Origin of the sequence: Halalkalibacter sp. APA_J-10(15), assembly GCF_023017105.1 — a bacterium.
GTDB lineage: Bacteria > Bacillota > Bacilli > Bacillales > Bacillaceae_D > Halalkalibacter.
In genome coordinates, this window is sequence record NZ_JALKEV010000022.1 from 1 (window position 1) to 57671 (window position 57671).

39 protein-coding genes and 2 pseudogenes (1 of these 41 running past the window's edge) are annotated in these 57671 nt (G+C 36.7%); 8 read left to right on the top strand and 33 right to left on the bottom strand.

The features are described from left to right. Nucleotides 1–232 precede the first annotated feature (232 nt). The 3 genes from MW695_RS20185 to MW695_RS20195 form a co-directional block, all read right to left on the bottom strand. Entirely contained in the window at nucleotides 233–655 is a 423-nt protein-coding gene (locus tag MW695_RS20185) for an NUDIX hydrolase (protein WP_247107294.1), read from the bottom strand. A gap of 243 nt (nucleotides 656–898) precedes the next feature. Beyond that, the gene (locus tag MW695_RS20190) at nucleotides 899–1777 is read right to left on the bottom strand and encodes a GNAT family N-acetyltransferase (protein WP_247107295.1); all 879 of its coding nucleotides are present in this window, start codon (nucleotides 1775–1777) and stop codon (nucleotides 899–901) included. Between the two features lie 202 nt (nucleotides 1778–1979). Further along, entirely contained in the window at nucleotides 1980–2150 is a 171-nt protein-coding gene (locus tag MW695_RS20195; RefSeq protein WP_247107296.1) for a hypothetical protein, read from the bottom strand. Here MW695_RS20195 and MW695_RS20200 point away from each other — a divergent pair. Further along, nucleotides 2104–2238, top strand: a pseudogene (locus MW695_RS20200) (transposase); the annotation flags it as partial. The gene MW695_RS20195 and the pseudogene MW695_RS20200 sit on opposite strands and share 47 nt — an antisense overlap. A 70-nt stretch (nucleotides 2239–2308) precedes the next feature. Here the strand turns inward: MW695_RS20200 and MW695_RS20205 are convergent. Continuing rightward, nucleotides 2309–2803: a hypothetical protein gene (locus MW695_RS20205; protein WP_247107297.1), complete on the bottom strand. Its 495-nt coding sequence runs from the start codon at nucleotides 2801–2803 to the stop codon at nucleotides 2309–2311. A 438-nt stretch (nucleotides 2804–3241) separates the two neighbouring features. Between MW695_RS20205 and MW695_RS20210 the strand changes: the two genes are divergently transcribed. Both MW695_RS20210 and MW695_RS20215 read left to right on the top strand, forming a co-directional pair. Next, entirely contained in the window at nucleotides 3242–4003 is a 762-nt protein-coding gene (locus tag MW695_RS20210) for an SDR family NAD(P)-dependent oxidoreductase (protein ID WP_247107298.1), read from the top strand. A 205-nt stretch (nucleotides 4004–4208) separates the two neighbouring features. Then, nucleotides 4209–5024 carry an SDR family NAD(P)-dependent oxidoreductase gene (locus MW695_RS20215; RefSeq protein ID WP_247107299.1) on the top strand — a complete coding sequence of 272 codons (816 nt, stop codon included), beginning with the start codon at nucleotides 4209–4211 and terminating at the stop codon, nucleotides 5022–5024. Between the two features lie 237 nt (nucleotides 5025–5261). Here MW695_RS20215 and MW695_RS20220 read toward each other — a convergent pair whose 3' ends face one another. The 3 genes from MW695_RS20220 to MW695_RS20230 form a co-directional block, all read right to left on the bottom strand. Beyond that, nucleotides 5262–6839: a glycoside hydrolase family 43 protein gene (locus tag MW695_RS20220; RefSeq protein WP_247107300.1), complete on the bottom strand. Its 1578-nt coding sequence runs from the start codon at nucleotides 6837–6839 to the stop codon at nucleotides 5262–5264. A gap of 28 nt (nucleotides 6840–6867) precedes the next feature. Continuing rightward, nucleotides 6868–8940, bottom strand: coding sequence for a glycoside hydrolase family 31 protein (locus tag MW695_RS20225; protein ID WP_247107301.1), 2073 nt, complete (start codon nucleotides 8938–8940; stop codon nucleotides 6868–6870). Nucleotides 8941–9125: 185 nt separating this feature from the next. After that, nucleotides 9126–10241: a glycoside hydrolase family 88 protein gene (locus MW695_RS20230; protein WP_247107302.1), complete on the bottom strand. Its 1116-nt coding sequence runs from the start codon at nucleotides 10239–10241 to the stop codon at nucleotides 9126–9128. A 107-nt stretch (nucleotides 10242–10348) separates the two neighbouring features. Here MW695_RS20230 and MW695_RS20235 point away from each other — a divergent pair, with 107 nt between their 5' ends. Then, nucleotides 10349–11233, top strand: a complete 885-nt coding sequence (locus tag MW695_RS20235; protein ID WP_247107303.1) for an AraC family transcriptional regulator — start codon at nucleotides 10349–10351, stop codon at nucleotides 11231–11233. 152 nt (nucleotides 11234–11385) lie between these two features. On the opposite strand, the gene MW695_RS20240 is transcribed toward MW695_RS20235, so the two are convergent. From MW695_RS20240 to MW695_RS20270, 7 genes are all read right to left on the bottom strand, one after another. Further along, nucleotides 11386–12825: a glycosyl hydrolase family 28 protein gene (locus MW695_RS20240; RefSeq protein WP_247107304.1), complete on the bottom strand. Its 1440-nt coding sequence runs from the start codon at nucleotides 12823–12825 to the stop codon at nucleotides 11386–11388. Nucleotides 12826–13084: 259 nt separating this feature from the next. Then, nucleotides 13085–19150, bottom strand: coding sequence for a discoidin domain-containing protein (locus tag MW695_RS20245; RefSeq protein WP_247107305.1), 6066 nt, complete (start codon nucleotides 19148–19150; stop codon nucleotides 13085–13087). A 413-nt stretch (nucleotides 19151–19563) separates the two neighbouring features. Then, nucleotides 19564–21117 (bottom strand): ABC transporter substrate-binding protein, encoded by a 1554-nt coding sequence (locus MW695_RS20250; protein WP_247107306.1) that lies wholly within the window; start codon nucleotides 21115–21117, stop codon nucleotides 19564–19566. Nucleotides 21118–21240: 123 nt separating this feature from the next. After that, complete coding sequence (locus tag MW695_RS20255) at nucleotides 21241–22119, bottom strand: carbohydrate ABC transporter permease (RefSeq protein ID WP_247107307.1); 879 nt, start codon at nucleotides 22117–22119, stop codon at nucleotides 21241–21243. 14 nt (nucleotides 22120–22133) lie between these two features. Next, a complete protein-coding gene (locus MW695_RS20260) occupies nucleotides 22134–23099 on the bottom strand; it encodes an ABC transporter permease (protein ID WP_306421249.1) in 966 nt (321 codons plus the stop codon). 267 nt (nucleotides 23100–23366) lie between these two features. Then, nucleotides 23367–25007, bottom strand: coding sequence for a sensor histidine kinase (locus tag MW695_RS20265; protein WP_247107308.1), 1641 nt, complete (start codon nucleotides 25005–25007; stop codon nucleotides 23367–23369). A 124-nt stretch (nucleotides 25008–25131) separates the two neighbouring features. Continuing rightward, a complete protein-coding gene (locus MW695_RS20270) occupies nucleotides 25132–26730 on the bottom strand; it encodes a response regulator transcription factor (protein WP_247107309.1) in 1599 nt (532 codons plus the stop codon). Between the two features lie 338 nt (nucleotides 26731–27068). Between MW695_RS20270 and MW695_RS20275 the strand changes: the two genes are divergently transcribed. Next, nucleotides 27069–27695, top strand: a complete 627-nt coding sequence (locus MW695_RS20275) for a YesL family protein (protein WP_247107310.1) — start codon at nucleotides 27069–27071, stop codon at nucleotides 27693–27695. 55 nt (nucleotides 27696–27750) lie between these two features. On the opposite strand, the gene MW695_RS20280 is transcribed toward MW695_RS20275, so the two are convergent. From MW695_RS20280 to MW695_RS20330, 11 genes are all read right to left on the bottom strand, one after another. Next, complete coding sequence (locus tag MW695_RS20280) at nucleotides 27751–31188, bottom strand: COG1470 family protein (protein ID WP_247107311.1); 3438 nt, start codon at nucleotides 31186–31188, stop codon at nucleotides 27751–27753. Nucleotides 31189–32039: 851 nt separating this feature from the next. Then, a complete protein-coding gene (locus tag MW695_RS20285) occupies nucleotides 32040–32255 on the bottom strand; it encodes a YdbC family protein (RefSeq protein ID WP_247107312.1) in 216 nt (71 codons plus the stop codon). Nucleotides 32256–32477: 222 nt separating this feature from the next. Beyond that, the gene (locus MW695_RS20290) at nucleotides 32478–34871 is read right to left on the bottom strand and encodes a glycosyl hydrolase family 95 catalytic domain-containing protein (RefSeq protein WP_247107313.1); all 2394 of its coding nucleotides are present in this window, start codon (nucleotides 34869–34871) and stop codon (nucleotides 32478–32480) included. Between the two features lie 53 nt (nucleotides 34872–34924). Then, on the bottom strand, nucleotides 34925–36052 hold the full coding sequence (locus MW695_RS20295; protein WP_247107314.1) for a glycoside hydrolase family 88/105 protein: 1128 nt from the start codon (nucleotides 36050–36052) through the stop codon (nucleotides 34925–34927). Nucleotides 36053–36231: 179 nt separating this feature from the next. Then, nucleotides 36232–38289 carry a glycoside hydrolase family 65 gene (locus MW695_RS20300; protein ID WP_247107315.1) on the bottom strand — a complete coding sequence of 686 codons (2058 nt, stop codon included), beginning with the start codon at nucleotides 38287–38289 and terminating at the stop codon, nucleotides 36232–36234. A 37-nt stretch (nucleotides 38290–38326) separates the two neighbouring features. After that, nucleotides 38327–40600, bottom strand: coding sequence for an AraC family transcriptional regulator (locus MW695_RS20305; protein WP_247107316.1), 2274 nt, complete (start codon nucleotides 40598–40600; stop codon nucleotides 38327–38329). A gap of 256 nt (nucleotides 40601–40856) precedes the next feature. Further along, entirely contained in the window at nucleotides 40857–42167 is a 1311-nt protein-coding gene (locus tag MW695_RS20310; protein ID WP_260505942.1) for a Gfo/Idh/MocA family protein, read from the bottom strand. Between the two features lie 264 nt (nucleotides 42168–42431). Next, the gene (locus MW695_RS20315) at nucleotides 42432–43973 is read right to left on the bottom strand and encodes an extracellular solute-binding protein (RefSeq protein WP_247107317.1); all 1542 of its coding nucleotides are present in this window, start codon (nucleotides 43971–43973) and stop codon (nucleotides 42432–42434) included. A gap of 72 nt (nucleotides 43974–44045) precedes the next feature. Continuing rightward, a complete protein-coding gene (locus MW695_RS20320) occupies nucleotides 44046–44915 on the bottom strand; it encodes a carbohydrate ABC transporter permease (protein ID WP_247107318.1) in 870 nt (289 codons plus the stop codon). Then, nucleotides 44915–45847, bottom strand: a complete 933-nt coding sequence (locus MW695_RS20325) for an ABC transporter permease (protein ID WP_247107337.1) — start codon at nucleotides 45845–45847, stop codon at nucleotides 44915–44917. The genes MW695_RS20320 and MW695_RS20325 overlap by 1 nt, the downstream gene beginning before the upstream one ends. A 937-nt stretch (nucleotides 45848–46784) precedes the next feature. Next, nucleotides 46785–47315: a PadR family transcriptional regulator gene (locus MW695_RS20330; protein WP_247107319.1), complete on the bottom strand. Its 531-nt coding sequence runs from the start codon at nucleotides 47313–47315 to the stop codon at nucleotides 46785–46787. 135 nt (nucleotides 47316–47450) lie between these two features. On the opposite strand from MW695_RS20330, the gene MW695_RS20335 reads away from it, so the two are divergent. From MW695_RS20335 to MW695_RS20345, 3 genes are all read left to right on the top strand, one after another. Then, a complete protein-coding gene (locus MW695_RS20335) occupies nucleotides 47451–48209 on the top strand; it encodes an alpha/beta family hydrolase (RefSeq protein WP_247107320.1) in 759 nt (252 codons plus the stop codon). Further along, entirely contained in the window at nucleotides 48206–49096 is an 891-nt protein-coding gene (locus MW695_RS20340; RefSeq protein ID WP_247107321.1) for a COX15/CtaA family protein, read from the top strand. The genes MW695_RS20335 and MW695_RS20340 overlap by 4 nt, the downstream gene beginning before the upstream one ends. A gap of 74 nt (nucleotides 49097–49170) precedes the next feature. Beyond that, entirely contained in the window at nucleotides 49171–49356 is a 186-nt protein-coding gene (locus MW695_RS20345) for a DUF3231 family protein (RefSeq protein ID WP_306421250.1), read from the top strand. Nucleotides 49357–49445: 89 nt separating this feature from the next. Here the strand turns inward: MW695_RS20345 and MW695_RS20350 are convergent. The 8 genes and pseudogenes from MW695_RS20350 to MW695_RS20385 all read right to left on the bottom strand — a co-directional run. Next, nucleotides 49446–50624: pseudogene (locus MW695_RS20350) on the bottom strand (IS256 family transposase). Nucleotides 50625–50979: 355 nt separating this feature from the next. Continuing rightward, the gene (locus MW695_RS20355) at nucleotides 50980–53112 is read right to left on the bottom strand and encodes a glycosyl hydrolase 53 family protein (protein ID WP_247107322.1); all 2133 of its coding nucleotides are present in this window, start codon (nucleotides 53110–53112) and stop codon (nucleotides 50980–50982) included. An 856-nt stretch (nucleotides 53113–53968) separates the two neighbouring features. After that, on the bottom strand, nucleotides 53969–54820 hold the full coding sequence (locus MW695_RS20360; RefSeq protein WP_247107323.1) for an AraC family transcriptional regulator: 852 nt from the start codon (nucleotides 54818–54820) through the stop codon (nucleotides 53969–53971). 113 nt (nucleotides 54821–54933) lie between these two features. Beyond that, the gene (locus tag MW695_RS20365; protein WP_247107324.1) at nucleotides 54934–55329 is read right to left on the bottom strand and encodes a hypothetical protein; all 396 of its coding nucleotides are present in this window, start codon (nucleotides 55327–55329) and stop codon (nucleotides 54934–54936) included. A 154-nt stretch (nucleotides 55330–55483) separates the two neighbouring features. Next, complete coding sequence (locus MW695_RS20370; protein WP_247107325.1) at nucleotides 55484–55969, bottom strand: GNAT family N-acetyltransferase; 486 nt, start codon at nucleotides 55967–55969, stop codon at nucleotides 55484–55486. A 137-nt stretch (nucleotides 55970–56106) separates the two neighbouring features. Next, nucleotides 56107–56667, bottom strand: coding sequence for a GNAT family N-acetyltransferase (locus tag MW695_RS20375; RefSeq protein ID WP_247107326.1), 561 nt, complete (start codon nucleotides 56665–56667; stop codon nucleotides 56107–56109). A gap of 143 nt (nucleotides 56668–56810) precedes the next feature. Further along, entirely contained in the window at nucleotides 56811–57269 is a 459-nt protein-coding gene (locus tag MW695_RS20380) for a GNAT family N-acetyltransferase (protein WP_247107327.1), read from the bottom strand. A 138-nt stretch (nucleotides 57270–57407) separates the two neighbouring features. Further along, nucleotides 57408–57671 carry the 3' end of a uridine kinase family protein gene (locus tag MW695_RS20385; protein ID WP_247107328.1) on the bottom strand. Its footprint extends 381 nt past the window's final position, so 264 of the gene's 645 nt are visible here — the last part of the coding sequence; its start codon lies off the right edge, out of view; the stop codon is at nucleotides 57408–57410.

The following is a 57671-nucleotide window of genomic DNA, read 5'->3' on the forward strand; positions in this document are numbered from 1 at the left end:
CAATCTTACAAAAAACACAATCCATCTTTTATTCCCCCATACTATTATAAATTCTTTCTAACTCGTTCTCTTGTGCTAAACTGCCCGTTAGACAATAAGCGATAGCAATTGTTACACTATCGCTCCCGTTAGCTTAAGTATTTTTATTCACAATGTCACCAGACTTACTTCCAAGAGTTAAAAAAAAGCCTATAACCTATTTTAAAAGTAAGGTCTTTTAATAAGGTTTTTATTAGCTCACCACTCCTTGAAATACATATGGAACTGATTTATCCAACAAATATTTAATCCCATTTTTATGATATGGCATCATTTCATCAGCTGTTTTTAAACTCACCCATCTTACTTCTGATATTGTTTCAGTATCTTGTATTGAAATTTCACCGCTTAATATTCTTGCTTTGAATGTTATAAAAATTGCATGATTGTTATCATTCATCATAAAAGCTTCATTTACAGTAAGTATGTGGTCGATCTCAATAGTTAAACCAGTTTCTTCTCTAGCTTCGCGTATAGCAGCTTGTGATAGAGTTTCACCTGGTTCAACAGAGCCACCTGGTAAAGACCAGTTATCATATTTAGTGTTTTTAACCATTAAAACTTTTTCTTGTATTGCATCATAAATAAGTGAATATACCACATCTACTCTTTTCATTGAACACACTCCTTGTATTTTTGTTATGTATACGCAACTCTTGGTTAATCCCTGTAATGCTTGTTCATATAAACTTTCCACCTTTCCCCTTTTCTAACTTACATTCTGTACTGAGTTAAATATTTCCTTCTTTCAGTAAACTGTCCCGTTAGCTGAACAAGGCAAGTGATGCCTTGTTAAAATATCGCTCTCTTTAGTTTAAGTGAATTTGGTCACAAATGGCTTTCATAATAGAATGCTTATTTAGTTTTTCCAGTAAAAATTGTAGTGAGAATGTTGAACAAATCCCAAAGATTTATAAAAAGGGGCATCGGAAATCACATATGCTTTCTTAGCACCTTCGGAATAGCACCTTTTTAACGCTTCCAAAACTAATGCTTTTCCAATCCCCATTTTGCGGTAATGAGGAACTGTGCATACAGGTTCTACATAAGCATAATCAGTTTTGGAATTGTACCAACATCCACAGTAAGCAACATATTCGCCATCTTCATTTACTGCGACTACATGCAGATATGAGTTTAAATGGGAAGCAGATAACATTCTTTTTTGTTTATCAATAGTTTGTTCATCAATGGGCAAATCGCCATCGTTTTCAAATCCATACCATAATACTTTATGATGCTTATACAAATCATTTTGGATGTCAAGGTTTCTTACTTCTATCCCTTTAGGAAGAGTGTAATCAAAACTTCTTTCTTCAAATATATTCTCAAGTATGTTTTCAGTGTTTTTATCTTTAACAAACTCATAACTAAGCAATAAATTTTTTGTATGACTATCAGTGATATTTACTGCAATACCTAATCCATTTTCGTTACTAAAGTTTGTAATAGCATATTCTAATATTTCTTTTTCCAGCACTTCATAGCCTTTCTTAACTGCATAAAAGGCTTCTCCAAAGTAATGGTCATAAGTTGTCATACCTACCAATTCATTATTATAGAACCATAAACCTATTTTATCAGCAAAACTATTATCAAACTCAGGATGAAATACCATCCATTCCCACCTTGCCCAATTCCAATTAATATGTTTGCTGTCATCTTTTGATAATTCGATTAAGAAATCACAAACGGTTTCATAAAAAGAACTATCGAAAGTTTTATATACGAATTTCATTGAAATCCCCCTCATTATATTTTATTTAATTAAACCCAAATGCTCTCTCTCTTAAAGCAAACTGCTCCTATAGTTTAACATTAATTTTCCTTTTATTGACAAAGATAAAAGCACCCCTTTTTGTAGGAATGCTCCCAATAGCTGAAGATCTAATCATTCATTTTGATAAACTATTAGCTGCTTTAGTCAAAGAAGATAAGGTCTATTCACCATATTTCTCTTTCATTATTTCAACTAATTTCTTTGTTATTTGCTTTCTTAACTTACCATGCTTATCCTCACTGTATTGAAGCTCTGTCCAATGCCATAAATCACCATACTGCCAAGAGATAAATGCCCTTGCGCAAGAAGTTGAAGAATATGAAATTATCAAATCAATTCCTGGTATCGGAGAAAAAATCGCGGCAACGATTATATCCGAGATTGGGGAAATTGATCGATTTGATCATCCCAAGAAGCTGTTCCACGATAGAATGAGTAAGGACGGAAGAGTTGGTCACATTTCTGGCCATCTCTTCCTCGTTAATAATATTAATTCGTTTGTTTATCAAACTTTCGCTTCGGCTTAAATCCTTCTTCAAGTAAATATTGCTTCGCTTCATTATACGATGGAAACGTTCCATCTAGTTGTTCACCTGCATAGACGTTCCACATGTCATCTTCAAGAATAATAGTAAGCTTATGCCCTTCTTTGTCCATCCAGATTTCATCAATATTTTGAAGAGTTTCCTCTATTTCTCTAACTGCGTTTGATTGTAGAGAGTCAATTGAGCGTTCAATGATCGAACGTAATTCTTCTTCAGAAAAATTACGGATATTAACCATCCCTTTAGGGTCTTTTTTCGGTACTTTAAGTGTTGCAGCATAAACAAACCCATTGCCATTTGGATGCAGATGGTATACGACATTTTTTTTATCACTGGCGCCTCCCAAATAATGAAAATTAACACGATTGAGCGATACATCGTGGCGTTCTAATTCTGGGAAAGACTCGATAATTGCAAGTTTTTGTTCAAATGTAAGCATAGTTCCTCCAAATAATTCTAATTTAATAATTAATTATATCATTAGTAGATATTAACAAAAAATACACTTACTTAGGGCCGTTTGTGGAACAAGAAAAAATCCTGCAATACAGGGTTTTTAATCAATTTTTTTATAAACGTCGTGTCTTTATTTCAAATCTACACTCAGAGAGTTACAGAGTAATTCTTTCTCATGCAGAAATCATTGGCGGGCAAAGTGTTCCCAAGCTGCTGGTCAGTCTTGCCTAAGCGCGACGCATCATCGGACGTGACGTCACTTAATCCCCCTGAAGTTGATTGTTTGACACTGTGCACATAATTGTATAGAAAAACTTATCATAACGATCGTTATGAAATTTCGCCAATCCCGGGGCGGTGCACCTAGAGAGTTACAGAGTGGATTTTTTCATGCAGAAATCATTGAAAGGAGGTTCTTTTTATGCAGAAACCATTGAAGGGCAAAGTCGTCCTCATTACGGGCGGCTCACGTGGGCTTGGCGCCGCTACGGCTGAAGCGTTTGCCGATCACGGAGCGGATGTCGCGATCAGCTACGCGGCTTCGGACGAAAAGGCGGCGGCTGTCGTGGAGAATTTGAAGGTCAAGGGAGTACGTGCATTGGCCATCAAAAGTGACCAAGCGGATCTTTCTTCCGCCAAGCCCCTAATTAACTCGGTGATTGCTGAATTCGGCAAGCTCGACATCCTTGTGAATAATGCTGGCATCACAGAGCAGGGCCAAATGGTAGATGATTCCAGTTTGGACGAAGAGAAATACAATCAGCAGTGGCAAGTCAATGTCATGGGATCGATCGCCAATACCCGCGCGGCGGCACCCCAACTAGCGGAAGGAGGTCGCATTATTTTTATCGGCTCCCGACTCGGCGATTACGTGCCCTTTAGAGGGGTCGCCGACTACGCCGGAACGAAGGCGGCACTCGTCGGATATGCGAGGGGAATCGCGCGCGACCTTGGTCCCCGTAATATCACTGTGAATGTCGTGCAACCGAGCGTCATGCCCACAGACATGAATAAGGGTGTGGCCGATCATCTTCCACCTCTTGAAACCTTTCTAGACATGATTCCAATCCGTCGCATTGCAACCCTTGAAGAGGTGGCAGAAGTCGTCTGCTTCCTTGCCGGACCACATGGGGGCTACACCACCGGAGAGACCATCAATATAGACGGCGGTATCGGAATCTAAAACGATCTGGAACAGTGTCCATACATGAACATCTACCAAGTATTGTGGAGTGCCCGAGTTATGATCACAGTCAACCAATCAAGGATTATATTGTGATCCTTGACCTTACCGATCTGATGTAGTGAAGCGCTCTTCATCGGTACGTCAAAGGTTGGCCGATGAAGAGCAACGTTTATAATAAATAAGCAAGTAAAGGAGACTATATATGACTAGAAGATTCAGTGCAAAGTCAACTGCCGATCAGGTGCTCTCTGGCGTTGTCCTTAAGGAAAAGCGATTTTTTATTACAGGTGTATCATCGGGCATCGGCCTCGAAACTGCCCGCTCACTGGTCTCACACGGCGCCAGTGTCGTCGGCACGGTTAGAGATCTCGCCAAAGCCGAAACAGCCACTTCAGCGATCCTTGACGCCGCGGCACAAGGAGGTGGTAGCCTAGAGTTGGTCGAGCTCGAGCTCGCATCCTTGCAAAGCGTTCGCACCTGCGCGGATAAACTGTTGGCCAAAGGTCAGCGGTTCGACGCCATCATCGCCAACGCTGGCGTCATGGCAACCCCGTTCGCTCGGACGGTCGACGGCTTCGAAACTCAGTTCGCGACAAACTATCTTGGCCATTTTGCTTTAATCAATCTCATTGAGCCACTACTCGTTGATAACGGACGCTTGGTGGTGCTGTCTTCCCAAGCTCATCGCGTTGCCGATGTTGACCTAGACGATCCGAATTTCAAGCAACAGGAATACGACTCATTTGTCGCCTATGGCCGATCGAAAACGGCCACTTCTCTCTTTGCAGTGGAATTCGATAAACGGCATCGTAATCGTGGCATCCGAGCTGCTTCGGTGATGCCCGGGAATAGTCTTACCGATCTCCCGCGCCATTTCTCGCAGGAAGACTTGCAGGGTCTTTTTGAGAACGTTGGCAAAGCTCGTGCCGAAGCAACAAACCGCGAAAAACTCATGATAAATGGATATCATTTACAATATATTTGTGTTATTACACGAACCTGCACGTTCGTATTATAAGGTCAGCCAGATATTTCTGGTTGACCATTATTATGGTAGCCGGAATAGAGCATACTGCCCGTAGGAGGAGGCTCCCGTCAGCTAAAACTGTTCTCAACCCCTACTTGCTTAAAACTTAATTTGGCTGGTCGGACACTAATATCTCGCATGATAAGCGAAGCTATGTTTAATATATCTACCAAAATAAAAAGCACCCATTCATCCGAATGTTTAGATAAATGAGTACTTTTTATTCAATTACGTTTCTAAAGATTTAAACTGAAAATAATCAAAGTCTGCAAATTTCTTACTGCCACTCATATCTTGTACACACATACCGACTAATGAACCTGTAAAACCTAGTTTCCCTTGATACTCATCAGAAAGCTGTCCAAAATCCAGCTTGGGCCCAATCATCTGCCAAACTTCTCCGTCCTTCGAAAATAGAAACTGCACATCGTCCATTTGAATAGATACTCTTAAATAACACCTCTCCCATTTCTCAATGGAAACCATATCCTCAACGTATTCGTAATAGTGTCCTTGATTCATTGACATAACACTAATATTTTTTCCAACTTTATCGTCATGACTAATACGCAAATAAAAATGATCATTTTCATCATAATATAATATGAGTCCAGCCATTTGCATAAAATGATCGGGAGAAAATTCAACACATGTCTCAATTTCACACTCAAAGTCTTCTAATCTACGAGCGACAATGCTTTGATTTTGTAAAGAGGTTAGTGATTCCCTACCATAGATTCGTAAAAAACTATCTCGTTCCCGCAAGCTAAGCCAACTCTCTTCTGCAGGAACACGTAACGTTTGAAAATGAATACTTAATTCCGTTCCATCAAAATGGTCCCTATCATGATCCTCTGCAAAAAGGTGTAATGGTAAATTAGGGCGTTCTTCTAAAAGTTTCGGTTCAGTCCTACCCTCAGGTAGTCTAATCCATTCATCCTCTGTCCAGTAACATTTCTGTATGGCTGTATCTCTCCCTAATGGGCAAAGCTTCCTACCTGGCAATGTCCGGGCACAAAGATAGGCAATATACCAATCTCCAGTTTGAGTTTCTACGATGGAAGCGTGACCTGCCTTTTGGAGAGAATGATCAGGATTATGTCTTGTCGTAAGTATTGGTCCGTTTGGATCCATCTCATATGGTCCAGTAATCGTTTTTGAGCGAGCAACCGTTACAGAATGGTTAAATCCAGTTCCCCCTTCTGCAATAATGATATAGTAATACTCACCACGTTTATACATATTTGATCCTTCTTTTACCCAATGATCAACACCGTCAATTATTTTATGAACGGGTCCGATAAGCCTCTGTTCCTTTTCACTATATTCTTGCAATAAAATTCCATCAAAACGCCGATTACTATTTCGGAAATTCCATTGCATATTCAATAGCCATTTACGACCATCTTCATCATGGAACAATGCTGGATCGAATCCACTACTATTTAAATATATTGATTCTGACCATGGTCCATTAATATCTTTGGCTGTAACAAGATAGTTGTGGGCATCTTTATAAGCACCCGTTCGATTAACAACATTTGTATATAGTAAATAAAACGTACCATTATCATAACTTAAGTTCGGTGCCCAGACCCCACCTGAACTAGGAACACCTCGTAAATCTAACTGAGATGTTCGTGTTAAAGGATAAGTAAGCAGCATCCAATTGACTAAATCCTTTGAATGATGGATTTGCACTCCTGGAAACCATTCAAATGTTGAGGTTGCAATATAATACTCGTCTCCAACGCGAATCATTGATGGATCTGGTCTGAAGCCTTTTAAAATTGGATTTTTTATCATGATGACCATCCTTTAGCGAAGCTTATTTTTATACCTTTTCCCAGCTTATGATTTGATATCTTTTTCCTGAGTAGTTCCCTGTACGATGAACAGTCCCATTACTCTTTGGATCCCAGCTCAAACTTACTTTGTTGTATACTCCTTTTTCAAAGTCATAAGAAATACCATCATCTTCAAATAAATGCATTTCCTCTGGAGCATCTCCAAATACTTTTACGTTCAATGCAAATACTGTCTCATCAGATATGTACTGAACAGGTTTTGCCAATGGAAGAAGGGTATTTTCTTTGACAAACACAGGGACTCTTTCTAAGTCAGGGGTAATCCTGTATGTTTTCTCGCCTTCATAATGTTCATGTGTCCAGAAGTCTCTCCAATTCCCCTTTGGCAAATAGACACATCTACTTGTTTCACCTGTAATTAATGGCGCAACAACAATCGATTCACCCATCATGTATTGATCATCTATATCATACGTATTAGGGTCGTTTGGGTAATCCATCACTAAAGCCCGAAACGGAGGAATTCCTTTAAAATAATAATTGGCAAAGCTTGCATATAAATAAGGAATGAGAGACATTCTTATTTCAAATAGCCTCTTGCATATATCTCTTATATGCTCAAAGTTTTCATGGAATTCTCCATTTATGTTTTTCTCACGATCAACCTGCATCCAAGGTGGATTCGGAATTCGCCAGCAGTTTAATAGTGCATGTGGTGAAAAAATAACCGTTTGAATTCGACGGATTAAATCTTCCGACGAAGATGCCTGTCTCACCTCTGGAACCCAGAGTAATCCTGAGAAGCCAGCATTCACGACTCCTCGTACAAAAACCTTGTGATCATATAAGTCACTATATAAAACAAATGGGTAAGAAGATGCCAATGCTCCTGATGAACGTACTTGAGATAACGTACGTTTTCCTATTTGTTTAAACGGTTGGTTGATCGTTTCTTGATACAGGTTACCTAACAAGTTGTGCATCTGCTCACCATCTAAACCAGATGGAAATTGACTTACTTCAGGAAAGGACCAACTCGAGTGAACAAAGTCAGAGTTATCACATTCATCTAACTTAAAACCAGATATCCCTTTCTCAACAAACTGCTCCAAATGGTAGTTTGCAAAAATATCTTTTGCTTCTTTCATAGCTAAATCAGGCACTAACCCTTCCCAAACCTCATAATCTCCAGATAAATGTTTTAGCGGCGGGTATATTGGTGAGGTTGGATGAACAAATAGATGTTCCCATAAATTAACTCGATACTGTTTATCATATAAACCTTTCAACATCTGTTCATGCTCTGGAAAACGATTGTTATCCCATATAAACGAACAAGAATATGCTTTCGTTTGCCAGCCAGGCTCAATTCCGAATACATCCACAGGTATATGATCATTTCTAAATGTTTCTGCTAGTCTCTCTATATCCTCTCTTTCGGCTGCACTATAAGCGCGATACCACATTCCAAGTCCCCATGCTGGTGGTAAGACACCTCCTCCTGAAAACAAGTTGTAACGTTGAACAGCTTCTCTCATATTAGGTCCTTCAAATAAATAAATATCAATTCCTTCAACAAAGGGAACATCAACAATGACATTTCGATCTCCCTCTGCAATTTGATAACCATATAATTCTATTTCAGATGTTCCAATCTTTTTCTCATCAAACTTCTTCGTTTCTGACTTTCCTTTACGTAAATTTGAGCCAACGTAAAAGGTGGCATATCTCAATGTATCAATAAAGACACCGTAACCTGCATTAGAAACATAGAATGGAACTGGGGCATGACTGTCACCTGTATCAGCAACTGGATCACTGTTTACACGTATCACCTTTTTACGTCCAGTTTGGTTTACGCTGTGGAGCTGAAGGCCAAAGCCGTAAATTTGTTCCTCAGCTTTAAGAGGTAATTCTATCAGTACACCTCTTAATGTTTTTTTAATAGAAATATCCTCCTTTAAAATAGGAGATTTTCCCATGGATTTTATATGCTGTAAGGAATCCTTTTTTATTTCAGTTGTTCTAAGTGAAACAGGTGTATGTTTTTCAGGTATTCCATATCTATATTTCCATATACCATTTGCAACTACCTCCATCATTTCTCCTCCTTCATTTCGTTTTCAAAGCATACAGCCGATTAGTCGTAAGTATTTCTGAAAGTCGTCAACTTTTCAGAAAAACGTGTAATGAGCAGAATCGACTCACTCCTTTGACTCATACCTAACTTACTTCTTAAAAAAATAACACTTGTCCTTTGTTCAAATTATTTATTACATCCTAACTACCAACAAAAGTCTGTTCTCCCTTTTAAACGAAGTAATCCCTCGACAAAAAAGTAATCACCATAAATGATTGGCACGTTTACTCCAAAGTCTTTTGGCTTATTTGCTGTTCCCATTTTAATTAAACCTTCTTCTTCTTCATCCCACGCTCCGTAATTTTCATAAAGGGAACGTAAAATATTGGCTGCGGTGTTTCTATACCGCTTCGCCTCAATGGAGTCTACATAACGAGCGATTTCTAATAAGCCACATGCAGTACATGAAGCTGCGGTTGTATCTAATACTTGGGCTTCTTCAAGTGGTGCTTGGAAATCCCAATTAGGAATAAAGTCTTCATTTGTATGAAAGAGAAAATAATGTGCTGACTTTTTGGCTGAATCCAAATACCGTTCATCTCCGGTATGCATATAGCTTAATGCCATCCCATACACTGCCCAAGCACACCCACGAGCCCATGAAGATTCAGGGGCATAGCCTTGTCCACCTAAAGTATTTTTACGCTTTCCTGTATACGGGTCAAAATTGACGATATGATAAGCCGAACCGTCATCACGAACAAAGTGCTCTAACGCAGTATTAGCGTGTTTTTCTGCAATTTGCTTATAACGAGGGTCTCCGGTTTCATTTGATGCCCAATATAGTATGTTTAAGTTCATCAACGTATCGATGATCGACCATCCTTCAGAGCCTTCTAAATCCCAAGATCGAATGTAGTTTCCAACCGAATTAAAACGTCCTGCTAACATATTTGCTGCAATAAGACCTCGCGTTTTAGACCTTTCATGTCCATGAAGCTTATAATTCATAACTGCAGATGGCTGCCACATAAATCCAACATCATGATGAAGCCCAACAAATTGATGTAATGCCTCATCTAATTTTTCCTCACATTCAATAGCATACCTTTTCAATTTTTCATTTCTCTCTTCACGGTAAATAATCCATAATAAACCTGGCCAAAATCCATTTGTCCACCAATCCAATTCCGGACTATCATACGTTCCGTTAAAAGAAGCGTGTGGAAAAGAAGCCCCTATTCTATCACTCGTTCTATTCATTTTGTTCACAACATCTTCCCATGCTTGATTTATCCAAGCATCATTCATTCCTTCCATTTACCTTCACTCTCCTTTAAGAGAATGTTATCAAAATGCATGATTTTGAAGTATAAATGTGTTAAGTTAAAATAGTACTATATTGCTGTATTTGGAGGATGAGAATAATGAATAAGTTTGAACACTTTGACTTTCATACTTCTCCTATTTTGACAACCTTAATGGAACGAGCCGATGAAGGATACACTGGTTTCTTTCATTATCATCAAGGAATTGAACTATTATTTGTACATGAAGGAACTGGTTCGATTAATGTGAACCAGAAAGACTATGAAATAGAGCCGAATTCGTTATATATATTTCAACCTTTTCAATTACATCGAGTCACAATATCAAATCCACAACAATATGTAAGAACTATTTTTCATTTTGAACCTTCCTATTTTGAAAAGAAGCTACACTCGTTTCCTTACTTAAATCATTTCCTTACGAACTTGTGGAAAAATAAATTAGTAGAGCATTGCTATACTGACTCCACCCATTTCCAACTATTAATTGGATTAATCGAAACTTCGAAACAGGTCATTACTAAAAAGAATGATAACAATGAATATGAAGAGGAAATTTCTCTGTTACTGATCCAATTTTTACTCACCTTAAAAAAAGTGGTTTCTAATAAATTTTTTATGAAAAACACATTTAACACAAAGTCCACCCATCATATTGAAAAGATCATTAACTGGATCGACGAGCATTATCAAGAAGATTTTGAATTACAGTCCTTGGCAAATGAACTCCATCTTTCAAAATATTATATTTCTCATTTATTTAAAGAATACACAAGTTATGCACTAACTGATTATTTAATGGCAAAGCGACTGAAAGAAGCATGCTTATTACTTGCCAATACTAATTTACCAATTGAGATTGTTGGAATAAAAGTAGGAATTCATGATGCCTCCTACTTCACAAAATTTTTCAAAAAAAGAATGGGAATGACTCCTAGAAAATATCGTCAAATTACAATTGAATCACTAAGAAAAGACACTTGAGCTTCCTTTCTTTGAAGCATCTTTGAGTAAGTATGTTTAGATCATCCTGATATAAAAAAGGCATGAGCCCGATACAATATCGAGTTCACGCCTTTTAAACTGAGAAAAACATTCTATTCGTGATTTTATTGCTCCAGCTGTAACTCCTTTTATCATTTTTCAAAGGTAATATTTTTCGTAAAATGATTAGAACTAATATTAGCTTCTTCTTCATTCATTACAACTTTCCCATTTATCGATACGTTTTTGAATGTAACACCCTCTACTTCTCGACCCTTATCATATCCATATATTCTTGATGGGTTTTCCGTTATTCCACGATAATCAATATTCTCAAAATGAATATTGGATATACTTGTACCAGGGGCTGGATTATATTTTTTATTCCAAACGACACGCAAATCAAACAATTGTCCGAGTTCAAAATGCTCTACCCTTATACTTTTATAAGTAACATTGCGAACTATATTTTTATCGCCTGCATTTATCGTCATGGCACCCCAATAATTAGGCTGAGGTTCATGGTGTTCCAGAATATCAATATTTTCATATAAAATATTTTCTATAATGTCTCCATTTCGTTCAGCATCACCGTGTGTACCAATCATTAATGGATGGGCGACATCCGCCCAAAGAATCGAGTTTCGTACAGTAATATTTCTCGAATCTCCATAGTATGCCCAACGACTTCCATAGATAGCAACGCTGTCATCCGATGTCCTTAAGAACACATCATTTATTTCAATATTTGAACTAGACATCATATCAATCCCATCAGACCAGCCACGTGTACTGAATGTTTTAAAATTGGATATTTTAATATTTTCGGATTCCCCTATATAAATGCTATAATGAGGTGGATCAATGGTCATGATTCCATCAATTGTGATATTAGTTGAAAACAGAATCCGAACACCTCGTAAGGATGAAAAACGTTCGAAGTTTGCTAAGTACAAAATACCTCTCCCACAAATCGTAACATCCTCTACGGAATCACATAGAAAGGAACCAACAACAATAGAGCCCCCTTCTAAATAAAGGGTTTTTCCTGACGGTATATTAAAAACGACTTGCTCTATATAATGCATCCCTTTCCGAAAGAAAATAATAGTAGGAGCCTCCCCAAGTGAATTAGGCTTCTGGACATCACGTAACAAGTCTTCAGGACGGTGAATTCCTGGTTCAACGACAAATACATTTGGATCTTCAACATTCGGTATATTATTTTCCATTGGATTCGCAAATAAGTGGAGATTATGGAAACGATCTCCGTTTATTTCAACAGATATTTTACTAGGCTCCTCCAATAAAAAACGAATGACACTTCCATTTTTTTCAGAAGCTACATTTTTGGCTAATGGTCTTATATCTACTTTCTTTATTTCTTTTGTATAATGACAAGTTACTTCGATTTCTACTGGTTCGTCCATGTCAAATGTAACCATAGATGCCTTCCGGACTTCGTGCATATCAACTTTCACTTCATAAACGAACAATTTTTGCCAATCACTTGATTTTGATCTAACCTTGACAGAAAAATCATCATTCCCAACTGCTTCTTTAGCAGGATTAAACACGTTTATTGAACCCATAGTATCTCTTCCTTTTAATCGTTATAGTTGATCTAGACTGCAGTGAATCATTTTCATAGCTATAAAAAAATTGTAGTATGATGAAGCTCTTATTTAAACTACTATTAATTTACTTCCTCTTCATTTTTGAACCTTTAAAATGATAAAAGTATCTTAAATTAACATTGGTCCATTTTATCCATTCATTTTCAAAATATATAAAAGAGAAGGTAGGAACCAACCCCACCTTCTTAATAATCTCCGTTCCTTTTTTCTTTAATCAGTTATCACCTTGAATCTCATCTCGTAGCCATTCTCCCCATCCAGTCAATAGTAGTGCATGTTCTTTAGACAGCTTGTTCCCGGAAAGGTCATCTACGTGGTCTAAATAAGATTGCAAACTATTTATTGCAGCCTCACCATTCCCTCTATCATTAGCTTTTTCAGCATTACTTAATTTTTTCTGCAATGAGATAATAATGCCGTTAGATCCATTTGCCCCTTTTTCTTCAACAAGCAATTCAGATAGGACAGATAAACTATCAAATGTCGCTTCCACTTCAAATGAAAACTCTGCAACTTGCGTATTTCCAGCGTGATCCTCCACTTCTATCGTTTCCGTGTGCATGCCCGGTGCAAGTTCATACGCCATCACTTGAAGCAAAGGGTCCTCACATGGATTTCCAACAACACCAGATAATTCATCTACTGCTTCGCATGTAATAATGATTTCCTCATAAATTTTATAAGAAGAAATTCCTGTAAGATCTATCTGAGGAAGGGTCATGTCCAAACGGATTTCTAATTGTTCCACTATATCTAGGTTATTTTGGGAGCGGTACAAAATTTCATGGATTCCATCGGTCTTTAATTCGATAGCACCATCATATGAAACCCAGTTCTCCCCATCATCCAAGCTGTACTCAGCTATTGCTTCTGGACTCATCGTTATTAAAACAGGGGACGTATACCATCCATTCTTTCCGTCTGGTTCTGCTGGCCCTACAAATACCGTTATAGTAAGGGTTTCAATGGCTTTTAGTAAACTTTCTGATACGGCATCCACCTCCGTCTGTGTTACTTCTGCATTTTCAAGAAGGGTCTCCGCTTCCGTAATGGCAGCTTGGAGTTCTTCTGAATAATAGCTAGAATCAAAGTTTGATGTTTCAGCTTGTAAATATTCTAATAGTGTTATATCAATATCTTTTGCGTAGAATTCCAATTCTGCAACATTTGCAAATCCGTTAGAAAAATAGCGTACATATCGATAGGACCGATCATTGTCAATCAATACAGTATACCACTTGACCTCATCAATATTAGTAATCATGTACAGGTCTTCGAAATGAATACCATCATTTGATACTTGGATTATTCCTCCGTTCATTCGGTCATGATGACCTTGTCTAGGTAGAAATGTAACGCTTGAAACCTCTTGAAGATTTCCTTCACCCAAATCAACTAGAACCCAACCTTCAGCAGTAGTCGTGTCAGGTGATGTATTTGAATGACCATCAAATGCTCGCCATCCATTCTCTTCCTTACTCGCTGTTCCATCCCATGATTCCGTGGAAGCTGTTACCATCTCAGGAGTAATCGGTATTTTCGACTTAGGAGATTTAACAAGGGAAACTTTGACATCATATAACTTTTTTGCGAGTCCTGTTTCGGAATAATGTTGGGTACTCATTTCTTCCTTAACGAGCTCCAATTGTTTATGAAAGAGAAAATGACTGAGTCTCGTATAGTCTCCAGCTTTTACATTTTCACCTTTTTCTATCGCAACATCAAGTGGATCAATGACCATTACCTCTGAACCATCGTTTGTATTTTCAACAATGGAACTGTTGTCAGATTTAATAGCAAAATCAATTTTACCAACTGTATAATTATCTATATCGACTGTATATTGAGCTGACCAATTTTTGTTGTCTTCAGAAGTTGCATCCACTGTTTTATCACCGAAAACAACTCGAGCATTTCTTAACATTTTTTCCGTTATAAACGTTAGTGTCACTGTATCTCCCGGTAAAGCAATCGAAGAATGATCAGGATTATTTGATTCAATCGAAACATTCTCTATCAGTACATCCTCTTTCGCAAGTACATCCCCGTGAAATCTCACCTCTGACATGTTCCCAAACCAATTTCCTCCATTATATATACGAATAAAACGATATTTCCCTTCGCTGTTGATCGTTAAATTTTGCCATTCCCTCGTTGACGTTGCGCTATTTGAAACAGTTGTCCAAGATTCACCGTCATTGGAACCTTGGATGACCGCACCGCCTATTCGATTATAATATTGATCCTGTCTTGCAAGAAGCTCTACACTTGAAAGTCTCACTTGATTGTTTTCTTTAAAATCAAAAATGATATAGCTTCCATTTCCAGAGTTGTTTTCCGTACCTAACCGGAAATCGGAAACTGTATCTGGATTGCCATCAAATAGATTCGTAACCTGTTCCAATGTTTGTTCTGAAGTTCTTCCAGAAGTAGAGTCCATGAGATCCGTAATGCTTATCACATTTTCAATTAAATGTGACTCGTCAACAAGAAATAATAAAGAACTATCAGTTGTTGACGTAATTGGTAGACCCGACGTTCCATCTTCCTTGTTATAGTTAATCGTAAAATTCACCGAACCAGTTGCAACACCTTCGTTTAAGGTTGCCAGAGCTGTATAATTGAGGTCATCTTCTTTAATGACGGTTGCTGTATAGTCTTGGATTGAAACATTAACATCACTTATTTGTTCCGTTGCTTTAAAGGTTAATTGGACCTCGTCTCCTGGAACGATCCTGTTTTTGAGACTATTAGATGAACTTATGGAAGCCGATTCAATTTTACTAGGATTCTCCGCATCCCCGTGAAATCTCACCTCTGACATGTTCCCAAACCAATTTCCTCCATTATATATACGAATAAAACGGTATTTCTCTTCGCTGTTGATCGTTAAATTTTGCCATTCTCTCGTTGACGTTGCGCTATTTGAAATCGTTGTCCAAGATGTACCGTCATTGGAACCTTGGATGACCGTCCCTCCTATACGACCAAAGTACTGATCCTGTCTAGCAAGCAACTCCACCTCTGTTAGCTGCGCATAACCGCCTTCTCTAAAGTCGAAAGTAACCCATCCTCCGTGGCCACTTCCATTGACACGGTAATCCGTTGACGTATCTGGATTTTCATCAAATAGTAGAGTCGCCATCTCCTTCGCTTCAATCGGGTTTCTACCACTTGAATCAGTAATGTCAGTGATTTCAATGACGTTGCTGATCAAGTTTGACTCATTAGCAAGGAACAGGGTGGAGTCGTCAGTTGTTGTATACATTGTATCTCCAGCCGTTCCATCACTTCGCTCATAATCAATTGAGAAGTTAACCGGACCCGTTTCCGAACCTTCGTTCATAGTAGCTATGGCTGTCCAGTTGATATTGTCTGTCGTGCTGACTGATGCATCCTGACCTTGGATCACAACCTGTACGTTATCGATAGCTTCTTTTGCTTTCATTTCTACGATTACAGTATCTCCCATTGAGATCCTTCCGTTAAAGCTTTGCTCTGAATAAATGGAGACAGACTCAAGCTTGTTATCAATCTCGTGACGCTCACCAAATATTCTAAATTCCCCCAATTCCATTATATTTTGAACGGAACCTCGGAGACTATCAGGATGCGGATTAATCATTTCGATTTTGATAAACCTGTACTGGTTATTTTTATATGCGTCATCGACATCAATAATCGCTAAGTCACTCTGAAATGGTGTTTCATCCGGAGTAAGCCTAGTCCAATTTTCTTTGTCATTAGATCCAAGAACGATCGTACCAGCCCCACGATCAATGAAGTTCATCCTGCTTTGTATACCAAAAGCGTCTGCAGAAATTTTAAAATCAGGACCAAAATCAAAAATATGGTACAGATCAGAATGTTGTCTGAAACCCGTAAAAGTATCATTATCATTATCTGCCAGAAGGTATATGGATTGACCAAAGGTAGAAGTAACAATATTCGTGTAATCCATAGTACCATCGGATAATAGTGGTGTCGTTAATTGCAGACTTGCGGCTGCACTTCTTAAGATTAGTAATTGCTGTATGAAAGCATCGTCAGGCGCAGTTTCTATCTTATCCAATGTTTTTTCATATACACCATTGAAATGATCAAGCGATTCCTCCACATAAATGGTAACAGGATTATAAGATGCTATAGCTTTTTGGACTGCCGATTCACGGTCGTCTGTTACGAAAATATGGACATGTTTTGCAGTTACCGTAGTGCCGTCTGAAGCTGAAACGATAAATGAATACGTACCAGATTGATTCGGCTGCCACGAAAATTCACCCGTATCTGAATCTAATTCAGCATCTTTCGGTAAATTCGAACTATCATAAATCAAATCACTGTTTGAAGAATTCTCAGCCGATAAATCCATACTCATTGGCGCTCCTAAATAAGAAACAATGCTCGTTTCCGAATGACCCGATTGAAAGACTGGAGGGGTCAGTTGCGTTCCTGCTTGAACATTCATATGGTCAATATCAACTGTTGTTCCAGCTTCCCCGATTAGATTCAAGAAAAGCATGTCACCTAATCTTTGAAAGTCTCCCATTGTATAGGTCACATACCGCCATTGCCCCTTCGTATCGGGCAGTATCAATGTATCATTAATTCCTGGAGACATTTCCAATTGAGCCGGACCATTCGTTCGAACCTTAAATCCAATCGTATTCCCACTTGTTGAGGCGTTCATCAATGCAATTCTAGTTCCCTCTTCCATTGCATGAAACCGAATAAAGGAGATATCTCCTTCTTGCTTCGTTTTTGTAAGATTCTTATCGAATGCAGTATAACGGTCTTCAATCTCAATTAAATAAGGACTTGTTTGCGGTTTAGGAATATAGTTATCGGCATTTGACTCAGCCTCTTCAGGAATATAAAGCCAAAAGTCACCACCGCCGTCCACGTTATCCCAATTTATTGTTAAATTTTCATTATAATAATAATTTGATGGAAGCTTCTTAGTAAAAGCTTCATAAAAGTAAGGAGCCTTCTCCTTCACGTCCTCCATTTTTTCGTAGGTATAATAATAATACATATCCCAGAAATTGGCCGTATTAAACCTTCCCCAGTATTGGGTTGAAATTCGATCATAGGTTCCTCTTACAACTCCATTTTCATCAATCGAATAAGCTACTGGCGTCCACGGTGTGTCATAGCCGAGAGAGAACTGCCAGAAGTAGTCAGCTGCAGCTAAGATTCGATCATCTAAGAACTCATAAGGCCCTACAGCATTTTCCGCAGTAGATACTGTACCATCCATTGGGTCCACTTTCGTTTCCTGGGCATTCAGCATTCTTGAAGCGATCGTCGCATTCGTTATATCACCAGCTCCATGTGCTTGGTCTCTGCCCATCTCCACATGCTGAACGATTGGTGGCTCTACTTGTTCTCCAGTCACTGCGTTCGTATCAACTAAACGGAACAGACGCTCAATAGATCCGTTGAATCCCTGATTATTAGCTGTCTTATTAACGGTAAACCACTCTACAGCCTCATTATATCTCTCTTCGTTATCAGTAAAAATATAACCTGCTATTGCTCCAAGTAGCGGATAATTATGCTGATTCATAAAATGATGCTGACTATATTGAAACGTATCGATTACTGGCATAATTAAATGATTCGTAAAATCCTCTGTATCCTTTTCTGTCCACTCTAATTCTTCTGATGAACTACTTGTATACCTTAATATTTCTGCAGCAGTTACCATCCTATTAAGCGGGATACCTGTATGAATATGAGCATCATTATAATATACGTATTTCTCAGGATCCATTTGCGACCAGATGCGGATAATATGCATCGCATTTTCCCGGTAGACCTCATCACCTGTTACATAATACAAAATTGCCTGAGTATAGGCTTTCAATCCATCTGCAATAAACCGATTTTGGAAACCTTGGCTATTGAAAGCATCAGAAGCAGGTTTTGTTGGATCTTCACTGCTCTGATTGCTTGATGAAACGGTCCTTGAGGCAGATGGTGACATCAGCATATCATTAAAATAAGTATTCCATGGCTCATTTTGTTCCCGTATCTGCGTTCTCATATTTTCAAGAATATCTTTCGTGAGTCCAACCCCTGGATGTGTGAAACCATTTGAATTAGTTACTTCAGTGATAGTAGGCAGATAGTCTGTCATAATTGCTTCACCTGGACCTTCCGCTTTCAATACTTTGGGTGACAGAGATAAGATCATTGCTACCAAACAAAGGGATACAACTAAAGGCAAATAATAATTTCGAATTGTTTGTAAGCATCGCTTGTTGACAACTTTCATTACATTCCCTCCCTCTACTTCCTTAATGATGGTATCGAATTCCTAAATATATTCCTGAAAACAATGAGCCGTCACCGTTCCGGTTAATACATGTTCTATCACCTCCTTCAAATCTATCTTGCTCTTGAAGTAAAGATGTTAGAAGCAGTTCTCATTCAATACAAAGAGATACATCTAATTGAATATTATTCATTAATGTATCTCACATAAGATTTTAAGAGTTGATATTTAATTCTTACGATCAATAATGTAAGTGCTTTTAATTTGTTATCGCACGAATATTATTTACTTCTCACTAAATAAACCATATACTAGATCACCCTGAAAACTAATCGACCTTTAATGTCAAGTAACTCTTGAGTTTAAGATAGTTACCCACTATTCAAAATAGCGGGTAACTATAACTCCCTTAATTATTTCACATATTCTTCTACATACTCATCCACTTGTCTTTGAAGTTCATCCATGATCGTTTGGGCTCCTGATTGATTCATGCTCTCAATCATTCGTTCAAGTAAATCTTCATAATCAGCACTAACCCCATATAAAAGTGTTTGAAAATACTCTTCATAAATCGTTTGAATTTGCGCATATTCAGTACGGACTTCTTCTAAATTTGGTTTAAATCCAATTAATGAGGAAGTCCATGCGTTTTCATGTAACTCTTGCAATTTAGCCCAGTGATTTTCTGGATTTGCTTGTGTCTCCCAAGCTAATAATGTGTTACCAGTAAAGTAATGTGTTAGCCCATAATCAGCTTCTGATCCAGGATTTGCAGGGAACTCACCAGCATAACCAATGGTTTCAATACGGTTCTCTCCGACTACTTCATAGTGTTCACCTTCAATTCCCCATAATAGGAAGTTAAATAATTCTTCCCCTTTTTCTGTATGCATTAACTCTATTAGTTGCATAGCTCGCTCAGGATTCTCCGCTGAATTAGGAATCACTGTATTTGATGAATGTATTAACTGTGCAATATAGTAGTTTTCGTCTAGTGGAACAAACTGTGTATCTGGTTGACCTAACTCATCCCCTGGAAAGTATGCATGGAAATTTATATAATCATCATCTTCACTTGTACTATGACCATCTGGATTAGACACTATATCTTGACGAATAAACCCTTTTTCATACCACTCTCTTGTATAATCAAAAAACAGTTTCAGTTCTGGTAACTCCATTTTGTTAACGACTTCAAAGTTCTCATCCTGCATTCGAATAACAAATGGATCACTAATAATTTGTCCTCTTTGCAATTGGTTAATTTGATTAGGATCTACTTCAAACTCCTTTCCTGCATCTTGCAGTCTTTGGAAATAGCTTGTTAATGCTTCAAACCCTTCTTCATCTAATGGACGTTCATCTCTACCATAGAAAGCTGCTTCCGCTTCCTCTACACTCCAGAATTCTTCAAAGTTCTCTTTAAGAGTTCTCATCGTTACACGCATTTCTGTCATTGGCTGCCAATTTGGTATAGCGTATTGTCTCCCATCTACTTTTCCTAAATCTAACAGAGAAGGATCCAATTCATTCACTAAATCGGGAGCATACTCCTCCATTAAATCAGTTATATCCAAATATGCACCTTTCTCTACTTCTTGAACTAGAGGGGTATTCCAAAAGCTCCAAGCAATATCAACTGGTTCTTGTGCAGCAGCAACTAGTTGCCATCTATCTGCATATTCTGGAATTGTAACATTTTCAAACTCTACAGATGTATTTGGTAAATGATCTTGTAACAGTTCATTGAATTCAGCCCAAACTCTTTCTTGGTCTGGCTGATCAATAGATGGTACTAACCATTTTAACGTAACCTCTTCAGGTTCCTCTTTATTCTGATTGCTTTGTTCTTGATTGTTACTTCCATCATCTTTGCTTGTTTCCTCATTTCCCGAACATCCTACAACAACCGTAATACTAAAAACGAGTATAATAAATACCAAAAGTCCATTTCTTTTTAACATTCGTAACTGCCTCCCTATTATTTTTTATATTTAAATCCAGGCAACCTAACCTGTAATTTAAACTCTAAACGCCCTTGTAATCGCTATCATCTTTAAATGAAAATAAGCTAGTACTTTATAAAGCTACCCTTTTACTCCACCAATTGTTAATCCTTTTGCAAAATATTTTTGAAAGAAAGGAAAAACAAATAACATAGGGCCAGCAGATATAATCGCCATTGCAAATCGCACTGTTTCCGAAGGTACTGTTGTGATACCAATATCAATTGGTAATTCTCGTGCAATATTATTTAAAAATTCAACCTCCATCAGTATTCTTTGCAACAAAAATTGAAGGGTATATAGCTCTGGGTCCCTTATATAAATTAACGCAGTCATCCATTCATTCCAGCGAGCAAGTAAGTTAAATAATCCTATTGTTGCAATGACAGGCGTTGATAAAGGTAATATAATCTTAAAAAATATCTTCCATTCACTAGCTCCATCTAATTTAGCAGATTCAATTAAACTAAAGGGTAAACCCATAAAAAATGTTCGGAAAATAATAATGTGAAACGCATTAGCTAATGTTGGTAGGATATAAACCCATATTGAATTTCCTAATCCATAATACTGAGTAATCAAAATATAGGTTGGTATTAATCCACCACCAAAAATCATTGTAAAGAAGATAATAAATGTGATGAAATATCTCCACTTCACATCTGGTCGAGATAAAGGATACGCGCAAAGTGACATAACTAATATACTTAAAAAGGTTCCAAAAAACGTTGTAAATATGGTTACTCCATACGACCTTACAATTTGATCCATATTTTGAAAAACAATTTTATAAGCTGTAAAATCTAATTCTGATGGAAATAACGGATATCCTGATGAGCTTAATACTTCCTCACTAGAAAGAGAAATGGATATAGAATAGATAAAAGGAATAATAAATAAGGCTGTAAAGCAGATAAAAAAGAGATGTACAAAGAACTTATAATTACCACCCGATTTCATATCGACCCTCCTTTTTAAAATAAAGCATTCTCCGGTTTAATTTTCCTTATAATCCAGTTGACAATAAGGATCAATACTAACCCAACAACTGACTGAAATAAACCAACTGCAGCTGTTATACTTAAATCTCCGGTTCTTAGTCCTCTGAAAATATAAGTATCTATAATATCTGTTGTAGGATAAAGCAGTCCTACATCTCGTGGTATTTGATAAAATAAACCGAAATCACCACGGAACGTATCTCCAATCGCTAATATTGCCAAAATCGTTAATACTGGTAGTACAGCAGGTATAGAAATATACCAAGCCTGCTTTAGCTTACTTGCCCCATCAATTCTAGCTGCTTCATATAATTGAGGATCAACAGCTAGTAACGCTGCGTAATAGATTAAAATTTGTAACCCTACCGTTTTCCATAGATTCGTGATCGTCAAAATATAAGGCCAATGACCTGGTTCAGAGTACCAATTGACCGAATTCGCTCCAAATTCTCCCAATAACTGATTGACTACTCCGTGCGTTGGACTTAAGAAAATGTAAGTAAGAAAACCAACTAATACCCATGATAAGAAGTTCGGTAAAAGCATGGCAGTTTGATGAACTTTTAACATAAACTTATTTTTTATTTCATTTAATAGTAGAGCCACTGTTAATGCTATAACATTCCCTACAATAATAAATAAAAAGCTATACGAAACGGTATTTCTTAAAATTCGCCATGCGTCATTTGAAGTAAAAAAGAACTCGAAATTCTTAAACCCTACCCATGGACTCCCCATAATCCCTAGATTATATCTAAAATCCTTAAAAGCCATTATGACTCCAAACATCGGGGCATAATGAAATAAAAGAAAATAGAGTAGCGCAGGTAGTGTAAGTGCAAACAAAGGCATGTTTTTTCTAACAAATAGTTTCACTCTACTTCTTTTGTTTACGATATGTATCTTTTCTCCTTCAGACACTTTAGGTTGTATGGCCATTGAACTCACCCCCGAGATACTTGTTGTTTGTTAAAGTAATTGTAACTGCTTACAAGTTTTTTTTATATTCTATAAATTTAACTTTCTGTTCAATAAATCAACTTATGCCATACGAAAAAGTATCTAAATTTGCGTATTGTACAGAATTTATACTATAAAAACGCGTAACGAACTGAGCCGACGCCCTCCTCGAATAAACCCACATCTTCACCGTCCTTCCCAAACTGACTCCTTATAAAAAAACTGAACGAGCATCTCGTCCAGTTTTCATGTAGCCTTTTTATACTTTGGAATCTTAACGGTTATTCTAGTACCGTCATTTTTTTTACTTGTAATCTGCAATCCGTAACTTTCACCAAAAATAAGCTTTATACGCTGATTTACATTACGCAATCCAACACTATTTCCTTCTACACTAAATAGCTGATCTAGTTGGTGGTTAATTTCCTTTAATTTCTCTTTTTCTATTCCGACACCATTATCTGCTACCTCGAAGATAATATTTGAAGCCTCTTCTGAAATTTTAATCGTAATGATTCCTTGATTCTCTGTCGGCCTGATACCGTGGTAAAAGGCGTTTTCAATTAACGGCTGAAGAGTTAATTGAACAGTTTGATACTCTAATAATGTTTCATTGACGTCCCATTCAACAAGAAATTTATCCTTAAATCGCGTCTCCATTATTTCAATGTAACTTTTATTTAATTCTATTTCTAGTGATATTGGGATAACTTGACTTCCAGAGCCTAGTGTCAATCTTAATAAGCGTGATAAAGAAAATGCCATTTTTGAAATATCATTCTCTCCACCCGTTAGCCCCATTGCCATCCACTTCATTGATTCTAGTGTATTTGATAAAAAGTGTGGACTAACTTGAGCTTGTAATGCTAATGTCTGTGCTTTATTCAGATGCGTCAAGTTTTTGTCTAACTCTTCCTCTAATTTCACCTTTTTATCCATATTATCTACTATATTTTTATTTATATAGTATAATTCATTTTTTTGTAATCTACCTTCATTTTCTTTCCACCTATCCGGTTCATTGAGTGCAGTAATGATGCTTTGAATTGGCTTATATGTTCGCATGGAAATAATGAAAGAAATAATAACCGCCACGAAAATACTTATAGAAAAAAAGATAATAATGAACTTCCATATTTCATTTATTTTTTGTTTATATGTCGTTAAGGGCTGAAATGAGACAACAGACCAGTCATTTGCTTGTAAATCCGTCTTTGAAATAATGAATTGTTCTCCATTAATCGATTGTGTTTCGGAAGTATTGCTTTCTTGAAGATTTATATCTGGATATAAATCATAAAAATTCATTTGAAACTGATAAATATCCTCATTATAAATAATCGTGTTGTCGTTATTATCTATAATGTACAAATCATTAAAAATGCCATCATTCGTTTGTCCAATAAAATCCCGTAATCCTTGTATATTTATATTAATAACTACAACACCTAGCTTTTGTTGATTCGATAAAAAAACAGGGTAATACAAGGATAAATAATAAGGAAAGCGATTATTAAATTTTCTCGGTTGTAAAAACATATGATTTGTATCAATTGGTTCATAGTACTCATACCAGCTTTTTTCTTGAAAAAAATCAGCCGAGCCAATAAATTGTTTTGCGATCATATTATGATTAAACTCTGAGTAGATGTATATGGAGTCAATATAGTCAAACGTATTTGTATACATCTTAATCATATTTTCAATCCTTAGCTCCCTAGCACCTTGCGAACCATTACTTAACATGAAGGTTTGCACATCTGCTTGTAGGGATAACTGAGCAGCTAACCGATTAGAATCTCTTATAACTGTATTAATAATATCCGCTGTTCGATAAAGTGAGCTTTGATTACTTGTTGAAACTTCCTCTTCCACAACCATATTCATTTGAAAAAAAACAACATAGCTTAGTCCCATAAACGGGATAATAATGAGAAGTAAAATAAGGCATAAATTGCGAATAAACACACTTTTAAATTTGTAGTTAGATATCACGTACCATAAACTGCGTTTATTCATTGAACATTCTACTTTCACTTAGAAATGTACGGCAATATTCCTTCGGAGAGCATCCTGTTGATTGTTTAAAAACCCTCGAAAAGTACTTGCTGCTTTTATACCCCACTTTCTCACTAATTTCATACGTCTTATATTTATTTTCTTTCAATAGCTCAATCGCTTTTTCAATACGAATACTAGTCAAATAATCTGAAAAATTCTTCCCCGTTTGCTGCTTAAACAAACGGCTAAAATAAACATGGTTTAAGTAAACATAATCCGCCACATCTTCTAAAGAAAGATCTTTGTTATACATATGTTGAATATACTTTTTTGCTTGTTCAATGATTTGGTGCGAAGACGATTTTTTTCTCATCTTTGAATAATAATTAATCATTTGCTGTAAATATTCCTGACACCAACCTTTAATATCTTCAAGGTTATTTATATTTAGAACTCCTTGATACGCAATCTTGCCTTTACTTATTTCAAACACATTTACCCCCATTTCGGCAAAGGTGTGGGAAATCATTGAAAGCAAATCAATAATTAATCGTTGGACATCTTCAATAGGAAAGGCTTCTAGTTTACTAAAAATATGATATAGTGAATCTTCTATTGCTTTTACATTTCCATCGATAATAAACGAAATAAATTGTCGATATTCTTGAATTAAATCTCTATACTCTCCCACTTCTAGAGCTGATTTCGAATCGTTTCCAGTTTGAAAGCTGCTGCTAGTGTTTAATTTAACATTTTGAGCGAGCTCAATTAAGCTATCAAACATCGGATTCTTTACAAACGTTAAGAATATACCGAAATTTTTCTGTATCGACTTTTTTATTTTCATGATGTCACTGTCAATTAAAGCAATAAAATCTTTTTTTTCATTTCTATGAGATAATGCAAGGATTTTAAGTGTTTTCCTATTTAAGTAGGTAGAAATATATTGTGTACCATTCTTTTCCGAATGAAAGAACTTTTGCAATGTCGTCCAAATATAATCATTGCCTAGTCCTTTTGACTTTTCTTCAGTATTAACAGTTACTTCAATGATACAACAGTTACCTGAAGCTAAATCGCTTGTAAGCTTTATTGTTTCCAATCTCGCCGTTAGTTCTATGTCATTCTTGATGGCTCCACTTAAAACATTTATTAAAAACTGTTCTTTAAGAAGTGGAATCATTTCATCATACCTTTGTCTGTAGCACTTCTCTTCCTCGTCCCTCTGCTTTTTCTGATCTAATTCTCCCTTCATTTTCTGAAAGACGGAATTTATTTCTTTTATATCTGTAGGTTTTGTTAAATAATGCTCAACGTTAAATTCGATCGCTTTTTTTGCAAACTCAAAATCTTTAAATCCACTGACGATAACTGTTTTGATTTGTGGAAAGTTCTCATGTATAAATTTTGAAAGCTCCAGTCCTGATACATGTACCATGTCAATATCTGTCAGCACGACATCAACTTGATTGTTCTGTAAATACTCTATTGCATCCTTTCCATCCTCGAAACAACTAACTAGTAAATATCCCATCGATCTCCAATCAATAAATTGTTTTAATCCTTCACGTATGACTTCTTCATCATCTACTACGATTAATTTATACATAATTTCACCTCTTCCCATATATATTGATATAATTGAAAACGCTATCAAAAAAGTTGTCGTAACTTTGATGAATAAACTTTATTATATACTATTTGCTTAATTGCGCCTTTTGAATTTAGGATTTTTTCAATAAAGGTGTCCTTTGACTATTTACCATCTATACCTTTCATACATAATCTTCTACTCTTTTTATTTATTTTAAGTATCTAAATTTGAGAAAAGTTCCTCATTTTAACCATTTGTTTTTAGGTATATCATTGTTGAAACATTACTTGATAAAATAGAAATGAAAGGTGTTTAGCGACTTAATTGACACTAGAATATTAGGAGATATGATAATGGAAAAAAATTTACAAAATGGTTTCTATAAAGCTTGTGATCTGATCATGAAAATGGCATATATCAATATTTTATGGATGATGTTTTCTATACTAGGGGTTGTTGTTTTAGGTTTTTTTCCAGCTACTGTAGCAATGTTTTCCGTTATCAGAGATTTGCTCTCAAAAAAGGACATACCTATTTTCCAAAACTTTTGGACAATATATAAAAATGAGTTTATTAAGAGTAATGTATTAGGTCTCATTTTATTAGTAATCGGTTATATTTTTTATATTGACCTACTTTTTTTACGCGAAGCGACTGGCCACATCCAGCTACTCTATATGCCATTAATGATCGTCTGTATCATTTTTTTCCTTACACTACTCTATATTTTCCCCGTGTATGTTCATTATGACATTAATATATTGCCAATCATTAAAAATTCATTCTTCTTAATGGTTCTTTTTCCTATTTACACGATATCCATGCTCATTATCTGTCTAATTGTCTATTTTATCATGATTACCTTCCCTAGCTTACTTATCTTTTTTAGCGGAAGTGTTTTTTCACTTATACTCATGTCATTTGCTAATTTTACCTTTAGCAAAAACGAGCAAAGACTAGAGCTGGAAAAAGGGAACTAGTAAATTCGAAAGACACTACTCGGTGAAAGAGGAGGACTCCAACCCTCCCCTTTTTCTATTTAATTGTGGACTCTTCCCTCGTCACTTTTCCCCTCTTTTCTTCTATGATTTTTACTCGAACACCTTTTTCATGACTATAGAAATTGTCAAATTCAATTCTTTGTATACAGCCATTTTCTAATTCCACCTCAAAACAGCTGTCATCGATGACGTTCGTTCCGCGAATGACTGGTTTCTCAGGATAAAGCTCGACTACATTTATATATCTTGCTTCATTATTACTCGTTCGTATAGCAATCGTTTTCCTTTGTTTCCCTTCATCTCCAAGCGGATAATCGCCACCTATGACCAATTTCAGCCTATCAGCATTCATTTTTTCGATATTTAACGTCATGACTGCTGGTTTTGTACAATCAATTGGTTCAAAGGGGACTGCTGCTTCATATTCCACTCCAGCTATTTTTACTGGCCCACCATAATAATCCTTTCCAATCCCTTTTCCTAAGTCAACATGGTCTAAATCATAATGCAACTCTGTAATAGATATCGTTTTTCCGTCTGTTGTTAAAATATACGGTTCACCAATAAAGATCGTCTTTCTAGAGGACTTATCTACATTGACCTTTATTTGTAGTTCCTTTATGCCTTTTAAAGATACGTCCACAATACCCTTTCCTAGGATCCAAGCTCCGAATGCTCCTGAATCTAATCGTTTTCCATCACCTATTATTTCATAAGTAAGTTGCTTATTAATTTCATCTGCCTCAGGAAAGTTGCCAATCATGATTTGCTGTTGTTTCGGCCATATGGAATGTAGATCTATTTTCATATGGCCGTCTACATTAAATCGGCTATTTTTTCCGTACTCATTGTCTTTCTTTTGGTCGTAGTCATATTCATAGTGTATTTGTGCTGGAGCCTGAACATTATACCAGTGACAATCAGTAATAAACTGGCCTGCACTATAAGGATCTTGAGTAAATTGACCTGTATGATGAATCCATTTCTTCTTTGTAGCGCTTAACTCTTTTAATCCTTCAAAATGAAACAAACAATCATAATCATGAAGTTCCTTGCCTTTTACGTAATCGACAATAACAACATAGTCATCTGTCACCATGATCATTCTACGTTGAAGGATCGGCTCCGTATAATCCCCTATATCTCCCTGCTCCCTTTTAATAGGAGGCGATGGAATATATCTCCCTTCATTCCATGCCTTTTCCTCTGGGAATTGTTCTGCATATGGAGTTTGTCCCCCATATGGCGGATCACACCATCTTGCTATTGTTTCCACAGCACATACTTGAAAGAGCTTTCCAGTATGGAATAATAACCGTTTTGTTTCCGATGGTTCTTGCATCTTCTGATCTACTACAACCATATTGTGTGACATAGAAGTTTGTACCCACATTTTAAACATATAAGAACCATAACCGTACCATGTCGCTTCTGGATTATACACATTTTTCCCATACCTCATTAGTTGAAGCATACTTGCCCGATCGAAGTGACCATGATAACCACCATGCGTACCATACTTTATCACCATTTGTATTTGCTCACTTTGCTCCCTTCCATCTGTTTGTGAGCGCAACACACAAAAACCAACATTATCAGAAAAAGTAGATCGTGTGTGTAAGTCCGTTTCTACTTCTTCTGGGAGTTCTGGAACTCCGTATAGCAAATCTCTCTTTTCTGCATGTTTAATAACAGGTACATAGGACGGGTTTCTGTATAAATAATAGGCCAATTCATACGTAGCAGCCATATTCATTTCCGCAGAATCATTTGCGCCAAACAAAATACCACGGTAATCGATAAATGGAAGCATCGCATCCCAAATACCGCGAATACTTCGATAGTTTTTCTTATTGGTACCGTACTTTTGAAAGGACATTCCTAAAAATGGTTTTTCTTTTGGGTATGTCCATGGAGAAATCATTGCATTTCTCCCATAATACGGAGGTATATATAAATCTCTTACATTAATCCCCCATGGTAGACACGCTTGTGCAACTTTTGTGACTAAATCTGCAAATAAAACAACATAATTAGAGGCACTTTCAAAATACCAGTCATCATCCATCACACCAGCAGCGATTAAATCACAAAACCCATTCTTTCCACTAATAAATCGCCGAATCCATTTCATATCCTGAATGACCAAGCTGCAAAATAGACCCGCAACCATACCACCAGCTGGAATGTTATTACTATCTCCATCCGTAATGACCCAATCGACCTTTTGAATAAATCGTTCTAATGCTTGCTTTATATGAACATGATCCTCCTCTGTCAAAGCTTCTGTATGATAAATAAGGTCATATCCAGAAACGATATCCATCATAAGCTCTCCCTCATGAATCAGTTTCCCTGATGATACCTTTGCCTCTAATGGAAATTCTCCATCGAGAAGTAATTCATCAATACTATGAAAAATAGAAGCTTTCGTTGTAGGATAACCTGTTTTCGGATTAGCAAATCGCTTTAAAAACAAGGAGACCTTCTTTAATAAATCCTTTCGACCCGTTAATTTCCAAGCAATCGCGGTGGCCATGAAAGGAAATCGCTCTTCTAAAGAAAAAGCAAATTCACTATTTGTATGACATTCAGGAACTTCCCATTTTTCTGCATTATTCACATAGCTACCCAAACTATTCCTTGCCCAATCGTAGCTGGCAATCTTTGCTCTTACCGCATTCCAACCATCCTCCGTATGGAGAAGATACGGGTGGGGCAGTTCTTTCACTGTAATCAGCTCTATTTTTTTCAAGAAACTAGTATTTCCGTTCGGTACAGCTACTAACGTTTGAACTTCAAAGCCTCCTGGCGCAATTTGTTCATTGATCTCTACTTCTAACGTTCCATGCTGTCTTTCTCCTGGTTCTAATACGATGTAATGTGGATGTAATTTAGTTTCAACTGACTCCCATCCATACTTCTCCAAGAATAGGGATACGGCTTGTGTTACGTTACTTTCGTTCGTTACGGTAAAATGATAGCAGACTATTTTCCCCGTTTTCCCTGCTAATGAATCTTGTTCACTTTGTAAATCGATTGGTCCACTATGCTTGAGTCTACAATTTTTGAAGAAAATCTCGCCTTCTTGTTCTCCTGACAGAAACCTCGCTTCTAAGGACACTTCACCAATAAATCTCCAAAATGCGCTCGCTACCTCGTTCGTGTCGAATTGCGAAAAATTGATTTCAATCGTTTTCCAACCCTTACCAGCAACTATTACATTAGCAGAAGTTTGTTCAACATACTCTGGACGACCAATTTTTACTGGATAAGCAGTCACTTCTAACAATAGGGGGCTTTCATCTGGTAATTGTATATCAAAGGAAATACAATCATACTCTCTCCAATCAGCATAAGGATCATACCTGTAGAAAATCTTATGATTCGGATATATGAAACCATCTTTTTCTACTTTTATATTGAAGCTATCCTTTACACACACCCAGTTTGAAATATCTAACATATGCATGCAACTTAACTCCTTTTCATTTCAAGTAATTATCTTTAACACATAACTCATCTCAGAAAGAATACCTTTCGTTAAGGAACAATCCCACAGGCGTTTCTTGATTTTCGATAAGCGCCCCATTGACCAAAATGTAACAGAAACAAACATTAATCAAATCATTTGATAAAAGAAAAGGGAAAATCTATCGAATGCGATTTCCCTTATAAAATGTCTATATCAAATTGTTGTCATCCTAATGATTTTTAGCACCACTGCGATAGAAAGAAAGGTACCTATTTCATTTAACTTACATTCATTTTAGCTTGATGTTGAAACCAAAAGTATGACTTTATTAAGGGAAAATGGTATTTGGTTGTTCCCTTAATGAATCTATTCATTAAAAATTTGAGTTATTAGCCGAAGTTTAGTGAATGGGTATTCAAAAAAAATTTGAGCAAACCTAGCTAATTTTTTCTTTTTAAAGAGAACAGATTGTGGTGTGTACTTCGCTGACCACGAAGGTTTTTCTAGTATAAAGTGCTTAATGCTTCTTTTCTAAACGGAACTATTTCTTCATAATTTCCTTTATGAATTTTAGCCACCCATGCTGGATCTGAAATTAGAGGGCGCCCTATCGCTACTAAATCAAATTCATCTTTCTCTAGTCGATCAAGCAATCGTTGGATGCTAATTGCATAGTGTATCCGTTATAGCCTTCTAACAAAGGATTCGCGCCAGCCTCCAGTGTCACCCACAGAAAATAGAGGAAATATCGAAAAAACGCCTTTAAGAATTTTTTCTCAAAGGCGTTTTTTCTACGGTCTGCTACTTATTAATGTAGTTACTGTTATAAAATAATTATGCCTTTTTCCCTACAGCTTTTGTAAAGCCTCTTTCAGCTTCTCCAATTCTTCCTTTGAAATGGTAACACCCTTCCCCATCTTCTCATGGTTCGGAGCCCAGTCACGAATATCATACTTCGGCTCACGACCGTTCCAGCTAATGAGATTCAATTCTTTCGTCCAGCCTTTTGGTGATTCAGACAATACCGCAACGTGTTCAGTGATTTCGAATTTCAGTTCAGCCATAAGTTAAATCCTCCTGTTATTCAGATTAAATAGCATGCGCTAAAACAGTGACTCATTAATAATGATAAAGGTTTATCTACCATAAATAAAGATTTCCAACTCTTGATTAACCCGTTGTACTGTTTCAGTGATCTTCAATTAAACCTGCCTTTTACTTGTAATCTATTTATAGCTAATTCAATCAAATGAAAGTTTTTACTGCTATACTTTTTCGCAACCGCTCTATTTATTCAATATTTTCAAGCTTTGATTTGCTTGCATCTTTATGTCAATATAAGCTGCCCCTAATTTCGACTTCGATATTCGTATTTCTTCCCCCAAATAAGTAAAGTCGGCAACAAAATGAGGTAATTTAATCGTAACAACCGTTCTTCTAACTGACTTTATTTCAGCCTCAAACTTCCCTGCATCTACGTCCCAGGAAAAAGAAATTCGCCCTGTATAAAACCGAAAGTCTTTCACACTCCCTCTCTTCCATTTATCAGGTCTTGCTGGTAATACCTTTATTAGGTTTTCTGAGACAAAAAGGAGCATTTCTTGTACGGCATTAACCCATCCTAAATTGGCGTCCATTTGCACCGGAGCTGTTTCAATTTCCATAGTTAGCCCCATATTCCTCCAATCATTATGCAACGTATAGAAATTGCTTAACAAACAGGAGCGTGATAAATATTCTAAATGTTGAAGTGCTTTGTTCCCTTCATGTAATCGAGCATAAATACAGGACATATGAGCAAATGACCATCCCGTCTGTGCACCTATTACTCTTTTTTCTACTGCTTTCTTACATGCATTAAATAAAATAGTTTCACTTTCTTCTTGGAGCTCTCTTCCGGGAAATAACGGATAAATATGAGACAAATGTCGATGGTCATATCGGTCTTCAAATTCTTTGTTTGACCACTCTTTCAATGCCCCCTCATGATCTAACATATAACTTGGTAAGCCTTTCAATATTGTCTCCCATTTTTCTATTTCTTCTAAGTATAACTTTGTGCGTATACAAGCCTCAATGAAATGCTGAAATAATTCTTTTGCTATTGCAATATCCATTGTTGCATTCATCGCAGTTGGCATCGGATGTGCGATGGGTTCACTTGTTTTTGGCATGAAATTTTGAGGTGTATTCTCTGGGGATACGGAAGGGATAAAGGTGTAAGAACCATCCTCCTCCTTCACTAAAAAATCTTCATAAAAACATGCAATTTCTCTCATCAAAGGGAGAAGATGATCTTTTAGAAATTCTTCATCATCTGTATATAAATAATAGTCATAGAAATGCTGTGCAAGCCAACCAGCTGCACCAGTCCAATTCATTATGACAGGAACGATTTGGTTCGGAACACCAATACTAGGTGTCGTACCCGCCGGAATATAAATTCCACGACATCCGAAAAGCTTACTAGCATTCTCTCGGAAATCATCAAGCATATTTTCATAATAGTAGAACAGTGGTGGGATACATTCTGTTAACCCACCTACATTGGCGTGCCAATACATCATTTGTATATTTTCATTAGCCATTCGGTGGCTCCACATTAAGTTATAATCTCCTGCCCAAAGGCCATACATACTAAATGGTTCCCCTCTATCTCTTGTTCCCGATATAAAAAGATACCTTCCAAAAGACCACATTTTTTCTATTAGCTCTATAGATACGTCGCCTTCATACGCTTCTAGTAATAGCTCTTCATTTGAACGTGTATAGTCATTCCCTTCTAAAGATAATGAAGCGGAATGAAATAATTGTTGATGTAAAGGAACATGAAGATTTAAATGTTCCTGATAATTCGGTCTATATAATAATAGCTCTTTTTGTAGTTTTGACCACTCAAGCTGATGGTCGGATTTAACAAAAACTTTAATAAATACTATTATTTTTTTCACTTGTTTACAATTGATTGACTGAGTATTTGTTACACACTGCCCATTCATTGGGACAATTCTAATAACAGCTCCAAAATCCGTATAGTCATCATTTGTCACCGAATAAAAGAGAAAGTCCCCATCTGCTTTAACCTTTACCGTCTTCGATAACTCTTCCACCTTATCATGCATTTTATGACTATCACTCTTATGTAATGAAACTTGAAAATCTACAGAATCTATTTCTTCATCTGATTGCAGTTCATAAACAATGACATCATCTGCTCTCGAAACAAACAATCGTCTACTCATTCTTTGCTTACCTTCTTGCCAACTTACTTCAATCTCACCTGTTTCCATATTCAAAACCCTACGGTAATGCTGAAATACTTCTTTATTAGACATTCTAACTTTTAAATCACCTAAAGGAATAACAGAAGCGAGGCGCGTATGATAGTTCTTTTTTTTCAGGGCATTAGTTAATGACCCATTTGCCTCATTAAATTGTTTCTTTTCGATTAACGTCCTCGTTTCTTTAAGAGTATCACTTACATCTGGTAGCTTATCTTTTATCCCCATATGCCACAAATCCTCATGATTGATGACAATTGTCTCTAGATTAACACCACCATACACAGCAGCCCCGATTTTCCCATTTCCAGAAGGTAGTGCTTCTCTCCACTGATTTCTCCACCAAGAAGCAGGATATTTTAAAATAAGTTTATAACGGCTATTGTTAAAAGTAGTCAAGCTTACTCCCCCCAATAGATGATTTTTACGATAAACTTCTTAACCTATCTTTTTCATTCGTTCATGTCTTTTGTCTGTAGCTTTTCCCACTCGATGCTTACAAGAAGTAATGGAGCTACCCCCATTAAATCATCACTAACGATTTGCTCATTCATATAATAATCGTAGGAGCCATCACGATATTTTGGGTGTCCACCTAATCCAGCCCCTTTACAAATTTGGTGCAAATGTATACCTCTATCATCTTCGGTTACGAAATGATCCAAAATCCCTTTGTATGCTTTTGCTACGGCCTTTGCATCAATCCCAGATAAATAACCTAAACGTATCCCTTTTGCAATCGCATACGTTATCATACATGAACCAGATGCTTCTAAATAATTGCGTTCTCTTCCATTTTGATCCATCACTTGGTACCATAACCCTGTTTCTTGATCCTGAACATGTAAAATCGCATGAACCATCCGTTCAAATATTCCTAATATTTGACCACGTTTATGATGGTCCTTCGGAAAATGCTCAAGCGAATCGACAATAGCCATTGAATACCATCCAACTGCCCTGCCCCATACATGAGGGGATCTACCCGTTTTCTGGTCGCACCAACGTTGTTCACAGCTTTCATCCCAAGCATGATGCAAAAGACCATTCTGAGGATTTCTTGTATTTTTTTCAATGGATAGGATTTGATTAGCGACGTCATCAAATCCAGTGGGAATCTCAAATTCCTTTGAATATTCTGCGAGGAAAGGAGACGACATGTATACGCCATCTAACCACATCTGAAATGGATAAATCTTCTTATGCCAAAATCCTCCCTCACTCGTGCGTGGCTGTCCTTTTAATTGTGTATACAATAAATCTAAAGCTTTTTTATATTTACTATCTTTCGTCTTTCGCCAAAGATTAAAGACATTTTTCCCTTCATTAATATGATCTAAATTATATTCATCCAAAGAATATCCCTTAATCGTTCCATCTTCTCTTATAAATAAATCGAGGTGTCGCCTGACGACCTCATGATAGCGCTCATCCTTTTCCCACTCTGATAACCAATCAAATGCTTTTAAAGCCATTCCTGCTACATAACCCCATTTATTCGCCATCTTAGGGTGATAGCCATCTACAAATTGAGATTGAATGGAGTCTGCAATCTTTACTGACAAACTAGTTGAATTCATAAAAAAACTCCTTTTTTCTTAATTACGTTGTGCGGAGACGTTACAATGGTTTTAAATTTTTCTGAAAATGTTTTTTTCAGAAACACGCGTAACGAGCGGAACCGTTACTCTTCTTTGAATCTGCCCATACGTCTATGATTCCGCCCACAGCTTCCTCGATTCTAACGTAATATAAATACCTATAAATACGAATGAATGTCCTGCCACTCCACCGTCCACTCACCATTGTTAGGAAAACCACTACACTCCTTTTCAGGAGAGCCTTCCCAGCCACAAATCATCATCGCAACAGCTGTTAATAAACCCCCATTACCCGGGAGATAAGCGGTTAAACCTGGTCGCTGATAATTATGCCCATTTACTAGATACGTATTTTTTGTTGCATCCATTAGTAAGAAATCTATCGCTAATTCCTTTTCTCCTAATCGTGCAGCTGTCATTGCACACATCGGAAAATCCCATCCCCAAGAGGATTCCCAATCCCATTCTTCTCGCACCTTGAATAATGTATTTCTCATGATATTTACATCCACTAGCTTGCCGGGCAGGATTCCAAATGCTCCAAGCATAGAAGGATGATCGTGATTTTTCTCTGTAAATGTTTGTGGACAATTTTCGTGAGCAAGGTAAACCCCATCTTTGTGAGGGAGCGGTGTCATCAAACGAGATACTTTCGTCCAATCTGGATTTCCTTCTATATTTAGTCGTTTTGCCCATTCAATTGCTAGCTCAAGTCCATACTTCCAATATTCTACTTCGTACGGTGGATTTAAGCTGTCATTCATCTGATGGCATTCCTGTGCAGGAATGAGCGGTGGTCCTAATACATAAGCCTCTTTCTCTTCGTCCCAATGTGCGAAAGAGACCATAAAATCTGCTGACTCAAATACGATTGATTGATACTTCTCTAAAACAGACTTTGATTGGGTTGCCCTGTAGAGCCATTCAGATAAAGCAATTGGATGCGGTTGCTGCCAAATGAGACCAGGAGCTACAGGAGAAGGAGTTTGAATCCCATTATAGCCAACCATTTTGGGCCATCTAGCTCCTTTATATCCTTGTGAGTGAGCTAATTCTCTTGCTTTATCTAGAATCGTTTCATACCAATCCATACTTCTTTCTAGTAAATCAGGACGATTCCATAATGGGAAATGAGAGGCATGCCACCAATGCATTTCTAAATGGAATTTTCCAAACCAACTATTATACATAAATCCTGTCTCTTGTGGAGGAAGAGAACCACCACAATGAACAGCACATAAATACTGTGATAAAATCACTCGACGTTCCAATTCAAACGCCCTCTGATCCGTACTACGTGAGAAATCAGCACAACCACCTTGCAGCCAAAAATTCCCCCAGTACTTCTCACTTGCTTTTAGTACCTCGTTAAAAGCAGAGTTCGAGCTTTTGGACTGCTTTGAGGAAAAATGTAATGTGAACTCTAGCTCATTTGTCTGATTACTAGGTAACAACGTAAATTCATGGGTATCTGTTTGTTTTAGTTCTCCCTCACTCCAGTTCCATTGAACAAAGTAGACATCATCATCCATCCTTCTTTGTAGAAGTTCCGTATTTTTATCTACACATTTCATTGTTGAATCATGTCTATCCTTATGATCATAATCTGGAAAAATAGACTTTGACCAACTCGTATGTGTCATATCTGGATTAGAAAATAAGGTAAATACCTCGAGACGTTTATCTTTCATTAAAGGAGAGACAACCTTCACCCCTATTTCATCACGATGTGGATGACAAACGGTTATCACTTCCACTGGTACTTCTTCTACTAAAAATTCGCTATGCAATGTTCCAGTCCACAGCTTCAACGTTTGATTGATTTGTGTCATTTGATTGATCTCAACTTCCTTTCCCAACTTTGAAAGAAAACGAAAGGAAATCCGCCCAAGCTGCAATCTATGTGGATTTTGCCTTAACCAATGATAGGCATCTTCCTTATCCTCAGGTTTCATCGGATAATCGACATTTCTTCCATAGGTCTCAAAAGATTGATAACGAATATCTTCATTTGTATAAACGTTTTTTCCCTTTGTATAATGCCAGCCCCAATTTGATTGTGTACTAAGTGGAGCATCATAAGATTTTGGAAAGGATTGCAGCCCTGTGAAGTCAACACTAAAACCAAAATCACCATTTCCAAGCGATAGTGGAGCATTTGATTCCACTTTTGTTATGTGGGGATTATGTCTTTCTATCACTTCTTTTTTATTCATATCACACCTCATTCTAATTCACATCGTTATTCTCAACTCATTTATCAGTTCCGTATTTAAGTTGTCCTCTATATTTTCCAGGTGTTATATTTTTATATTTTCTAAAGACCCGTATAAAACTGTTCTCATGTTGATACCCGACTTCAATGGCTATATCTGATATTTTTTTATCTGTTTTTAACAGCAGTTCTTTGGCATGCTCTACTCTTAGCCTCGTAAAATACCCATAAATCGTGTCATTCATTTGCTCCTTAAATATTTGACTGGCTAAACTAACACTTATCTGGACTGAATCAGCTATTTCCTGAATCCCAATAGGCTCCTTTAAATGACATTTCATAAACTCAATCATTTGGTTACATACAATATATTCCTTTTGCTGTTGAGTAACTTTAAAGCCTTCTGATAAAGTAGTAGCCTGACTTTGTAAGCGTTTTTCTATATCCGCTAAATCCATAGTTAGAAATCGTTCGATTATTTGTTGATCAATCTCTTCTGTACTACTTATAGAAAGACGCTGCATTCGTTCTTCTATTTTTCCTAAAAAAGAAATAGCCTTAATAGGGTTATATTTATTTTCATTTATCTCGTTTACTAATGAAGTAATCATATTGCTTGCACTTGATGTGTTTCCTGATTGAATGATCTCGATTAAATTCTCAATCTTTTCTTCGTTTAACTGCGATTTATTTTTAGTAAAGCTTCTAAATTCATCATAAGTAATGAAGCTACCGTACCCTTTGTAAGCTCTTATCGTAAGTACTTCCCTAGCCTCAATCATGAAACGCTCTAACTCTCCTATATCAGACCCTACTCTACTAACCCCAATCGAGATACTAAAACCTAATAATTCTTCAACTAAGGTAACCGCTTTCAATAAACAAGTGCTTAAGCTTGTTAATTCGCTCTCTTCATATAATAAAAGAGCTATTTTATCTTTTCCTAAATCCGCGCATTCACAACGACCGAGGGGAGTCAGTACTTCAGATACGATATTTGTTAATGCGAATTTTAATAATGGGTGGTCTGGCTCCGGAAACTTCTTTACCCATTCATAATAGTGATCAATTGAGATCATGACGATAACATAAGGCTTGTTTGTCCACTCTTGATAATATAGCGTCCACTTCTCATAAACATCTTCTTTATTTTTTATATTTCCTAAATAAATGTCATTAAAAAATTTAGATGTAGCTTCCATCTTGACCTTTTGTACCATTCGTGATAAATATGTGTGATCACTTATTAAATCAACTGCTAAGTTTTCTAAATGAGTTAAATCACCCATTTCCATGTTGTTGTCTTTCACATTAAATAACTTTTTAATTCGCCTTATCGGTTTAAACAATTGATTATGAATATAAATAATGACCATTAAACCTAGGCATAGGGCAATGAGTGACACTAAAAAAACAACATTTCTAATTGTTTTTGATTTCGCTAGTAAGCTATCTTGAGATACTAAAGAGACATAATTCCATCCTGTTAGTGAAGAAGTCATCATTGTCCCCAATAATTTTTGATCCTCATATAAAAATTCACTTATCTCGTTTGCATCTAACTCTTGCAAAATTTCATCAATCGGTACAAATCCGAAAGAATGATTAGGCTTCGTAAATAAGACTTCATTTTGTTTGTCAGCGATAAACCACATGCTATTAATTGCCGAGCTATCTGAGGGATTTAATTTGGAAAATACCTCATCTTCCTCAAGGTTTATGGCAATAACCCCCATTAAGGAATTATTTATCTTTATTTTTCTAAATAATGTGATTTCTGAAATTGTTGAATTCTCCGATTTTATTACTTCTCTTTTCTTCACAACCATTGTTTCCAATTCAAATTCATTTAGATCTTCTATCCAGTGTGAATCGATAAAATTAATACGATTGGAGCTATACCCTTGTGGCATCGATACAAAGCTGTCATTATTGATATCATAAATATAAATACTTTTAATATACGGAGAGTTTTTAATAACCGTTGAGAATAATTGATAGATTCTCGTAATATTATCATACGAATTTTGATTTGCGCTTTTCAGAAATTCATGAACACTCGGTTCAAGAGAAAGATTAATAGCCGTCTTATTGGTTTCTGAAATGTATGAATCAATTAGCTCCATACTTATATGAAGCATTTGCTGTTGAGGTTCATGTAATTGCTCCTGCAAAACAGATTTAGAAGAATAATAGGAAGTGAAGCCGACAATGAGAGTAATGATAAAAATGGATAAACTTACAAGAAGCACCAATCTTGTTTGTGTATTTTTCCATATTTGTTTCGGCCAAATAAAAAGTCGGTGGAGCATGTATTTTCCCTCCTTTTTTTAAAATTACACCACACTCCCACTTTACTCCTTTTTATTCTTCCATATTTTTTTGATTCTCTACTTCTTCTTCTGCAAGCATAACCATTCCGATCCCAATTGGGTCCATTTCCTTGGAAGGTCATATTAGATTGACATTCAATTGCTTATCAATTGCTCGATCTCATAACCCATACCAGCCTTTTACCACTACTGAACGATACGACTTATTATCTTTATATATTTTGATTGACTAAATTTATGCTTTGCTTTGTTGTTTTAATCCATTTAAAATCTCATGAATTAAAATGGGCCGATGCTCTTTCACCGATCTCCAAATCGCTTCACCTGTTGCAACCGAGTAAGCACCGTCTATAGCACCTGATAATAATTGAAATGGCTTGTGTTTGCTTTCTCCCAAAAAAATATCTTCTAGTAAAAGAGGATCTCCTCCACCATGTCCACCTTCTCTATGAACAACATGAATCGTTTCCTTAGACCCAAACAAAGGGAAGTAATCAATCGTTTGAACTGGAGTAGGAAAAGGCGTACGTTTTGGTGCATGATATTCCATTGTCTCAATCCTTCCCTTTGTTCCATTTATCGCTAAGCGGTATCCTTCATACGGAAGGGAAAAATTAACTGAGTAGCTAAGTAAAGCACCTTCGCTATATTTAATCGTGGCACTATACGTATCTTCAATATCAATATCTCCATCAAAAATACATCTGTCTGGACGATAGTTTGTATATGGGTATGTTTGATTTTCGTCTTCAAGTGATCCAAGATGGTCATCTGGTACGTTTACCGCCTTTTGTCTTCTATTCCACCTAGCATAATATGAGCACTCTTCCGTATAACTACATGTACCGCAATATCTCCCGTCCTTTTCCTCCGCTGGGTTCCACTCTCCATTTGCACCATAGTAATGAAGAGCACCATAAGCAAATGCTTCAACAGGTGTTTGATTGATCCACCAATTCACTAAATCAAAATGATGTGTACATTTATGAATGGACAACCCTCCTGAAATGTCTCGATATCGATTCCATCGTTTAAAATAACTAGAACCATGATGTGTATCAAGATACCAATTCAAATCGATCGATGTAATCCTCCCTAGCTTTCCCTCCAAAATTAATTCCTTTATTTTTGTATGGATAGGTGCATATCGATAATTAAAGGTCACGATCACTTTACCGTGACTTGCTTTTTCTGCCTCTATGATTCTTTTGCAATCTAAACCAGTCGTGGCCATTGGCTTCTCAGTAATAACGTCTAAATGATTCGTTAAAGCACGCACAATATACCTTGCATGTGTATCATCTCTACCCGCAACAATGACAACATCTGGCTTTGTTTCTACAATCATCTGATCAAATTCAGATTCATTGTAGGTTTTAACATGCGAATGTTCTGGAAATCTAGTACGAAAAGTAGTAAAACGTAACGGATCACAATCTAATAAACCGACTAGTTCACAGGTAGACGAAAATTCTGTCAGTATCGGCATAACAAACATACCTAATGCCCTTCCGCTAACTCCACAAATCACATACTTCTTTCTCAAATAACTCCATTCCTTTCTATGTTTGATAGAAAGAGGTTGTACATGAGAAACCGCACAAATACAGATTGGAGCACATTCACCGCTCCTGAAATACACTTCGCTTTCCGCGGGAAGCTGGTGAGCCTCCTCGTGCTACGCACTGCGGGGTCTCACCTTTACTTTTCATCCCGCAGGAGTTTACGTATATTTCATCCGCTTCGTTTTTAAATTGGTCGGATTCTCAGCTAAACACTTTTGTTATGTTCCAGCCTCTTTCAACCATTATCAATTTAACCGTTCGTACCATTCTTGAACTCGTTCTGTAACCTCATCTCCTCCTGAGCTATACCACCTTTCGACAAATTCATCAAATCTATCAATTGGCCACTCTCCAATCACAATCTTCGTTAAATATTCTTGGAAAAGTTTATGAGATTGAATGTCAGAATATCCATCATAAACAGTTGAAGGTAAACCATCTCCTGCAATTCTCCTAGCATCAGCTGTACTTACTTCAAAAATATCCATCACCATTTGTTGCTGGTCCTCAGGAAATGTTTCATTGATTCGAATATCCATATCTTCTTTTGTCATTAAGTTTCTCATTCCTAATGCAATTGGTGTTTCATCAGTAGCTGCTATCAGAACTTTTTTTCCATCTTCTACTTTATGTTGCGCTCCTTCAATCCCATATCGGATAAAATCATCATTTTCCTGATCGTAGAAAAAATCTAAGAGCTTTAATGAAGCAATCGCTTTATCTTCAGACACTTTTGGAATCATCCATTCAGGCTCTCCCATACTTTTTTGTGTAATAAATCCCGTAAATCCATCTACTTTCGGTAGTGGCATTCCAACAACATAAGCGTCTTCAGCTCCCTGGCGCATCGCTTCATATCTATCTAATAAGTTTGCTGGTAAGTGATACCAACTACCTACTAAATTATTATTTATTTTGGCTGTCCACACATCTCCTTTATTTAAGAATGTTTCTTTATCTAATAATTCTTCTTCATACAATTCACGAATAAATATAATCGCTTCCTTCATATTTTCGGTTACACCAGCATATTGGATTTCACCGTCATATATATCCCATTCAGGATGCCCTTCCCACATTGCAACACCAAACATGGCAAACAAGTGATCCATCCATGTACCAAATTCCCTTCCAGACGTTGGAAGCTCATCTTGTTCACCATTTCCATTAGGATCCTGATCACGAAAAGCTATAAGCATTTCTCTATACTCTTCTAGTGTTTCTGGCATTTCAAGACCAACATTATTTAACCAATCCTGTCTTAATAATGCAGCACGTTCTGGAATCGTATAAACCTTTGGCACATAATAAATTTTCCCGTCTGGTGTCGCTGCTCGCACGACATCCCACGCTTCTTCAGGTATACTGTTCCATACATGTGGTGCATATTCTGGGAGGAGGTCATCTAATGGAAGTGCTGCTCCTTGTTGAATTAACGTTCTTTCCATCCCACCAATCGGTCTGAAAATATCTGGGTAATCCTCAGATGCAAATAACATATTTAAATATTCGGTAGCATCAGAGCCAGCAGGTGGTGTCATCAGCTCATATTCAACTCCTGTTTCTTCCAATACTTGTTGGACATGTGGATCATCACTCCCTGGCAGAACTCCTTTCGATAAATGGCTTTTAAACACTCGAACATTCTCTATCTTTTCACTGTCTTCTCTTTCTTCATTTGTTGACTGCTGACTGCTCGTATCGGAATTGGAACAGCCGACAACTACAAATAACAATAATAATGAAATAATGACCCCAAAACGAATCATTCTTTGACCTGTACTCATTGTTAATCCTCCCTTGTTTTCATTTATATCAAACCACTGTAAGCGGTTTAATATTTCATCACTTAAAAGAAACTAATCTTTTAATGAGCCTAACACAGCTCCTTTGACAAAATACTTTTGTAAATAAGGATAAACTAACACAATAGGAACCGTAGCGAAGATAATCGTCGCTGCTTTTAATGTCGTTGTATTAAAAGCTAATTCATTCATAATTAAATTCACCGCAGCCAATTCCTCTGGCGCTTGAAAATACTCTCGCAGCCTTAATTGAAGTGGATACAAGTCAGGGTTTCGGATAAAAAGAATAGCCGTTTGAAATGTATTCCAATATCCAACAGCATAAAATAAACTGATCGTCGCTAGAACAGGTTTTGAAAGTGGCAAATAGATTTGAAATAACAATCGAAAAGGATTACAACCATCAATTTTAGCTGCATCATCTAATTCACTAGGAACCCCCATAAAAAATGTTCGTACGATGACCATATTAAATGTACTAATTAATCCCGGGATCATTAATGCCCATAAGGTATCCATCAATCCAAGACTACGGACAGTTAAGAAAAATGGGATCATCGGTGCATTAAAAATCATCGTAATAACTATCATAAACATGATCGGTTTACGAAGCATAAATTCCTTTCTAGATAATGGGAAAGCCGTTAATACAGTAAATAACATACTTAAAAAAGTTCCCAACACCGTGATATACACGGTGACACCAAAGGATTTCCATAATACTTTATTCTGTAAAATATGAGTCCATGTGTCTATGGTAAATTCCACTGGCCATAATAAAACCTGTTTCGAATCCGCTGCTATCGGAGAACTAAACGATACGGCTAACAATTGTAGCAATGGAAGAATCATTGTCAAAGCAAGGGTAATAAGCACCGTATAATTAAAAACATCAAATATTCTTTCACTCATTGATTTTCTCATTACCATAACCCCTGTTCTGTTTTTCTAGCCATTCTATTAAATATCCATATTAAAACAAAACCAATAAGAGACTGAAATAACCCAATCGCCGTTGTCATACTATATTGCCCTTGTAAAACACCAGCACGATAAACATAGGTTTCAATGATATCTCCAACAGAATAGGTCATCGGGGTTAATAAATTATAAATTTGATCAAATCCTAGTTCTAGGAAATTCCCAATATTGAGTAAAAACAAGACCAGTATAGTAGGAAACATTAACGGAAGTGTGATATACCTCGCTTGCTTCCAGCGGTTAGCTCCGTCCATGACTGAGGCTTCATATAAACTTGGATTAATGGAGGTAATCGCCGCTAAATAGACAATCGTTCCCCATCCAACATTTTTCCATACACTTGATAAAACAACGATGGTTCTGAAGTAACTCTCTTCTTGCATAAAGAGAATGGTTTCAGCTCCAAACCATCCACGAATTCCATTTACTACCCCTTGTGAAGATAATAATTCGAAAACAATTCCTCCTACAATGACCCACGAGAGAAAATGTGGAAGGTAGAATAAGCTTTGCACAGACTTCTTTAAAAAACGAATTCTTATTTCATTAAAAAGTAAAGCGAGAATGATTGGCGCCGGAAATCCAAAGACAAGTAAGTAAAAGGCAATTAAAAACGTATTGCGCAGAACTTGATAAAAATCTTGATAAGTAAATAAATGGATAAAGTTATCAAACCCAACCCAAGGACTGTTTAATATCCCATTAAATATTTGATAATCCTGGAAGGCAATGATCGTCCCCATCAGAGGTATATACTTCAAAACAATGTAAAATATCACTCCAGGTAAAATCATGACATAAAGCATCCAATGTTTTTTGATATTCGTTATAAGCGACCTTGCTTTATTTACTTTATATTTTGTAAGCCCTTTCATTTCCGTGTTCACTCGTTCCACTCAGCTTTCCTCCTTTACTTATTTTTTTTGCTCCTTTACTTAAATACGCCATTTTTCTTCGTAAAAAAAAGATTTGTTGACTGAATTGGCTCAACTATAACAAGCCAATCGGTTATTTGACAATCATCATATCAAACAGAAGATCAACGATTATTGAACAACTGATTGATTTTATCTTTTGAGCACTTTTTTTTAAATGGTTGATCATCTTTTTTTCTTTCACACTTTCCCTGTAGCAAACAGCACCTAGAAATGATGTGCATATCAACAAATTGTTTATCATTTGTTTCATTTGATGATTGTCACTTTTCGTAAATAATAAACCCATGCAGATAATTAAAAACGTTTAAAGTCAAATAAAAAAGACGATCACTTATCATGTAATCGTCACACTTAGATCATTTTAGCGTCGCATAAATCCATTTTTAAGCCCTTCTCTTATCATCTACTGCAATTGCTCCAACCGACATTGCAGCAGCAAGCCCTGCAAGAACATATGTAAAAATAATGCTATACAACAACACTTCTTTCATCATATAACTCGATAATTTAGCCCTATAATCTTCCGTTAGAGTGGAATTAAGCCGATTATCTTTCATAACCTTGCCACAACATATTAAAAGAGAAGTAAGGTTTTCTATCTGTCAAACGAAACTCCCTATTTTGACGTTCTTGAAAAAGAAATTCCTACGAAGACTTGAAAGTTTAGGATATACTGTTCATTACAAGAACCTGAAGTATCTTAAGCCAGTCGACATATCACACCCATTTATAGATGAATTAGGCGCTCTCCTCTTTTTAATAAATAATGGAGCTACGCCTACTTTAGTATTGTCTTTTTCCTTAAAATTCAAAGGTTTATTTACAAAGTAGTGAAATAAAGAAAAAGCAATGGATATAAAAAACGTATGACTTGTTACTTTATTTCATTGATATACTGCTTTGCCCACTTACACCATTCCAAGTACATTTCAGAATATCTTATTCCATATTCAACGGTTAACATAGTGCCTACGTCTTGTTCTTCTTGATTGTTAAAGTGTTCTTTCCAATGTTTTGTCTTACTTAAAATGCTTTCTTCTCTCTCTATAACGTCATCTAACAATTTATTAATTTCTCTAACTGATAAAACAGGAAAAATAGTCGCTTTAATTAAAAATTCATCTTTAATTTTTGCAAGTGTTAAAGGTTCTTCAATTGCCCAGCGTATTAATTCCTTCTTTCCTGCATCTGTAAGAGAGTATACTTTTTTATTTGGTAAGGTTCCTTGAATAACTAATTCGTGTTCTATTAAGTTATCGTTTTCCATTTTACGCAATTCTGTGTAGATTTGGCTATGAGTCGAACTCCAAAAATAAATCATCTGTTGCTTAAATATTCTTACCACATCATAACCTGTTACTGACTTTTTAGAAATAATCCCTAACAAAGCATAACGTAAGCTCATAAAACATCAATTCCTTAATATTTGTCTATATAAAGAAATTATAGCATATTAACTTGACCAAAGTGTTTATCATTGTTTACTATAGCTATAATTTCATATGTCTAAAAAGACATATAAAGGAGGGTGATTTTAATAATGAAGAAATTTCTCAATAAAAAAACGTTATTCATTTCGATTATCACTATTGTTATCGTATTAATTTTGAGCCTATCAATATTTTTTATATGGACTCAAAATACATATAGTGCGATAGATGTTGAACGGCTCGAAATAGAGGAAGTCAAGGATGCAGAAGACGGATGGTATATCTATACAGCTGAACATGCGGATAAAGGTTTGATTCTTTATCCTGGTGCAAAAGTTGAACCTGAGGCGTATGCCTATTTAGCGCAAGAGTTAGCGAAGCAAAATATTACAGTGGCTATACCCTCGGTTAGATTAAATTTGCCAATTCTCGATGTTTCTAAAGCCAATGAAGTAATAAATAATGGTAATCACCTAGATTGGTATATTGCTGGCCATTCAATGGGAGGTGCTGCAGCGGCTATGTATGTAGACCAACATTTAGACAAAGTAAACGGACTTATCTTACTTGGCGCATATGCAGCAAGCAATGATGTTTTAAGTGAATCCAACTTACCTGTTCTCTCGATAAGCGGGGCAGTGGATGGATTAAGTACACCTGAAAAAATTAAAAAATACAGCTCGAACCTACCAGAAACAACGAATTTCATTGAAATTCTAGGTGGTAACCACGCTTATTTTGGTGTATATGGTAGTCAATCTGGTGATAATGAAGCTCAGATAACAGTTGGTGAACAGCAGGCAATGATCATAGATTCAATTGTTACTTGGTTGAATGATGTTCATGTCACTAGTCAAGGTGAAACATGAAAAAATTAAAAGTCTATTCAATTATAACAACTATTATTGTGCTATTTGTCCTTTTGCAAGGTTCCATTGTCACCAAAACAGGATCTGGTCAAGGGTGTGGAACGACGTGGCCGCTCTGTTTTGGTGAAGTCATTCCATATAACCCCACGCTAGAAACGATTATTGAGTACACTCATAGATTAATCTCTAGCGTTGCAGGTCTACTGGTTTTAATATTATCCTACTGGTCTTGGCGAAAATTGAATTTTATTAAAGAAATAAAATTCTTTGCAATTCTTGCCTCTGCTGCCATTATTATTCAAGGTTTAATGGGGGCTGGACAAGTTGTATTTGGACAACCCCCATTAATTATGGCATTACATTTTGGTTTTTCAGCAATCTCTTTAGCGGCTGTTTTTACGATTACTCTTTTTACATTTGAAAATCCATTTAATAAAGCCATAGTACCAGTTGGAAGACATTTTAAGCGTTTTGTCATTGCTATTACTATTTATGCTTACACCGTTATCTATACAGGTGCATTTGTAAAGCATATGGGAGCGTCTACAGCTTGTACTGGTTTTCCTTTATGTAATGGAGAGTTCGTCTTATTTAGCCAAGGAACCATTGTTTTTGCTCAGATGTTTCATCGTTTAGCAGGCATGTTGTTAACCGTTCTTGTTATAGTGTTTGTTTTATGGATATTAAAGCTTTATAAGCATCAACGTCTATTAGTAATCCTCAGTTTTGTTAGTGTATCACTAATATTTGTACAGCTTTTAAGTGGAATAGGAATGGTTTTTACTTATAATCAAAACTTGACGATTGGAATTATCCATGCACTAGTAATCTCTATTTTGTTTTCTCTATTCACCTATATCGTTGTCATAACAAGAAGGATTAAGTAATATTTTTTAATCGTAAGTATAGAAATGGATAATGTGAATAACTAATTCAACGCAGAAGTATTTTCTGATACGGGATGTTAACCGCTTCAGGGACGGACAATTATGCAACCGCCACTGCCACCAGTCAAAGAAGTGATTTGATATTAAATTATGAAAGACTTTCCCTTAAGATTGCACAGTATGCAAAAGATATTGTAGATTTAATGATTCAAAATAAATGGCTCGAACAACAAACAGGTAGTGTCAATAAGTTTGTGTAAAAATCAATAGGGTACTTCCTCAGGTCTTAGGGGAGGGAGTTTCTGGTATGGCCCCCTCGGGGGCCATACCAGAAGACGTTTCCACATCCCTATTCGCGTTCGGTTCCGTATCGCTGTTTGAACATCTCCTGCAAAGTAGAGTAGGCATGACCAAAGCTTCTTAACTTTCTTTCTGCCCAGCGTTGATTATAGTCCATCGATTGAAGGTAAACGATTTTTTCAGCCGCTTTTTCAGTGGGGAGACTGTTCATGGTTTTGGTGCGTTTCTTGATCTCCTTGATCGTTCGCTCGATGATATTCGTCGTGTAAATCATCGGTTGAATGGAGGAGGGATACGTTAAAAAGGTCAGCAGAACATCCAGGTCTTGTTCCCAGCTTTTAACGACTTTTGGATATTTCTTTTGCCATGTGTCCTTGAAAGCACGGAACTTTTCCTTAGCTTCCTCTTGAGTATTGGCTTTATAAATAGGTTTAAGATCTTCAGCTACAGCGGCTTGATCCTTCTTTCTGACGGCATTGAGAGCATTCCGAACCTTATGAACAACACAGCGCTGGACATCCGCTTTGGGATAAACGGCTTTCATTGCTTCCTCAAGACCTGGAAGCCCGTCGAATACAGCTAGAAGAATTTCTTTAAGACCACGGTGATAAAGATCGTTAAGAATCGTCTTTCAACCTAGGGCACTTTCTTGGCCACCAACATAGAAACCTAGAATTTCTCTGAAGCCACCTTCGGTGACGCCGACAACGAGATAGACGACTTCATTCGCAACATCCTCTCGACGAAGCTTGAGATAAGTACCATCTAAATAAAGGACAGAGTAGCGCTTTTTCAGTAGACGTTGTTGCCAAGACTCAATATCCTCTGCCACGACGTCGGTGATTTGACTAATCGTTGCAGCTGAGTAAGAATGACCTAAAATACGTTCAATAAACTGACCAATTTCACGGGTGCTTACACCTTTTTGATACATGGTGATAATGGTTTCACCAAGCCACTGTTCACGTCGTTGATAAGGAGAAAAGATCTCTGTTTGAAAGGCATTTTCACGATCACGAGGCACTTCTAGATCTTCCAATCTTCCATACTTGGTATCTAGTTGCCTTTGATAGAAGCCGTTCTTCTGGTTTTTTAACTCTGGGTGTTCATGTTCAAAAAAACTATTCATTTCTTCTTTCATCATAGCCTCAAGTTTTTCTTTCACAAACTCACGAACCATAGAATCTAATTGATTTTCAAGTGTGTTTTGTCCTATACTAGTACTCATAGGTAGGGCATCTCCTCTCAGTTGGTTTAGCGGTTAACTAGAGGGTACCCTACCTCTTTTTTTGTTTCAAATCATTTACACAAACTATTGTACGTCATCTTCTGAACACCCTTAATATTAATGAAAAAGAAGATTAATTAATATTATCAAAATAAACTACTATTTGAACAAGTGAAAAGAATGTCTCGTAAAATCCCCCTCATCAGGCACACCTTTCGATGATTTCAATGTCTTTGATTCTGTAAAACCTCTAAGTTATACCATATTCAACTTCTCCTGCTGAAAATTCTTTCTACATGATCAAAGAACCAGGGGGTCATATGGAGTCACCCTGGTTCTTCTTATACTTCCTATCTTACTTCCATGCATCTAGTAACAAGTTAACGTGATAGGAAAGGTCTGCTTTTGATTCCTCTGTTATGTTCCTTTCATTTGCCTTCCGTTCAAGATGAAACAAATAATTCTCTAAAAATTTCACTGCCTGTTCTGTTGAACCTCTCTCATAATGATGTTTGACTTGTTTCAACGAATTTGTTAATTGCGCTACTAGTGGGCCAGATACTTCGCCTGCATCTATCTTTTCATTCGTCACATGCTCCAAAGCGTCAGCAGACATAACGACAGCAACATGAGCGGTTACCTCACCATGTTCCGTAGTGCCGTTCACTGTAAAAGATCCTATCGTAGAATATGCTTCCTCTGGCACCGTATCCCAATCTACAGTGATGCTGTCTATCGTATTTGTCTCAAGATTTAATACGTCCATTGTTTCAGCAAGAGCCGGTGATGTATAAAGGTCTGTTACAAGATATTCATTCGTCTTAGGGATATAATCACTAAACGCTGCATGGAAAATCCGTGTTGAGTCGTTCGCTTGGTACCAATCATTCCCTATGTGTGTAAACATAGATTGCCAAATTGCCGGCTCCCAAACTAATACAGTAGATACAGAATTATTAATCGTATCATTTGCCGCACGCATAACATCAATCAAAAAGTCTGCTTGCCCTTGAATCGTATTAGGATACCCAGAATCAGACGGACCTCCAGACGCTCTATGAGAAGTTTCCGATACCGCTAGCTCATATTCAGGAAACTCCGTAGCAAATGCATGCAAATTCCTACTTAAATTCTCCATCGGTCCATGCCACTCCGGGTAATAAGAAATCGACATGATATCAAAGCCATTATGGTAATCTTCTTTAAGCCTTGTCGTCAGTTGGCGCCAAAATTCTTGTGTTTTCGCTAGACTGGTTGAACCGACAATGACGTGAATTTTCGTTTTTGATTCAGGCGAAGCATCTTGAGATGCACGCAATCCTGCATCGATGATTCTCGTGAAGCGATCCCATGCTGCATCATACGCTTCCTGTTCCTCTGGGTCCTCTGATCCCCAGTACTCCCATAACAACTCACCGCCTGGCTGTGCTGTATAGGAGGGGTCCTCTCTTGCATATCTCGGTTCATTTCCAGTAGGATTCTTTTCATTCCCCCATAGTGTTCCATCAATAATTTCATTCCCTACTTGAATATAATAAGGGGTCACTCCAGCAGCAACATGATCTGCTGTAACTTCATACGTAAAGTCATACACTGCTTCCACAAGTTCATCAAAACTTAAGTCCTTCCAAGACTTTGGTTTGATCTGTTTGCTTGGGTCTGCCCAGCTATCAGAATAATGGAAATCAACTCCAACCATCATCCCTAGATCATTCGCATATATAGACTTATTTAATGTATCTTCTGGATTCATACTACCGTCAACATGAGTAACAGGGTTTCCTGTATTCTCACTACGTGGCTCATTCCAAACCCTAAATCGTGCAGATGTCATCCCTGTCTCTTGCATTGTACCAATCATGCGTCCGTCTGAGGACGGCACGTCTGTGTTGTCATGTGTCGTATATGTCCTGTCTGAAAACGCTGTATCCCAAGATAAGTCAGCACCTATAGTAAGGTTTTCTTTAAGAAAGTAGTTATTTGCCCGAATTTCAGCAATTCCTGCCACTGCACCGTCCGAAACGTCCAATAACGTTGCTTTCAGATATCTTACATCTGGAATATCTTGTATAAGAACGTCCTCTCCCCCGCTTACAGCTTCATTCGATCGATCAGATATTGTAAACCACTCTTCCCCATCACTCGATGCTTCTAGCTTATAGTTATATTCGCCGCTAAGCGTCGGGAAAACAACCTCAACCTTTTTCATTCCGGGATAAGTCCCACCAAGGTCTACCACAAGCCAACTATCCTCTGAAACAGAATCAGCATCCCAGTAGGTTGAATAATTTTGGTCAACAGCTAAACTAGCATCCCCTGTCCCAGCATCAGCTGTTACCCAGCTTTTCGTTGTTAAATTCGTGTAGGCCGGAGAAATATCTGCATGTCCATAATACGCCGCTGTTGGCATGCTAAAAAAAGATGCTCCTACTAGTAATACAGCCATTAATAGAACGGTCACTTTCATTGCAAATGAATGATTTTTCATATACACATTCCCTCCTGTTTTTTAATGGATAAATTAAGACGGATCGCATCACTACCAAGTCTAAATCTCGGCCAACAATAATAACTCTATGAATCTACCTCCTTTACTTCTATATTAGGGTACATGTTGACCCTTTTTTAGAGTGACCCTGTTAAATGATGTGGAACTTTGCTTTGAATTCCTACGTTCACCTTCAATCATCACATGTTCCAACATTGCCACTTAATAGAGTTCTCTCACAAGTAAAGATATATTAAAGCTAGAGAAGGCCTCTAACATTAATATCAATCATTTTAATACCGCAATTATTGTAGGTTGGGAGATTTGTATACTGAAGTAGATCGTGTTGATGAGTATATATAGCTTAGAAGAATAGATATAAAGATAAATTTAGCAACAGCCCATGATGAACTGCTCCATACTTACTCGAAGAAACTTGTTTTCATTTTATATAATTTTTTCACTAGGATGTACAACTATGTTCTACACAAAATATAAATATCTGAAACTTCCAACCAGTAAAAAAGACCTATATCTAGGACTATCCATCTATTCCAACAATAAAAATTGAAACATTCCAAAAAGCCGTCCCCCATAATAAAAGAGCCGGCTTTCTATCCTATATTTGGTTATAGAACTCTACCAACTTACTGAAGCTTCTTAATCAGAGAGCACTGTATTGCACTCTGGCAAAAAAACTTAAAACATTATTAGAGAAACACACTATTCAAAATGTAAACGTTACCATATATTCACAAAAATATTAGTATATGAAACCAAACGGGGGAATATGGTACAACACGACATCATCATGAAAATACTATGTAAGAGTAATATATTTTTTCATAGCTGTTATTCATTTCGCATTTCTTCCTTTTTTCAGGGCGAATATATCTCGATACTTTTTTGGTGTGATGCCCTCTTTCCTTTTGAAGGTTGCTACAAAGTAACTAACATCATTAAACCCTGTAAGAATAGCAACGTTTTTTAAAGGAAGCTTCGGGCTTTCCAGTAGTATTTCTTTTGCCTTTCTGATTCTAAGCTGAATTAAAAAGGTATATGGACTAACTTTGAACGTATTTTGGAACAGCCGGTTTAAATATTGCGAGCTAACATTTAGATGCGATGCCATATCGTCTAACGTAATGTCCTCTCCATAGGAGATTTCAAGCCAATCCACAATATGACGCACTTTGTCATATAAATGTGATAAAGATGGCTGGTTATTCATTTTCCCATATTTCCTTAATTTCATTATAAAGTTATATAAATGACCAGATAAATCAAGCTTTGAAAACTCTGTATCTGATTCAATTTTCAATAGCATTTCTTTGATGATCTCTTCTGATTGTATATCTCCTAAATTCGTATACAACGTAGAAGAATCCATGTTTAACGATTCTAAAATCGATTCTGCTGATTGCCCGCCAAACGTTACATAGATGGTAGACCACACTTTACTCGTTGCTAAATAAGTATGTGGAGTAAAAGGCTTTAGTAAGATTCCCCTTCCTTTTGTTAAGATGTATTCCTGATCATCAAAGGAAAACCTCCCTTCCCCATCAATCGTTTGGAGCCAATGATAGTATGGATATCCACCCGGTCTGCGAAAGTTCAATTCTTGCGTATTATACCCTACACTTTCAACGAATAAAGGGAGTGACTCTTCCATTGTAATGTATTCATATCTGACTTTTTTGTTGTACATCCTCTACCCACCTTTTATGAGTCCACTGAAAACAGACAAATCAACTTTTTTAGTACCTTTGATTTGACTAGTAATGGATTCATTCATGATACACCTAATAATTGCGCTTTCATTTAAGTTTTCACTTTATTTATACTACGAGAAATATAATAGCCACATAAAATTAACGCTAATACTTCCAACATATATAAATCTACGCTACTATGGAGTTGTTCATAGAATAGACTTGGTAGACTAACGATTAAAAATGGAAATATACCAAGAATAATTAATTTGGGGAAATTCACTCTCCACCGTCCTTCTGCTTTAACTTCTTTCATTAAGTGCTTATTCCCAAGTAGAATTCCAAATACGATCAGTACAGTTATTGGCGTTACAATGGATAAGATATGTAAAAGTGGTGTTGTGGGGAAAAACGGGGTATTTCCCCATCTCTGTGATTGTTCTAATAACCATACTGAAATAAGTAAAAGTACTATCCACAAAAATAACCCTTTTAAATAAGTCAATCTACATCCCCCTCGCAAAAAAACTAATGCCGACCTGCCTCATTTGCTTCGTTAGTACAATTAATTCAATATAAAAAACGATAATCCTTCATGGACCATCGCTTCCACTAATTTAATGAGATTACCTAAAGCAGCTACCATTCTTGTGCTAGAGCTACTCGTTAGGCTTCAATATAATCTCCATTCTTCTACTCTTTGTCGTCATCCCTATAGACCGATAAAATTCAACGGCAGATGTATTTTCCTCAGATACTCCCAATTCAACACTATCAACTCGAAGGCTTCTTCCAAATTCAAAAGCATATTTAATTAATTTCTTTCCGATACCCTTATTTCTATGCGTTTCATCAACACAGAAGCTGTTGATAACCAATACTTTCCTTGCTTTCACAAAAGAATTCTCAGCTGTTTCTTCTTCCTTCATCACTATCACACCGACTATACGATTCCCTACGGTAGCTACAAAAATATGCTGTTTGTCATTTATCAACTGGCTTTCGAAAAACTCTTGAGCTACTGGAGTTGAATTCACTTTGTATAAATCTGGTCTAACAAAAACATGAAATTCATGAACCTGCCTAAATAAAGGCAACAATGACTCGTAATCGCTTTGCTTGGCTTTTCGAATGAATATATCCATATTTTTTACCTTTCAATAATCTCATATTGATGTTCTGTCTGTTCTCACTTTTGATTGAACTAACCTACTGTACTCCAACAAAAGCCACCTAAACAACAGCTCTTGTTCTGAAATATTGCACTCATTATGTTAACTTTCTAAACTTTTGCATAAATACAAGTATCGGTTAATTTACGACCATCTGCCGATAAATCCTCATTCTTTAATATACCTTCAAGTTCAAACCCTAACTTTTCAGGAATTGCACGACTTTTTAGATTAGTGGATTCACATCTTATTTCGATCCTTTTAAATTTAATTTGATTCAGACCTAATTCCGTCAAACCTCTCACAGCCTCTAACATATATCCGTTACCGCCATATTTAGTATTAATCCAATAACCAATCTGACATTTCGGAATATCCCAATTTACCCCTTCAAAACTAGTAACCCCTATAAAACCATTAGATTCTTTGTGAAAAATGAGGTAACGAAAACTTTCTCTTCTTAAACTATTTATCTTTGCTTCTCTAAGGTTCACTTCTGTTTCTTCAAGAGTTGGAATGGTTTGGGCAAATGGCAACCAAGGCTGTAATTCATTGATAGAATCTCTTATTGCTAGATTGACAATGCTACTATCTACTGATTGTCTAGGAGCTCGTAGTAGTAGTCTTTCCGTTTTAAATTGTAATGGTATATCTAATAATAAAGGATTCACTCTCATTTCCCCTTGTTATCTTTATTTGCATTTCCATCTCTCCTCAGCACAGTCATATTGCCTTGATCATACAGCATATTCGTTCTTGTGTAATAAATTTATTTGTTATACAAAACACGAGGCGTCAGACCTTAACTTGACTATTAAATTGCTCCCTTTCCCTTTATTTGCATAAATAAGTCAGGCTTATCAAGTGGAGCAAAACCAAATTTCGCATAAAATGAATGTCCATCATCAGTACTTAACATAATTCTGCGAATATTTAATTCTTCATAATGAGTGTTGATATCAAGCAACCAATTACCTAATCCTTTCTTCCTATACGGAGTTAAAATAAACACATCTTGCAAAAAAGCATGGGTAACCAAATCAGAAATGACCCGTGCAAACCCTATTTGTCTCTTCTTTCTATCAACACGGTCTATATAATACAAGCCGAAACAAAGAGTAGAATGGTTTATTGATTTAATCACATCTTCTTTAGAAATTCCTTTTGACCAGTAGGATTCATTGCTCAAAAAGTTATAAATAACATCTAATTCTAAATCAGCTTTATCAATCGTAATAAGATAATCTCCATTTTCCCAACTTTTCTTAACCATAAGTCTCACCTCAAAGCATTTTGAATTTTACAATCCTGTCCCTTTAGCATATAACGCCAACTCCATTTATTTCGGACAAGCTCTCCGTTGTTGAACAAGAAAAAAGTTGCAACAGCTGTCATAGGTTACCTAAAATCATTAGGTTACCTCTATTTCGCATTTTTCCAAGATAACTTCTTCATTTGAGTTTTTTATAACAATATCAAAATTCTTATGATAAGCATGCATAAATAAGTTATATTGAATTCTACACTGCTCATGGGATTGTTTTATATAGTTAAAATTAGCTCCTCTTTCCGAAACATCACGAACTCCTCTACGTATTAACTCCGTTTCTCCTTCAGTATATAGATAAACTGTTAAATCAAACAAATTTGGATCTAAAAACGCTACACTCATGCC

Bases quoted from the DNA above. Each gene is read 5' to 3' on its own strand.
- MW695_RS20215 (WP_247107299.1), top strand. From the start codon at position 4,209: ATGACTAGAAGATTCAGTGCAAAGTCAACTGCCGATCAGGTGCTCTCT.
- MW695_RS20300 (WP_247107315.1), bottom strand. From the start codon at position 38,289: ATGAATAAAAAAGAAGTGATAGAAAGACATAATCCCCACATAACAAAA.
- MW695_RS20225 (WP_247107301.1), bottom strand. From the start codon at position 8,940: ATGGAGGTAGTTGCAAATGGTATATGGAAATATAGATATGGAATACCT.
- MW695_RS20230 (WP_247107302.1), bottom strand. From the start codon at position 10,241: ATGGAAGGAATGAATGATGCTTGGATAAATCAAGCATGGGAAGATGTT.
- MW695_RS20260 (WP_306421249.1), bottom strand. From the start codon at position 23,099: ATGGCCATACAACCTAAAGTGTCTGAAGGAGAAAAGATACATATCGTA.
- MW695_RS20325 (WP_247107337.1), bottom strand. From the start codon at position 45,847: ATGAAAGGGCTTACAAAATATAAAGTAAATAAAGCAAGGTCGCTTATA.
- MW695_RS20270 (WP_247107309.1), bottom strand. From the start codon at position 26,730: ATGTATAAATTAATCGTAGTAGATGATGAAGAAGTCATACGTGAAGGA.
- MW695_RS20240 (WP_247107304.1), bottom strand. From the start codon at position 12,825: ATGGGTTCAATAAACGTGTTTAATCCTGCTAAAGAAGCAGTTGGGAAT.
- MW695_RS20305 (WP_247107316.1), bottom strand. From the start codon at position 40,600: ATGCTCCACCGACTTTTTATTTGGCCGAAACAAATATGGAAAAATACA.
- MW695_RS20370 (WP_247107325.1), bottom strand. From the start codon at position 55,969: ATGGATATATTCATTCGAAAAGCCAAGCAAAGCGATTACGAGTCATTG.
- MW695_RS20345 (WP_306421250.1), top strand. From the start codon at position 49,171: ATGTTAACCGCTTCAGGGACGGACAATTATGCAACCGCCACTGCCACC.
- MW695_RS20185 (WP_247107294.1), bottom strand. From the start codon at position 655: ATGAAAAGAGTAGATGTGGTATATTCACTTATTTATGATGCAATACAA.
- MW695_RS20285 (WP_247107312.1), bottom strand. From the start codon at position 32,255: ATGGCTGAACTGAAATTCGAAATCACTGAACACGTTGCGGTATTGTCT.
- MW695_RS20250 (WP_247107306.1), bottom strand. From the start codon at position 21,117: ATGTTAAAAAGAAATGGACTTTTGGTATTTATTATACTCGTTTTTAGT.
- MW695_RS20330 (WP_247107319.1), bottom strand. From the start codon at position 47,315: ATGAGCTTACGTTATGCTTTGTTAGGGATTATTTCTAAAAAGTCAGTA.
- MW695_RS20315 (WP_247107317.1), bottom strand. From the start codon at position 43,973: ATGAGTACAGGTCAAAGAATGATTCGTTTTGGGGTCATTATTTCATTA.
- MW695_RS20295 (WP_247107314.1), bottom strand. From the start codon at position 36,052: ATGAATTCAACTAGTTTGTCAGTAAAGATTGCAGACTCCATTCAATCT.
- MW695_RS20220 (WP_247107300.1), bottom strand. From the start codon at position 6,839: ATGATAAAAAATCCAATTTTAAAAGGCTTCAGACCAGATCCATCAATG.
- MW695_RS20190 (WP_247107295.1), bottom strand. From the start codon at position 1,777: ATGAAATTCGTATATAAAACTTTCGATAGTTCTTTTTATGAAACCGTT.
- MW695_RS20255 (WP_247107307.1), bottom strand. From the start codon at position 22,119: ATGAAATCGGGTGGTAATTATAAGTTCTTTGTACATCTCTTTTTTATC.
- MW695_RS20245 (WP_247107305.1), bottom strand. From the start codon at position 19,150: ATGAAAGTTGTCAACAAGCGATGCTTACAAACAATTCGAAATTATTAT.
- MW695_RS20280 (WP_247107311.1), bottom strand. From the start codon at position 31,188: ATGCATATGTTAGATATTTCAAACTGGGTGTGTGTAAAGGATAGCTTC.
- MW695_RS20320 (WP_247107318.1), bottom strand. From the start codon at position 44,915: ATGAGAAAATCAATGAGTGAAAGAATATTTGATGTTTTTAATTATACG.
- MW695_RS20340 (WP_247107321.1), top strand. From the start codon at position 48,206: ATGAAAAAATTAAAAGTCTATTCAATTATAACAACTATTATTGTGCTA.
- MW695_RS20335 (WP_247107320.1), top strand. From the start codon at position 47,451: ATGAAGAAATTTCTCAATAAAAAAACGTTATTCATTTCGATTATCACT.
- MW695_RS20355 (WP_247107322.1), bottom strand. From the start codon at position 53,112: ATGAAAAATCATTCATTTGCAATGAAAGTGACCGTTCTATTAATGGCT.
- MW695_RS20210 (WP_247107298.1), top strand. From the start codon at position 3,242: ATGCAGAAACCATTGAAGGGCAAAGTCGTCCTCATTACGGGCGGCTCA.
- MW695_RS20380 (WP_247107327.1), bottom strand. From the start codon at position 57,269: ATGGTTAAGAAAAGTTGGGAAAATGGAGATTATCTTATTACGATTGAT.
- MW695_RS20275 (WP_247107310.1), top strand. From the start codon at position 27,069: ATGGAAAAAAATTTACAAAATGGTTTCTATAAAGCTTGTGATCTGATC.
- MW695_RS20205 (WP_247107297.1), bottom strand. From the start codon at position 2,803: ATGCTTACATTTGAACAAAAACTTGCAATTATCGAGTCTTTCCCAGAA.
- MW695_RS20265 (WP_247107308.1), bottom strand. From the start codon at position 25,007: ATGAATATGGTTGTGGAAGAGGAAGTTTCAACAAGTAATCAAAGCTCA.
- MW695_RS20360 (WP_247107323.1), bottom strand. From the start codon at position 54,820: ATGTACAACAAAAAAGTCAGATATGAATACATTACAATGGAAGAGTCA.
- MW695_RS20235 (WP_247107303.1), top strand. From the start codon at position 10,349: ATGAATAAGTTTGAACACTTTGACTTTCATACTTCTCCTATTTTGACA.